The following is a 57,476-nucleotide window of genomic DNA, read 5'->3' as shown; positions in this document are numbered from 1 at the left end:
CGCTGCGGCGGCGACCAAGAGGAGTTGGGCGAATGCCGAGACCAGCTTGAACAGGCCGCGGTCGAAGGCGCAGAGCAAACGCATGGTGAATTCCGTTGGCGAAAGTCGCGAAAAAAATAGGGCGGGCGCGCGGCGAAAGCCGGCCCCGCCGTCAGGCGAGCGGCCCCGCCACGGGGGCCGCGCCGGCTTACTTGGTGTCGCGGATCGAGTCGATCAGCTTCTTGTCGAACTTCTTGTAGTACTCGGGGTAGGCGGGTTCCACGGCGGCGGCGAAGGCGGCGCGGTCCACTTCGGTGACTTGCATGCCTTCCTTCTTCAGCTGCTCGACGCCCGTCTTCTCGATGTTGTCGACGTAGGCGCGCATGGCCTGGGCCGATTCCTTGCCGGCCTTGTCGAAGTTGGCCTTGTCGGCGGCCGACAGGCCTTCATAGACGTTGGCCGACATCAGCACCAGGGCCGGGCCGTACACGTGGCCGGTCAGCGACAGGTACTTCTGCATCTGCGACAGCTTGGCCGACGTGATCACGGACAGCGGGTTTTCCTGGCCGTCGATGGTGCCCTGCTGAAGGGCGGTGGCCACTTCGGGCCAGGCCATCGGCGTGGGCAGGATGCCGATCTGGCGGAAGGCGGTGATGTGGATGGGGTTTTCCGTGGTGCGGATCTTCAGGCCCTTGGCATCCGCCGGGGTCTTGACCGGACGCACGTTGTTGGTCAGGTGGCGAAAGCCCTGTTCGCCCCAGGCCAGCGCCACGATGCCGCGGCTGGGGAACTTGGCCAACATGTCCTGGCCGATCTTGCTGTCGAGCACGGCACGGGCGTGCGGCAGGTCGCGCAAGAGGAAGGGAATATCGAAAACGCCGGTTTCGGGAACAAAATTGAGGGTTGCACCGGTCGAAACGATCGCGAGATCGATGGTGCCGATCTGCAGGCCCTCGATGACCTCGCGTTCGCCGCCCAGCGCACTGTTGGCGAATTGCTGGACCTTGAACTTGCCGTTGGAAGAGGCCTCGATGGACTTGGCCATCGCGTCGGCGCCGGCGCCGTAGTGCGACGAGGTCGACAGGGCGTAGGCCATCTTCAGGGTGGTCTGTGCCGCCGAGGGCAGGGATGTGGCGGCCGCGCAGGCGGCCAGAATCGTGGCCGCAAGCCAGGATTTACGCATTGTCTTCTCCGGAATTGGTTATCTTTAGGGGCGGCTTTGCCTCCCGCCCCGGGATGATATCGGGAATCAGATCGCTTTCTTACCGTTGGCTAACATAGTTGAATGATGGATTTCCCTGATATGTCACAGGCCAAGCGCCCCGGTTTCTGGTCCACCCTGCGCCTGGGCGCCCGGATGATGATGCGCGATGCGCGCGCCGGCGAACTGCGCCTCCTGGTGCTGGCCCTGGTTGTGGCGGTGGCGGCGGTTACCAGCGTGGGCTTTCTGGCGGACCGCGTCGGACGCGCGCTGGAACGCGATGCCGGCCAGATGCTGGGCGCCGATCTGGTGCTGGACGCCGACGAGCCCGTGCCGGCCGCCTTCAAGGATCAGGCGCGCGAGCGCGGCCTCACCGTGTCCAGCACATGGCAGTTTCCTTCCATGGTGGGCGCCGGCGACGGCGCACAGCTTGCCGCCCTGAAGGCCGTGGAACCCGGCTACCCGCTGCGCGGGGCGCTGCGGGTGGCGGATGCGCCGTTCGCGCCCAACGCGCCCACGCGCGACGTGCCGCCCGAAGGCGCGGTGTGGGTCGACGCGCAATTGCTGGCGCTGCTGAACCTGAAGGTGGGTGACACGCTCAATGTGGGCGACGCCCACCTGCGCATCGACCGCGTCATCACCTATGAGCCGGACAAGGGCATGCAGTTTGTCAACGTGGCCCCGCGCGTGCTGCTGCGCGCCAGCGACCTGCCGGCCACCGGCCTGATCGCGCCGGGCAGCCGCATCGGGTATGCCATGCTGATCGCCGGTCAGCCGGACGCCGTGGCCGGGTATTCCGCCTGGCTGAACCAGAACCTCAAGCGCGGCCAGAAGATCGCCACGCTGGAGTCGGGCCGCCCCGAAGTGCGCCGCACGCTGGACCGCGCGCAGCGTTTCCTGTCGCTGGTGGCGCTGCTGGCGGTGCTGATCTCGGCCGTGGCCGTGGCGCTGGCGGCGGGGCGCTACATGACGCGGCACCGCGACGGCATCGCGGTCATGCGCTGCCTGGGCGCCGTGCAGTCGCAGGTCGCGCGGATGCTGACGCTGGAATTCACGTTGGTTGGCCTGTTCTCGTCCGCGGCCGGCTGCCTGCTGGGCTTTGGCGTGCACCAGGTGCTGGTGATGCTGCTGGGGTCGCTGATCGACACCACGCTGCCGGCGCCATCGGCCATTCCGGCGCTGCAGGGCCTGTTGACCGGGCTGCTGCTGCTCCTGGGCTTTGCGCTGCCCGCGCTGGCGCAGCTTCGGCACGTGCCGCCCGCCCGCGTCCTGCGGCGCGATGCGGACACGATCAGCGCGCGTAGCGCCTTCGGATACGTGCTGGGCGCGGCGGGGTTCGCGCTGCTCATCTGGTGGTTCGCGGGCGACGCCAAGCTGGGCGGCGTGGTGGCGGGCGGCTTCCTGGGGGCCTTCGGCGTGTTCGCTCTGGTGGCCTGGCTGTGCATTCTGGGACTGGCGCGGGTGCGCCGCCTGGCGGCCGGGTTTCCGGCGCTGCGTTTTGCGCTGGCGGGCGTGGTGCGCCGCCGGGCGGCCACGATCACGCAGGTCTGCGCGCTGGCTGTCGGGTTGATGGCGCTGCTGCTGCTGACCATGACCCGCACCGATCTGATCCAGGGGTGGCAGCGCACCATGCCGCCGGACGCGCCCAACCGGTTCCTGATCAACGTGCAGCCAGACCAGCGCCAGGCCGTGACCGATGCGCTGACGCGCGAAGGGCTGGGCCGCATCACGTTATCGCCGATGGTGCGTGGCCGGCTGATCGCGGTCAACGGCAAGCCGGTGGGACCGGACGACTACGAAGAACCGCGCGCCAAGCGCCTGGTGGACCGCGAATTCAACCTGTCCTATGGCGATGCGCTGCCGTCTTCCAACCTCATCGAGCAGGGCCGCTGGCTGGCGCCGGGCTCGGCCGAGGTCTCGCTGGAGGCGGGGCTGGCGCAGTCCCTGCGCATCGGGCTAGGCGACAAGATGACGTTCGATGTGGCCGGCCAGCAGGTCGAAGTGGCCGTGTCGAGCATCCGCCGGGTGGATTGGGATACGATGCGCGTCAATTTTTTCGCCATCCTGACCCCCGCCGCACTGGCCGACATGCCTCAAAGCTGGATCACGTCCTTTTACCTGCCGCCTGACAAGGCGGCGGTGTTGCCCGCGCTGGTGCGGGAGTTTCCGAACCTGACGGTGTTCGACGTGGGCGCCATCCTGCAGCAGTTGCAATCCGTGTTGAATGAAGTGGGCCGCGCGGTGCAGCTCCTGTTCCTGTTCACCCTGGCCGCCGGCGTGCTGGTGCTGTCCGCGGCGCTGACCGCGACGCGCGATGAGCGGATGCGTGAGGCGGCGGTGCTGCGCGCGCTCGGCGCCACGCGCCGTCAGCTTGCCCGTTCCCAGCGCATCGAGCTGTGGGCGGTGGGCGGGCTGGCCGGCCTTTTGGCGGCGGCTGGCGCCACGGCGATCGCTTGGGTTTTGTCAACGCAGGTGTTCGACTTCACCATTACCCTCAGCCTCTGGCCATGGCTGGCCGGCATCGGCGCAGGCATGCTGGGCGCCTGGGCGGGCGGCGCGCTTGCCCTGCGCGGCGTGCTGCGCACACCGCCGCTTGTCACACTTCGAGAAACCTGATGACGTCCCGCGTCCACACCATTACAGAACCCGTGGAAAACTCCCGCACCATGTTTGACCTTCTTGGCGGCGAAGCTGGCGTGCGCGCCCTCGTCGACCGTTTCTATGACCTGATGGACGTGGAGCCCGACCTCAAGGAACTGCGCGCCGCCCACGGCCCCAGCCTGGACGAGGCGCGCGACAAGCTCTTCTGGTTCCTGTGCGGGTACTTCGGCGGGCCGGACCACTATATCGAGCGCTTCGGGCATCCCCGCCTGCGGGCCCGCCATCTGCCGTTTTCCATCGGCGAGGTCGAGCGCGACCAGTGGGTGGCCTGCATCGGACGCGCGATGGAAGACGAGGGCATCGAGCCCGTCCTGATCGAGCGCCTGCTCGAATCGTTCTACGGCGTTGCCGACTGGATGCGCAATCGTGAAGGGTGACGATCAATCCGGCGCGCGGCGCACCGCCTGGGAGGGTCCGCTGGCCGGGGCCATGCTCAGCGACACGCGGCGCGTGGCCGACGCGGGGCCGGAAGTCTTCAATCCCGCGCACTACGGCGACCGGGCGCGGCCCGTGGACGTCGGCGGTCGCCAGGCCGCGTGGTTCGTGGAGGGGCAGGGCTGGCAGGGCGTGCTGCGGCGCTACCGCCGCGGCGGCATGATCGCCCGCATCAGCCGCGACGCGTATCTGTGGAACGGCGAGTCGCGCACCCGAAGCTTCCGCGAATACCGCCTGCTGGCCGCGCTGCGCGCGCAAGGGCTGCCGGTGCCCGCCCCGCTGGCGGCGGCCTACTGGCGTCAGGGCCCGATCTACCGCGCCGCCATCGTGGTCGAGCGCATCCCCGGCGTGCGGCCCTTGGCGCAGGCGCTGACCGAACCGCTATGGCAGCCGGTGGCCGACGCCATCGTCCGCATGCACCGGGCGGGCGTCTGGCACGCCGACCTGAACGCCTTCAACATCCTCATCGGCAACGACGGCCGGGTCTGGCTCATCGACTTCGACCGCGGCACGCAGGGCGCGTTGTCCGAGCGTCAGCGCCAGGCCAATCTGGACCGGCTGCGCCGGTCGCTGCGCAAGGTGGCTGGCGAGGCCGGCGACCGATTCTGGATGCGCCTGCGCGACAGTTACTGGACGGCCTGGGGCATCGGCATCCAGCCCTGACCGCCGGCCCGCCGGGCGCGGCCGCCACGGGGGCAATTGCGCCAATTACCCCGCAAAGTTGGGCAGGTCAGCGCTAAAAGGCTTTATCATTTCGCCTTTTGGTACTCCTGTCATAAACGGCATAGAGCAAGGGGGCTGGACATAATGGAACTGAAGGCGGGAATGCGCTGGGCGCTCGGCGCGGTGCTGGCTGCGGCAGCGACATCGGCGGCGGTGGCGCAGAACAAGGTCGTCAATGTCTACAACTGGGCCGAATACACGGCCCCGGACACGATCCCGGGTTTCGAGAAGGAAACCGGCATCAAGGTCCGCTATGACGTCTATGACAGCAACGACGCCTTGCAGGCCAAATTGCTGGCCGGCAAGTCGGGTTACGACGTCGTTGTCCCGTCCACCCATTACGCCTCGCGCCAGATCGAAGCCGGCCTGTTCCAGAAGCTGGACAAGTCCAAGATCCCCAACTGGAAGTACCTGGATCCGGAAATCATGGCGCTGGTCGCCACGGTCGATCCCGGCAACGAACACGCCATTCCGTGGGGCTACGGCACCAACGGCCTGGGCTACAACGTCACCAAGGTCAAGCAGATCATGGGTGACGACGTGGACCTGGCCAGCTGGGACATGATCTTCAAGCCCGAGAACGCCGCCAAGCTCAAGGAGTGCGGCATCTCGATGCTGGACGAAGCCGCGCAGGTCTTCCCGGCCGTGCTCAAGTACCTGGGCAAGGACCCCAACAGCACCAACGCCGCCGACTACCAGGCCGCGATGGAAGTGTTGAAGAAGATCCGCCCGTATATCCGCCAGTTCAGTTCGTCGGGCTACATCGACGAGCTGGCCGTGGGCGACCTGTGCATGGTCTACGGCTTTTCCGGCGACGTCATGATCGCCCGCAAGCGCGCGCAGGACGCCAAGAAGCCCTATGAAGTGAACTACTTCATTCCCAAGGGCGGCGCGCCGGCGTGGTTCGACCTGATGGTCATCCCCAAGGATGCGCCGCATCCCGAAGAGGCGCTGGCCTTCATCAACTACATCGAAACGCCGAAGGTCCATGCGGCCATCACCAACACCATGTTCTATCCCAACGCCAACAAAGAGGCGCGGCAGTACGTGAACAAGGATGTGGCTGAGAATCCCATGATCTACCCGCCCGCCGACGTCTCCAAGACCCTGTACGTGATCAAGGCGCTGCCCTTGAACATTTCACGTCTGCAGAACAAGTTGTGGTCCGAGCTGAAGTTGGGAAATTAGTCATCATGAACGATAGCCGTTACTCGGCGCAGCACGCGGCGGACCCGGACGAGTTCGTCCGGGTTTCCGACGTGGTAAAGATCTTTGGCGACGTGGTGGCCGTGCGCTCGGTCAACCTGTCCGTCAAACGCAATGAAATCTTCGCGCTGCTGGGCAGCTCGGGCAGCGGCAAGTCCACCTTGCTGCGCATGCTGGCGGGCTTCGAGGAAGCCACCTCGGGCCAGATCCTGCTGGACGGCGAGGACATCACCAGCGTGCCGCCGTACCGCCGGCCCGTGAACATGATGTTCCAGTCGTACGCGCTCTTCCCGCACATGACGGTCGAGGCCAACGTGGCCTTTGGCCTGAAGCAGGAAGGCGTGGACCGCGCGGAAATCCATGACCGCGTGTTCGAGGCCCTGGACCTGGTGCAGATGGCGGGCTATTCGCGCCGCAAGCCCAACCAGCTCTCGGGCGGGCAGCAGCAGCGCGTGGCGCTGGCGCGCAGCCTGGTCAAGCGTCCCAAGCTGCTGCTGCTGGACGAGCCCATGTCGGCGCTGGACAAGCAGATCCGCCAGAAGACGCAGATCGAACTCGTGAAGATCCTCGAGCAGGTCGGCGTGACCTGCATCATGGTCACCCACGACCAGGAAGAAGCCATGACCATGGCGCACCGCCTGGCCGTCATGACCGAAGGCCAGATTGTCCAGTGCGGCACGCCCCAGGACGTCTACGCGTTCCCGAACTCGCGCTTTGTCGCCAGCTTCATCGGGTCGACCAACATGTTCACCGGCACCATCGTGGTCGACGAGCCCGACCACGTGGCCATCGAATGCGCCGAGCTGACCCGTCCGCTTTACGTGAACCACGGCGTGAGCGAGCCGCTGGGCATGGAGGTGCACGTGTCCATCCGCCCCGAGCGCCTCTTGGTGTCGCGCGAGCAGCCCGATGGCGACTACAACTGGGCGCACGGCATGGTCAGCCACATGGCCTGGATGGGCAGCTACGCCCTCTACCAGATCCGCCTGGATTCCGGCAAGACGGTCGAGGCCAGCGTGCCCAGCCGGCTCCTTGCCCAGATGGATGCGCCGGGCATCGACGAAGAAATCTTCGTCAGCTGGGACGCCGACAGCGCGACGGTGCTTGCGTCATGATCCGTTTTTCGCCCCGCGACTGGCTCCCGTCGGGCCGGGCACTGGCGGTGGTGCCGCCGTTCGCCTGGCTGGTGCTGTTTCTGCTGGTGCCGTTCCTGCTGGTGCTGAAGATCAGCTTTGCCGAAATGAAGTTCGGCATTCCGCCGTATACGTCGCTGGCGCAGTTCCAGGACGAGGCGATCCAGTTCAGCCTGCACCTGCGCGGCTACATCCTGCTGTTCACGGAAAACCAGTATTTCCGCACGTACCTCAGCTCGGTCAAGATCGCCGGCATCACCACGCTGGTCTGCGTGTTGATCGGCTATCCCATCGCGTACTACATTGCCCGTTCGTCCGCGCGCGTGCGCAACCTGCTGCTGCTGGCGGTGATCCTGCCGTTCTGGACCTCGCTGCTGCTGCGCGTGTATGCCTGGGTGGGCATCCTGCGCAACGACGGCCTGCTCAACAACCTGCTGCAGAGCCTGGGCCTGATCTCCAGTCCGCTCGAGATCTACCGCACCGACCTGGCCGTGTACATCGGCATGGTCTACGCCTATCTGCCGTTCTTCATCCTGCCGCTGTACGCGACGCTGGTGAAGATGGACCTGCGCCTCCTGGAGGCCGCCTATGACCTGGGCGCCAAACCCTGGCAGGCGTTCTGGCAGATCACGGTCCCGATGTCCCGCCAGGGCGTGATCGCGGGCGCCATGCTCGTGTTCATCCCGGCCGTCGGCGAATACGTGATCCCGGAAATGCTGGGCGGGGCCAATACGCTGATGATCGGCCGCGTGATGTGGAATGAATTCTTCAACAACGCCGACTGGCCGATGGCGTCGGCCGTGACGTGCGTGATGGTGTTGCTGCTGCTCGTGCCGCTGGTGTACTTCCAGTACAGCCAGGTCAAGCAGCAGGGGGGAGGCCGCAAATGAACGGTCCGAACAAGACGCTGCGCGCCGTGGTGCTGGGGCTGGGCTACTTCTTTCTGTACGTGCCCATCATCAGCCTGATGGTGTTTTCGTTCAACGAGTCGCCGTCCGTCACGTCGTGGACGGGGTTCTCGCTGCGCTGGTATCACTCGCTGGCCAACGACGACGCGCTGTTGCGCGCCGCCTGGCTGTCGTTCCGCATTGCCGTGCTGACGGCCACCGCGGCGGTCGTCATCGGCACCTGGGCCGGCTACGTGCTGGGCCGCATGGGGCGCTTTCGCGGCTTTGCGCTCTACGTCGGCATGCTGAGCGCGCCGCTGGTGATCCCCGAGGTCGTGCTGGGCATCTCGCTGCTCCTGATGTTCGTCGAAGTGCGCGGCGCGCTGGGCTGGCCCGAGCAGAACGGCATGTTCACGATCTGGGTGGGGCACGTGACGCTGTGCATGGCGTTCGTGGCCGTCGTCATCCAGACCCGCATCCGCGACCTGGACCGCTCGCTGGAAGAGGCCGCGCTGGATCTGGGCGCCACCCCGATCACGGTGTTCTTCAAGATCACGCTGCCGCTCATCGCGCCCGCGCTGGCGTCGGCCTGGCTGCTCGCCTTCACGCTGTCGCTGGACGACGTCGTCATCGCGTCGTTCCTGTCCGGCCCCGGTTCCAGCACGCTGCCCATGGAGGTCTTCTCCCGGGTGCGGCTGGGCCTGAAGCCCGAGATCAACGCGCTGGCCACCCTGTTCATCCTGGCGGTGGGCACGTGCGTGATCCTCGCCAACCGCATGCAATGGCGCAAGGAGTCCGAATCCAAATGACGCAAACCACCCTGTATGGCCTGACCAAGTGCAGCACGTGCGTGAAGGCGCGCGACTGGCTCACCGAGCACGGCGTCGACCACGCTTTCGTGGACTATCGCGACAATCCGGTGGCGGCCGCGACGCTCAAATCCTGGGCCGAGCAGGTCGGCGGCTGGGAAAAGCTGGTCAACCGCGCCTCGATGACGTGGCGCAATCTGCCCGAAGACCGCAAGACCGCGCACACCGACGCCCAGTGGACCAAGCTGATCGCCGAATACCCGGCGCTGGTGCGCCGTCCGGTGACGGTCACGCCGGATGGCGAGGTGAGTGTTGGTTTCAGTGAAAAGCGCTACGGCGAACGTTTCGCCTGAGGCCGGGGGCGGGCCCGGCCGGGCCCTGCCGGACGCCTTCTTCGACCGCGATGCAGCCCAGCTTGCGCGCGAGTTGCCCGGCAAGGTGATCCGCCACCGGGTCGGCGGCCTGTGGCTGTCGGCCCGCATCATCGAGACCGAGGCCTACTATCTGGAAGAGCGGGGCAGCCATGCCTCGCTGGGCTACACCCACAAGCGCCGCGCCCTGTTCATGGACGGCGGCACCATCTACATGTATTACGCCCGCGGGGGCGATTCGCTGAACTTCAGCGCGGGCGGCCCCGGCAACGCGGTGCTGATCAAGTCCGCCTATCCGTGGACGGACGCGCTGTCCGGCCCCGAAGCCCTGGACCGGATGCGCGAGCTCAATCCCGATGCGCAAGGACGGCCCCGGGCTTTGGGCGCGCTCTGCGCGGGGCAGACCCTGCTGTGCCGGTCGCTGGGCCTGAAAGTGCCCGAGTGGGATGCGCGCCGCTTCGATCCCGAGGCCCTGTACGTCGAAGACGTGGGCGAGTCCCCGCCGTATCTGATCTGCACCACGCGCCTGGGCATCCCCACGGGGCGCGACGAGCACCTGAGCTACCGGTTCGTGGATCCGGCCTACGCCGCCTTCTGCACGCGCAATCCGCTGCGGCGCGGCCAGCGCGCGGGACAGGACTATGTGTGGGTGGACCGGCAGGGCATCGTGCTGCCCGAGGCGCCGGCCGGCGGTTAGAGGCCGGCTTCGCGGACGCGCCGGGCAAGCGATTCGCGCAGTTCGGCGTACTTGCGCTGCAGGCGCCGGCGGTTCAAGCGCTTGCTCCATGCATACAGCGGGATCAGCGGCAGCACGCCGAAGCCGTCGATCAGGTACAGCCCCTTCTTGCCGTCGGCGTTCTGGCCCACCGCGATGTTGCTGCTGGACATGTCATGCACCACCACGTGCGCGTCGGCCAGGTCGTCGAAGAATTCGTCCAGCTGCGCCCGCAGGGCCTCGTCAAACTGACCCTTCATGGCAAGTTCGGTCAAGGTCGGCGCCATATTGCCCGCCTCGTCCGTGATCTTTTCGACAACCAGTCCCAGCCCAAGCGAGGTCTGCGCCACACCGAAAATGCGCGCCATGGGCACCTGCCACACGCCGGAGGGGCGGGTTGTGGTGGTGACGTATTCCGAGATCTCGTTCAGGTAGACGCGGTAGGCGCTTTCGCGCTGATATTGCTTGTACCAGCGTTTGAACGGCCGCGCTTCCAGGTAGATCGCCCGTGCGCGCATATCCATGACCTTGACGAGCAGGGACGGGGAATGCGGGTGCTGGAAAATGTGCCGGTCCCCGCCGGTCGCGAGCGGCGTGGCCGAATCCAGGTTCAGCGGTCCGAACACGGATTGATATGACACGGGAGGCGTGCTGGCGGGGCGGTCGGCAGAGTTCAAAGAAGCGGGGCGGTTCATTCGGATGGCCGCCAGTTTAATCCGGTTGCTCCCGCCGCGTCTTCGCGCCCGCCGCGCCGGCTGGAAACGGGGGCAGAATGCGACCTACAATTCGCGCTTTGGAGAGCCCTTTCTTGAACGACATTCTGCTTTGGGTCGCCGCGGGTGGCGCGGTGCTTGCCTTCGTGGCCGCGGTGCTGGCCTGGCTGCGTCCGTCCGCGTCGGACGCCCGCCTTGAGGCCTTGCTGGAAGGCCTGGAAAGAACCGAGCGCGCGCTGCGCGCCGACATCGCCGAAGGCCAGCGCGGCCTGCGCAGCGAGTTTTCAGAATCCACGCGCGGGCTGCGTCAGGAGCTGGCGCAGTCGCATGGCGACCTGCGCGCGGGGCTGTCGCGCGATGCGCAGGCCGCCCGCGCCGAGTCCGCCGAATCGCTGGCGCGCTTTGCCGCGGGGTTCTCGGAGCAACTGCAGGGCCTCATCCAGATCAACGAGCGGCGCCTGATGGAAGTGCGCGCCACGGTCGATCAACGGCTGCAGTCGCTGCAATCGGACAACAGCGCCAAGCTCGATGAAATGCGCCGTACTGTCGACGAAAAGCTGCACGCCACCCTGGAGCAGCGCCTGGGCGAGTCCTTCAAGCTGGTGTCGGACCGTCTTGAAGCCGTGCACAAGGGGTTGGGCGAAATGCAGGCGCTGGCGGCCGGGGTCGGCGACCTCAAGCGTGTGCTGACCAACGTGAAGTCGCGCGGCACGTGGGGCGAAGTGCAACTGGCGCGCCTGATCGAAGACAACATGACGCCGGATCAGTACGCCAGCAACGTCAAGCCTGTGCCGGGCAGCGATGCCGCCGTCGAATTCGCCATCCGGCTGCCGGGGCGCGGCGATGGCGGGGATCCCGTCTGGCTGCCGATCGACGCCAAATTTCCCAAGGAAGAGTACGAGCGCCTGATGGATGCGCAGGAAGCGGCCGACGCCGAAGGCGTGAAGGCGGCCGGGGCCGCGTTGGGCCGCGCGGTCGAAGTGCAGGCGCGGCTGATTGCCGGCAAGTACATCGCGCCGCCGCACACGACCGATTTCGCCATCATGTTCCTGCCAACGGAAGGCCTGTATGCCGAGGTGCTGCGCCGCCCCGGCCTCCTGGACAAGCTGCACGACCTGCGGGTCAACGTGGCGGGGCCAAGCAATCTGGCCGCGCTGCTGAACAGCCTGCAGATGGGATTTCGCACGCTGGCGATCGAACAGCGTTCCTCCGAGGTCTGGCAGGTGCTGCGGGCCGTCAAGACAGAGTTCGGCAAGTTCGGCGAATCGCTGGCCAGCGTCAAGAAGACCCTGGACACCGCCAGCAACAAGATCGGCCAGACCGAGGTCCGCACGCGCGCCATGCTGCGCAACCTGAAGGGCGTGGAGGCCCTGCCCGAAGCCGATGCCCTGCGTCTGCTGGGCGCCAGCGCGGCGGACGCCGCCGACCCCGACGACGACACCGACGAGACCCGCGCACCGTCCACCGGCGGCGTCTGAGGCGGGAACACCGAAGTCCGGGGCCCCGTCCGCCCCGGCGCGTGCTTGTTGCCCGCCCTCGCAGCCGATATCCTCATGCATGCGGCACTTCGCCGTCGATACCTGGAGCATCGTCAGCATGAGCATCGCCGAACGCCATGATTCCTCTTCTCTCGACGCGACGGCGCTGGGCGCCGATATCGCCCTGGGCGCCACCACGGCGCTGGTTGCCATGCAGCAGGCGGTGGATCGCGTCGCGGCCCGCAATCCGTCCATTAACGCCGCCTGCGGCGTGCAGGCCGAGGCCGGCTTGCGGCTGGCCGAGGCGATGGACGCCGAACTTGCGTCGCTGACGTCCGAACAACGCCAGGCGCTGCTGCGCGACCGGCCATTTCTGGGCGTGCCGACCCTGCTCAAGGACCTGGCCACGGCCGCCATCGGCCTGCCCAGCATGATGGGGTCCGTTCTGTACGGCAAGGTCCAATGGAACCTCGACGCCGACATCGTCAAGCGCTATCGCCGCGCCGGGCTGATTCCGTTTGGCCGCACGACCAGCGCCGAGCTTGGCCTGAGCCCCACGACGGAATCGCCGGTCTATGGCCCGGCCACGCAGAATCCCTGGAAAAAGGGTCATAGCGCGGGCGGTTCCAGCGGCGGCGCCGGGGCGGCGCTGGCCAGCGGGATGGTGCGCATCGCCCATGGCAGCGATGGCGGCGGGTCGATCCGCATTCCCGCCTCGTGCTGCGGCGTGCTGGGGCTCAAGCCCTCGCGCGGCCTCATGCCGCTGGGTCCGCTGAAAGGAGAAGGGTGGGGCGGCCTGGCCACCGAACACATGATGACGCTGTCGGTGCGCGATTGCGCGGCGGCGCTGGACATCAGTGCGGGCGCGGACGTGGGTGCGCCTTATGCGGCGCCCGTCCAGCCCGCGCAATCCTATCGTGGCGTGGTGGCCCGCGTTGCCGCCGATCCGCGCGCGGCGCCCCGCCGGCGCATCGCGTTCATCAACACCACCTACGAAGGCGGCGCGATCCATCCCGATGTCGCCGCCACGCTGGACGAGGCCGCCGCGTTCTTCGCCGCGCTGGGTCATGAACTGGTGCCCGCCGCGCCGCCCGTCGGCTCCGAGGAAGTCCTGTCGCCGATGCTGCCCCTGATCGCCAGCGCGGCCGCCAACGCCATCGACAGCTTTGTCGCCGCGCGCGGCCGCCGCCTGGCCGCCGACGAATTGCAGCCCACCACGCTCGGCGCGCGCGAGTACGCCCGCGCCATCTCGGGCGCGCAGTACGTGGCCTGCGTGGACACCTGCCACGAAATCACCCGCCGCATCGGGCGCTTCCTGCATCGCGACGGCGCCCAGGGCTACGACCTGTTCCTCAGTCCGGTCCTGGCGCTGCCGCCCGCGCCTATCGGGCGCTACGCCATGGACAACGCCGACTATCTGGCCTACCGTCTGGGCAAGAAGGGCGTCATCGGCTATTCGCCATTCGCCCCGTTGGCCAACCTGACCGGCATGCCCGCCATTTCGATCCCCTTCGGCATGTCTGCGGACGGGCTGCCCATCGGTATCCAGGTAATGGGTCCGCTCGGCGCCGAGGCGCAATTGCTGGAGCTGGCTGCCCAGGTCGAAACGCTGCGGCCCTGGCCCTTGACGGCGCCCATGGCCCGATAGCTGCCACCGGGCGCCGCCGCCCCGCGCCGGCCGGCCAAACCAGGGAGATCGCATGTCATCGTTTGCGACGCATACCGTGTTCAACCAGGTGCCGCCCCTGGAAGACTATTCCCTGTACGACACCGATCCGGCGCTGCGCGAGGCCGTGCGGCGCGAGGGCGCCGAGGCCTGGGCGGGCGATCTTGCCGCGCACGGCGCCTGGTTGGGCCGGGCGCAGACGCTGGCCGCCGGCGCCGAGGCCAACCGCTGTCCGCCCCGCCTGGTCAGCTTCGACCGGGCCGGCCATCGCGTGGACCGCGTCGAATTCCACCCCGCCTGGAACGTGCTGATGAGCGGCATCATGGCGCGCGGCCTGCATAGCCGCGCGTGGATGCAGCCCGCGCCGGGCGCGCAGGTGGCGCGCGCGGCTGCCTATCTGATGCAGGGGCAGGTCGAGGCCGGCACGCTATGTCCCACCACCATGACTTTTGCCGCCGTGCCGCTGCTGCAACGCGAGCCCGCCGGCGTGGTGGACTTTGCCGGCCAGTGGCTGCCGGCCCTGTACGCGCGGGAGTTCGATGGCAGCGACGCGCCGCTTGCCGCCAAGCGCAGCGCGCTGATCGGCATGGGCATGACCGAAAAGCAGGGCGGTTCGGACCTGCGCGCGGTCACCACGCGCGCCATGCCGCTGGGTGCGCCCGGCCGCGGATGCGCGTATCAGCTCGTGGGGCACAAATGGTTCTTTTCGGTGCCGCAGGCCGATGCCCACCTGGTCCTGGCGCAGACCGACGAGGGGCTGAGCTGCTTTTTCGTTCCGCGCTGGATACCGGATGGCCCCCGCAACGCGGTGCGCGTGCGGCGGTTGAAGGACAAGCTGGGCAACTGGAGCAACGCCAGCTCGGAAGTCGAATTCGAGGATGCCTGGGGCGTGATGGTCGGCGAGCCCGGCCGCGGCCTGTCGGTGCTGCTGGAGATGGCGGGCACCACGCGGCTGGACTGCGTGCTGGGCAGCGCGGCGCTCCTGCGCCAGGCGCTGGCGCAGTCGGCGCACCACGCGCTGCACCGGCAGGCCTTCGGCAAGCCGCTGGTCGAGCACCCGCTGATGCGCAATGTGCTGACCGACCTGGCGCTGGAAAGCGAAGCGGCCATGGTCCTGGCGCTGCGTCTGGCGCGTGCCGTGGACGAGCGCGCCGACGCGGGCGCGCGCGCGCTTGTGCGCGTGGGCACGCCGGCCGCCAAGCTGTGGGTCTGCAAGCGCGCGGTTGCCGCCGTGGCCGAGTGCATGGAGGTCTGGGGCGGCAACGGTTACGTCGAGGAAGGCCCGATGCCGCGCCTTTACCGCGAAACGCCCGTCAATTCGATCTGGGAAGGCTCGGGCAACGTCATGGCGCTGGACGTGTTGCGGGCGCTGCAACGCGAACCCGATGCGCTGCCGGCGCTGGAGGCCGAATTGGCCCGCGCCGCAGGGCAGTACCAGGATTTCGACGCGGCGCTGGCGCGTTGGCGCGCCATGTTGGCGGATGGCGAGCACGCGCAATTCCACGCGCGCCGCATCGCCGCCGGGCTGGCGCGCCTGTGGCAGGCGGCGCTGCTCATCGAGCACGCGCCCGCCGCCGTGTCGCAGGCCTTCGTCGCCAGCCGCCTGCGGGAGACGGGCGGCATGTTCGGCGAACTGGGCGCGGGGGACGATACAGCTGGCGTCGCCACGCCGGGCGTCGACACGCCGGCGATCCTGGCGCGCGCCTGGCCCGCCATCGCCGCATGCTAAATTTCCCGGCTCAAGCAACTTTTCCGCACTTCTACCGCCATGCTCTCCCAGCAAGAACTCAAGCAGCAAGCCGCCGACGCGGCCCTGGAATTCGTCGAACAGGTCGCCGGCCCGGACGTCATCATCGGCGTGGGCACCGGTTCCACCGCCGACCTGTTCATCGACGGCCTGGCGCGATTCAAGGGCCGCATCGGCGGGACGGTCGCCAGCTCCGAGCGCAGCGCGGCTCATCTTGCCGGCCATGGCCTCAAAGTGCTGGACCTGAACGACGTCTCGACCATGCCCATCTACGTGGACGGCGCCGACGAGATCAACGCCGACCTGCACATGATCAAGGGCGGCGGCGGGGCTTTGACGCGCGAGAAAATCGTGGCCTCGGTGGCCGAGCGCTTCATCTGCATCGCCGATGAATCCAAGCTGGTGCAGACGCTGGGCAAGTTTCCGCTGCCGCTCGAGGTCATCCCGATGGCGCGCGAGTCCGTGGCCCGCGCGCTGACCGCGCTGGGCGGCCAGCCCCGCCTGCGCGACGGCTTTGTCACCGACAACGGCAACATCATCCTGGACGTGTCGGGCCTCACCCTCTCGGACGCGCCCGCGTTCGAAGCCATCGTCAACAACCTGCCGGGCGTCGTGACCTGCGGCCTGTTTGCGTTGTCCGGCGCCGACGTGGCCCTGCTGGCCACCCAGAACGGCATCCGCCGCCTGGACCGCCGCGCCTGATTCCGGCGGCCAGGGCTGGTCCCGCCGAACCGCCTTGCGGGGGGCGGGGCCGCGATTCATAATCCTGTCACACTTGGGTCATAACCTTGCCGGTTGTGCAGGCCCATCTCGTAACTTCTCTCAACTTCGGGGCAATGCAATGAGATCAACCACGCAGGGAGCCCGGATGACGGAGCATACAAACAAGCAGTTCGACGCCGATCTGGAAAGCGTCCGTTCGCAATTCTTGCAAATGGGCGGCGTGGTGGAAGCCATGATCCAGGAGGCGATCGATGCGCTGGCCAGCGGCGACATGACGCTGGTTGAAAAGGTGCGCGAGCGGGAAAAGGAAGTCAACCGCCACGAAGTCGAGATCGACGAGAGCATCAGCCGCATCCTGGCCCGGCATCAGCCCACCGCCATCGACCTGCGCATGCTGATGGCCGTGTCCAAGATGCTGACCGACATGGAACGCTCCGGCGACGAGGCCGAGAAGGTCGCGACCGTCGCCCGCCGCGTCCACGAAGGCGAACTGCGCCACATTCCCGTGATCGAACTGCGCCACATGGCTGCCAACGTGCGCAACATGCTGCACCAGGCGCTGGACGCGTTCGCCCGCCTCGACCCCATCCAGGCCGCCGCCGTCGTGCGCAGCGACAAGGAAGTCGACAAGGAATGGAAGGGCGCGCTGCGCCACCTGATCACGTACATGATCGAAGATCCGCGCACGATCTCGCGCGCCATCGACATGATCTTCATCGCGCGCGCGCTCGAACGCATTGGCGACCACGCCAAGAACATGTCCGAACGCGTGATCTACATGGTCAAGGGCGCCGACGTGCGCCACACCGGCGTGAAGAACACCGAGCGCCTGGCGCGCGGCGAAGAAGAATCCGAGGATACCTCGGACCAGTAAACGGCAAGACCGGCTGCCGCTTCACAGCGGCAGCGCCGCTCCCTGGCACAGCCGGGGATCCGGCACACCCGGCTTGCCGCCGTCGATGCGGCCCGCCAGCCGGCGTCCAAAGACCGGCATGGCCGGCGCACTGACCTCCAGGTCGTACCAGCCCTCGCAACCCGCATACTTGAGTTCGACCGCGCCGCCCGCGGGTACGTGCGCCATCGCGCGCCAGCCATCGTTCATCTGCGATTCCACCCGCACCGGTTGGGGCGCGTCGCCCTGGTTCACGAGCCGCAGGCGCAGGCCCGAGGTGACGGGCACCAGTTGCGCTTCCAGCGTGCCCGCATCGCGCGCATCGCCGCGGAACTGCCGGTGAAAGCCGTCCGGCCCCAATAGCCAGAGGTCGTATCTGCGGTCCGCGCCCAGCTTCCAGCCGTCGTCCAGGCGCGCGCCCGCACCGACCGTGTAGCGCCGGGGCGCGCGCGCCAGCGCGAGCCGATCGTACACGTGCAACACGGCGCCCGCGCTGCCCGGATTGCGCAGCGTCAGGCGGTAGTGTTCGCCGTCGGCCGCCATCTGGCCCACGGCCTCCAGCGTGTAGGGCAGGGGACAGGTGTGGCGGTTGCTGTCCGGGTGATGCGAATTCCGGTCGCCAGCGAAATCGAATGCCGTCGTCAGGTCGCCGGCCACCGCGCGGCGCCAGGCGCTGATGTTGGGTTCGGCCACGCCGAACCGCATTTCCAGAAATCGGATGACCGAGGTGTGGTCGAACACCTGCGAATTGACCCATCCGCCGCGGCTCCAGGGCGATACCACCAGCATCGGCACGCGCGGCCCCAGGCCGAAGGCGCGCCCGTGCATGCCCGCCGGATCGTCGGCCGTGGACGCGCTGGGACCCTGCCGCGCGTCGTGGTATTCGCCGTCCAGCTCCACGGTCGACAGGCCGCCCGACTCGCCGTCCGGATGTCGCGCTGGCGGCGCGGGCGGGGGCATGTGGTCGAAGAAGCAATCGTTTTCGTCGTAGGTGACGAACAGCACGCACCGGCTCCAGGTGTCGGAACTGGACGTCAGGATGTCCAGCACCCGCTCGGTATAGGCGCCGCCTCGCCGGGGCGAGGAAACTTCGGGATGCTCCGAGTCGGCCGTGGGCGCGATGATCCACGAGACGGCGGGCAGCGTGCCCTGCGCTACATCGCGCGCCAGGTCGTCCAGCGTGCGGGTGGCCAGCGCGCGGTCGCGCAGCGGCGCGTCCCCGGCGCTGCCCTCGTGTTGCCGCCGGTACTGCCGGAATCCCGCGAGCGGATTGTCGTTGTAGTTGTCCGCCATGTCCTGGTAGATGCGCCAGTCCATGCCCGCGTCCTGCAGACGCTCGGGGTACGTGGTCCAGGCGTAGCCTTCGCCCGCGGGGCCCAGCCGGTCAAAGGTGTTGACCAGCGCGGGTCCGCCGGCCGCGCCCAGCGGATCGTTCGTCCCGGTCCACAGGAACAGCCGGTTCGGATTGGTGCCTGCCTGGATCGAGCAGTGATAGGCATCGCACAGCGTGAAGGCGTTGGCCAGGGCGGTCTGAAACGGCACGTCGGCGCTGCGGTAGACGCCCAGCCCCAGCCGGCTCTTGGCGGACAGCCATTGGTCCATGCGGCCGTCGTTCCAGGCGCGCTGCGAGTCGTCCCAGGTATGCGGCGTGATGTAGCCGACGGGCTTGTCGCTGGGAACCTCAGCCTGCAGATCGTAGGGGCGGCATCGCGCCTGGCCATCGGTCTGCGTCATCACCGTGCCCGCGCGGGTGGGCGCGGGATGCGGATCCGCGAACCCGCGCACGCCGGGCAGCGTGCCGAAGTAATGGTCGAAGGACCGGTTTTCCTGCATCAGGATCACGACGTGGCGTACATCTTTCAGTGTGCCGGTCTTGCGGTCGGGTTCGATCTGCAAGGCACGCGCGATGACAGGGGACGGGTCGGGACTGATGGGCGGGCGCGATTCTTCTTTCATGACAGCTTTAATACGGTCGGCATTCTTTGAATCTTAAGGCCTTGGCCGGTGTGCGATTGACGCTCGGAAGACACTCGGGCAGGACGGATGCCGGCGTGCCGCAAAAACAAAGCCCCTCGCATGCGAGGGGCTTTGCCAAGCCGCGCGCCTGTGGGCGCGGCGGGGGCGGGCCGGATCAGGCCGAGGGCGGAACGTAGCCGTCGGCTTCGACGCTGCCGTCTTCGAAAAGATAGCGTTCCATTTGCTGCTGCAGGTACTTGCGTGCGCGGGCGTCGGCCAGGTTCAGGCGGTTTTCGTTCACCAGGCGGGTCTGCACGCCTTTCCAGTCTTCCCAGGCTTCCTTGGAAATGCTTTGCCAGATGCGGGTGCCGAGTTCACCGGGATAGGGCGGGTAGTCCAGTCCTTCGGCTTCACGCTTCAGTTTCACACAGTTGACGATACGGGCCATGGTTCGCTGCCGGAAAAATGAATAACGCGTCATTTTAGCGGGCTTGGCGTGCGTCGGGCGCCAAGCCCCTTCCGCTGGCGGTGCAATGGCCCCGCAGGCCGGTCTTAGAGCTTCTTGATGAAGACCAGGCTGTTGCGGGAACGGTTGTAGTTGGTCTGCTTTTCGCGGGGCAGGTCGGTGATGCCGCCCTGCACGAAACCGCGCTTGATGAACCAGTGCGAGGTGCGGGTGGTCAGCACGAACAGCCGCTTGGCGCCCAGCGCGCGGGCGCGCGACTCCATGTGGCGCAGCAGGATTTCGCCTTCGCCCGACCCTTGCCATTCCGGGTGCACGATCAGGCAGGCCATTTCGGCCATCTGCTCCTCGTGAAAGTCATGCAGCGCCGCGCAGCCGTAGATGACGCCGTCGTGCTCCAGCACGGTGAAGTTTTCGACGTCGCGCTCGACCACGCTGCGCGGGCGCGGCACCAGCGTGCCGTCGGCTTCCAGCGGCTCGATGAGGCTGAGGATGGCGCCCACGTCGTCGATGGTGGCCGGGCGCAGGTCGTCCAGCGTGTCCTCGACGACCATGGTGCCCACGCCGTCGTGGGTGAAGATCTCGAGCAGCACGCTGCCGTCCAGTTGGAACGGCAGCAGGTGGGCGCGCGCCACGCCGCGCTTGACCGCGAGCGAGGCGTATTGCAGGAAGGAATGGGTCTCTTCGTCCAGCTCGCCGGCCGCCAGCAGGGCGTCGGCATCCACACGCGCCAGTTCGGTGTCCAGCGTGCCGTCGTCGTTCAGCACGCCTTGCGAGCTGGACAGGAAGATCAGTTTTTCGGCGCGCAGTCCCACGGCCACGCTGGTGGCCAGGTCTTCCATCGCCAGATTGAAGGCATCGCCCGTGGGCGAGAAACCCAGCGGCGACAGCAGCACGACCGACGAGCCTTTCTCGATGGCGAACTTCAGCGCTTCCACGTCGATCTTGCGCACCTGGCCGGTGTGCTTGTAGTCCACGCCATCCAGCACGCCCGCCGGACGCGCGGTCACGAAATTGCCGGAGATGACGCGGATGTGCGCGTGCGACATGGGCGTGTTGGGCAGCCCCTGGCTGAACGCGGCCTCGATGTCCAGGCGGATCTCGCCGGCGGCCTCCTTGGCGCATTCCAGTGCGGCGGCGTCGGTGGGGGACAGGCCCCGGTCGAACTGCTGCGTGTAGCCTTTCAGGCGCAGCTGCTCGTTGACCTGGGGCCGCGAGCCATGCACCAGCACCAGCCGGATGCCCAGCGACGAGAGCAGGGACAGATCCTGGACCAGGGCGTTCAGCGCGCCGGCCTGCACCAGTTCGCCGCCAAACGCCACCACGAAGGTCTTGCCTCGGAACGCATGCACGTAGGGGGCCACGTCTCGGAACCATCGCACAAATTGCGCGGCGGCGAATTCAGGGGCTTCAAGGGCGGAGACGGTGTCTGGTTCCAGGTCGGGCATGATGTGTGTTGCTTAAGATCCTATGGGTCGCGGGACGGCGCGGGCCGAGGGGCCATGCGCAGAGCACCGCCCCGGGGGCGGCGCTAGGCGGAATTATAGGGCTCGCGCCTGCCGCGCCCACGGCGGGCGCGGCAGGCGTTGTTGCGGGCGCCCCACAGGCGGTCGCGCTTTGCGGTCCCGGCAGGCGAGCGGACCGCAAGGCGCGCGTCAATGCCGCGATAGCTGGCGGTGTTCCAGCCGGCTGAGCAGCCGCACCACCGGCCACAGCAGCGCCAGGTAGAAAAGCGCCGCCAGCACGATGGGCGACGGGTTGTAGACCAGCGACTGGGCGTCGCGGGCCACCCGAAGCAGCTCGGGCAGCGCCACGGCGCTGGCCAGCGTGGTCAGCTTGACCACTTCGAGCGTGTTGCTGATGAGGTCCGGCATGACATTGCGCGTGGCCTGCGGGATCTGGACGTGCCACATCGTTTGCCAGGCCGACAGGCCGGTGGACCGCGCCGCCTCGATCTGGCCGCGCGGCACGCTTTCCAGGCCGGCGCGAAAGACCTCGCCGTAGTAGGACGAGTTGTTCAGCATGAAGCCCACGGCCACCGCCAGCAATTTGGGCAGGTCCAGCCCCAGGAACGGCGCACCGAAATAGATGAAGATCAGCAGCACCAGCGGCGGCAGCGCGCGAAAGAAGTCGATGTAGATGGCCAGCAGCACGCGCGACCAGCGCGCCTTCAGCGTGACCGACAGCACCCCGATAAGCAGCCCCGAGGCCAGCCCCACGGGGATCACCATGGCCGACAGCATCAGCGTGCGGCCCAGGCCCTGCAAGAGGTAAGGCGCGACGTTGACATAGATGTTCAGGTTGAAGAAATTCTGCAGGATTTCGTCCATGCGGTTCCCCTGGGGCCCGTTTGGGGCCCGTTCCGGGCTCCCTTGTTGTGCCGGGCGGGTGTGATCAGCCTCGCTTCCCGCCCGGTATGTATTCGTAAAGATGCGTTCGCGCAGTGCTTCCCGTCAGTGCTTCCCGTCAGTGCTTCCACTTGAAGCGCGTTTCGGTCCAGCGCCCCAGCACGACCACGGGCAGGAAGATCAGCAGGCACGCCACCGCGGCCAAGGTCAGCGGCGTGGCGTTGCCCGCATTGCTGCTGGCCGATTGCGCGTTGTTGAGCACTTCGCTCAAGCCCACGACAGAGCCCAGCGCGGTGCTTTTGGTGATGGCGATGACGCGGTTGGTCAGCGGCGCGACCGTCAGCCGCATGGCCTGCGGCATCACCACATACACCATGCTTTGCAGCCAGTTCAGCCCCGTCGAGCGCGCCGCCTCGGCCTGGCCGCGCGGCACGGACAGGATGCCCGCCCAGAAGATTTCCTCGGCAAAAGCGGCCAGCACCAGCGACAGCGACAGCCAGCACGCCATGAACGCCGACATCGAGAGGTTGATGTACGGGAACGCGAAGAACAGCACCATGATCACCACCAGCGGCGGCAGCGCGCGCAGGATGTCGGCAAAGCAGATGATCAGGAAATTCACCGGCCGGATGCGCAGCGCGCGCACCACGGCCAGGACGAGGCCGAGCGCCACGCCTGTCGCGGCCACGGCCAGGCCCAGTTGCAGCGTGACCCACATGCCGGCCAGGATGTCGGGCAGGTAGCGCCAGGCGACTTCCGCATTGAAGAACGAGAACAGCAGGGCATTCAGATCCATGGCGCACTCTTCAAACCGCGTTACGCGGCATGTTCCGCCATGCTGGCCAGGAAGGCCTGCGTGCGGGGTTGTCGGGGGGCGCCGAAGACGTCCTGCGGCGGGCCTTGTTCGACGATCACCCCGCCGTCCATGAACACGACCCGGTCGGCTGCCGCGCGGGCAAAGCCCATTTCGTGGCTGACCACCATCATCGTCATGCCGTCGCGCTTGAGTTCACGCATCACGTTCAGCACGCTCCCCACCAGCTCCGGGTCCAGCGCGCTGGTCGGCTCGTCGAACAGCACCACCTTGGGCCGCAGCGCCAGCGAACGCGCGATGCCCACGCGCTGCTGCTGGCCGCCGGACAACTGGTCGGGATAGGCTTTTGCCTTGTCGGCCAGCCCCACGCGGTCCAGCGCCTCCATGCCGCGGCGGTCGGCCTCGGCACGCGCCAGCTTCTGCACCTTGCGCAGCGCCAGCGTGATGTTCGACAGCACGGACATGTGGCGGTACAGGTTGAAGTGCTGGAACACCATGCCGATGTTCTGGCGGATGCGGTTCAGCTCGGCGGCGGGGGCGGTGATTTCCTCTCCGTCGACGTGGATGCTGCCGGCTGTCGGCTCCTCCAGCCGGTTGCAGCAGCGCAACAGGCTGCTCTTGCCCGAGCCGGACGGGCCGATCATGAAGACCAGCTCGCCCTTGCCCACGTCCAGGTCGATCCCTTTCAGGACCGCGTTGTCGCCATAGGACTTGTGCAGCCCGGCGATTTTCAGGATCGGCGTTTCCATTGAAAGCTCCTCAAAGCGCGGGCGGGAGGCCGCGTGGCGGCTTCCCCCCTGTCGTTGGCGGTGCGCCGGAAAATCAGCTGCAGCGCAGCTCGACCGGCTTGGCGTCGTAGCCCGGCAGGTCCGGCACGCCCTGGCCCGGCGTCACCGTGACCGCCGCGGAGCCCGGGGCAGGCGTGAAGCCGAACCACTTCTGCGCCAGCTTGGACACCGTGCCGTCCTGCTTGAGGCACTTGAGCGCCATCGACACGCGGTCGCGGCCCGCCTGGTCGTCCAGCCGGAACGCCAGCGCCCACACCAGGCCCGTCTTGATCGTGTAGCTGGTGCGCACCGCCGGGTTCTGCTTGGCCGCCCACGCCGCCACGGTGTTGCCCGCCAGGTTGGCGTCCGCGCGGCCGGCCTGCACGGCCTGCACAGCGTCGGCGTTGGAGGCGTACACGTCATACGTGAAACCGTACTTGGCGGCGTTGTCGCGCGCCCAGTTCTCGTAGGCCGACCCCTTGTTGACCGCCAGTTTGCGGCCCTTCAGGTCATCCAGCCCCTTGATTTCCTTGCCGTTCTTGCCGATCACGAAGGTATAGTCCGTGTTCAGGTAGCCTTCGGAAAACAGCAGGGCGCGGGCGCGTTCCTCGGTGGCCGTGGTGGGCGCCAGCACGAAGTCGTACTTCTTGGCGTTCAGCCCCGGAATCAGCGCCGCGTATTCGGTGCCCTCGATCTTGATCGTCGTGCCCAACTGCTTGGCGATGGCTTGGCCGAGTTCGATGTTGAAGCCGTCCAGGCCGCCGCCCAGCTTGGGCATGGCGTGCGGGGCGAACGTGGCATCCACGCCGGTGGTCAGCGGCTGGGCGGCAACCGCGGCCAGGCTGGCGCCGGCCAGGCACAACGTGAGGCCGCAGCGGCCGGCAAAAGTCAGGGTGCGGAGAAGGCGGGTCATGGCAGGTCCTTTAGGGAAGAGGCGTCTTGCCCAGGGCGGGTCCGGTTCCCACGCGCTCGAGGATCAAGCCGTAGTGTTCCGGACGCCGGTGGGCGGCGAAGTTGAAGATGTGCTGCTTGAAGGTGTCTCCCAGCGCCAGATCGGCCTGGCAGAAAATCACCTCGTCCTCCTCCCCCTGCGCCTGCGCCACGATCTCGCCCGTGGGCGCGACGATGGCCGATCCGGCGATCAGGTGGCTGCCGTCCTCGTTGCCGGTCTTGCCTGCGGCAGCCACCCAGACCGCGTTCTGGTACGCGGCCGCCTGCAGACTGAGCAGGTGGTGGAACATGCGCAAGTGGACCGGTTCGTTCCAGTGGATGTTCAATGACGGCGTGTTGTATCCCAGCGCCACGATCTCGGCGCCCTGCAGCGCGAGCACGCGCCAGGTCTCCGTCCAGCGGCGGTCGTTGCACAGGCACATGCCGATGCGCGTGCCCAGCGTTTCCCAGACATTGAAGCCGTCGTTGCCGACTTCGAAGAACTTCTTTTCCAGGTGCTGGAAGGGCGCGTCAGGCTTGTGGTCGCTGTGGCCTGGCAGATGGATCTTGCGGTAGCGTCCGACGATGCGCGCGTTGGCGTCGACCAGGATGCTGGTGTTGTAGCGCCGGCCGTCCGAGGCGATTTCCGCATAGCCCAGATAAAACCCGATGCCCAGTTCCCGGGCGGTGTCGAACAGCACGCGGGTCTCGGGGCCGGGCATCTCCTTTTCGAAGTAGCGTGCCATCGCCTCTTCTTCGGTCATCCAGTAGCGCGGAAAGAAGGTGGTCAGCGCCAGTTCCGGAAACACCACCATGCGCGCGCCGCGTCCGTGCGCCTCGCGCATCATCTCAAGCAGGCGGGCCACCGCCTGCCGCCGGGTTTCTTCGGGTTGCACCGGACCCATCTGCGCGACCGCCAGGCCGAAGGGACGTTTGCTCATGCCGTGATCCTTTGCTCAGTGACTCAGGCGGCGCTATCGGCCGAAAAGTATTTGCGCACCAGCGCGTTGGGGTTGCCGGTCAGGCGCTGACGCAGCACCGGTTCCGGCGTGCCGCGCTTGATGAAGCGGCCGCTGCCGCGCGCCACGTGCAACTGTCCGTCCTCGACGGCGATGCGGCCGCGGCTGATGACCACTTCGGGCCAGCCGCGCACCGTCCTGCCTTCGTAGGGCGTGTAGCCGACGTTGTCGTGCAGCATGGACGCGGAGATCGTCACTTCGCGTTCCGGGTTCCAGATGGCGATGTCGGCGTCCGCGCCCACGGCGATCGTTCCTTTCTGCGGATACAGGCCGTAGGTGCGGGCGTGATTGGCTGCGGTCAGCGCGACGAAGCGTTCGATGGAAATGCGCCCGCCCAGCACGCCTTCGGAGAACAGCAGCGGCATGCGCACCTCCAGTCCCGGCACGCCATTGGCCACGTCCTTGAAGGTGGTGGCCTCGCCCTTGGGCAGCTTGCCGCTGGCATCGAAGCGGTAGGGCGCGTGGTCGGACGAATAGATCTGCAGCGTGCCGTCGGCCAGGCCCTGCCAGACGGCCTCTTGCGAGGCCGCATCGCGCGGGGGCGGGCTGCAGCAGAACTTGGCGCCTTCCAGTCCCGGCGCGTCGATGTCGTCGGCCGTCAGGAACAGGTATTGCGGGCAGCTTTCGGCGTGGATCGGCAGCCCCAGCGCCTGCGACGAATGCACCACGCGCACGGCTTCCAGCCCGGCCACGTGCACGATCAGGATCGGGACATCCATCATTCGGGCCAGCGTCACGGCGCGGTTCGTCGCCTCGCTTTCGGCCAGCGGCGTGTGGGCCACCGCGTGATACTTGGGCGCCGTCATGCCGCGTTCGGCCAGGCGGCGCGCCACCCAGCGGATCATGTCGTTGTTCTCGGCGTGCACCATGACCAGCGCGCCCTCGCGGTCTGCGACCTCCAGCACGTCCAGCAGCTGGTAGTCGTCCAGCTTCAGGCGGTCGTAGGTCATGAAGACCTTGAAAGACGTGATGCCGTTCTTGATGAGCGCGGGCAGGTCATGCTTGAGCGCCTGTTCCGTGGGGTCGGACAGGATCAGGTGAAAGCCATAATCGATGACGGCCTTTTCCTCGGCGCGGCGGGCGTAGTCGGCCACGACTTCAGGCAGCGCGTTGCCGCGATGCTGTGCCGCGAAGGGGATGATGGTGGTCGTGCCGCCGAACGCCGCGGACACGGTTGCGCTGTAGAAGTCGTCGGCGCACATGATGCCCATGCCCGACAGCTGCTCGACGTGGCAGTGGCTGTCGATGCCGCCGGGCAGCACCCAGCGGCCCGCGGCGTCGATGTCGCGCGCGCCCGGCGGCAGGCCCTGGCCCAGCGCGACGATCACGCCGTCGCGCACGCCGATGTCGGCATGGAAGGTGTCGGCGGCCGTGCTGATGCGGCCGTTGCGGATCGTCAGGTCGAATGCTGCGGTGTCGGTCATGGATAGGGTTTCCGCGCGAAGGGGGGGTCAGAGCGTGCCGGGATAGATGCCGCCGTCCAGCACGAGGTTCTGCCCCGTCATGAAACCGGCGCGCGCGCCGCACAGGAAGGCGCAGGCGTCGCCGAACTCGGCGGGGTCGCCATAGCGGCCCGCGGGGATGCCCGCCAGCCGCGCAGCCAGCACGTCGTCCACCGTCTTGCCGCTGTCGCGCGCGCCGCGCTCGGCCGTCTGGCGCAGGCGGTCCGTCAGGAACGGGCCGGGCAGCAGGTTGTTGATCGTGACGCCGTGACGCACGGTCTGGCGCGCCAGGCCCGCGACAAATCCGGTCAGCCCGGCGCGCGCGCCATTGGACAGGCCCAGGATGTCGATCGGCATCTTCACGGCGGCCGACGTGATGTTCACGATGCGGCCGAAGCGGCGCGCGATCATGCCGTCCACCGTGGCGCGGATCAGCGCGATCGGCGTCAGCATGTTGGCGTCCAGCGCCGCAATCCAGTCCTCGCGCGACCATTCTCGGAAGTCGCCCGGCTTGGGCCCGCCCGCGTTGGTGACCAGGATGTCGGGCTCGGGGCATGCCGCAAGCAGCGCCTGTCTTCCGGCCTCGGTGGTGACGTCGGCGGCCACCGTGACGACCGAGGCGCCCGTTTCGCGGCGGATGGCGTCAGCCGCGGCGTCCAGCGTGGCCGCGGTGCGCGCGGCCATCACCAGATTCACGCCTTCGCGCGCCAGCGATAGCGCGCAGGCGTAGCCCAGACCCTTGCTCGATGCGCACACCAGCGCGTGCTTTCCCTTGATGCCCAGATCCATGCGTGCGCTCCTTTTCAGCCTTGCACGGGTTGGCGGCCGGTGGCGGCCAGGGACAATCCGACGCGCGCGACCGTGGCTTCCAGTTCGGCCGCGGTCACCGGATCGATGCGCATCCCCGGTGCGCGCAACGCATGACTCTTGATGGCGCCGCGGCGCTGGTACACGTATTTGCGCAGCGCCAGTCCGATCTTGGGCTGGAACTCGTAGCGGATCAGCGGGCAGTAGCGGTCGAAGATCGCGGCGGCGCCGGCGTGGTCGCCGCTGGCGTAGCGTTCGTAGATGGCGACGAGGATCTCCGGAAACGCAAAGCCGGTCATGGTGCCGACCGCGCCGCGCTGCAATTCCTCCAGGAAGTACACGCCGCCCAATCCGCCGAAGATCGCCATCTCCGCGTCGGGCACCAGTTCGCGGATGCGGCTGATCTTCTGGCCCACCGGCGGCTCTTCCATCTTGATCATGTGCACGCCGCCTTCGCGGCCCAGGCGCGCCACCACCTCGGGCCGGATCTCGGTGCCGAAGGAATCCGGAAAGTCGTGGATCACGACCGGGATCTTCACGGCGTCCGCCACCGCCTTGTAATAGTCGAACAGCAGCGCATCGCTGGCGTTGTCCAGGGGGGCGGCGAACACGGCCGAGGCGCCCAGTTCCTGAGCTTCGCGGGCCTGCTCGATGGCGCCGGCAATGCCGTGGGCGCGCACGCCGACCCACACCGGCACGCGGCCATTCGTGTGCTTGACGAAGGTTTCCAGGACCAGCCTGCGCTCGGCGTTCGACAGCTTGTGAAGCTCGCCGAGAAACCCGAGGATGGCCAGGCCGGTGACGCCGGTTTCCAGCAGGAAGTCGACCAGCGTCCGGATGCTGTCGGCATCGACGCGCAGGGCATCGTCAAAGGGCGTGGGGCAAATGGTGAAGACGCCTTTGGCGTCGATGGAGGCTGCCATCTTTTCTCCGTCAGGATGCGTGAAAACCGAAATCGGGAACGACGTTTCGATGTCATCCTAAAGCGGAACTTTTAGAACTCCACTTGCTTTTTTATTGCCTTGGTATAACAGCCGGTTAAGTCAAGGTTTACCCTTGGCAGGGTTTGCCTGGACCTGCGCCGACAGCTCGAAACCCTGCTCCTGCAGCGTGTGGCGCAGCACGTCCACGAAGGCTTGCGCAAGCTGCGACAGGGGCTCGAATCGTGACTGCACCAGGCTCGCCGTGAGGATCTTGGCCTGGTCGATCGGACGCACCACGAAGTCGCCTTGCGTGCGGCTCTTGACCGAAAATTCATCGACGATCGCGATGCCCGCGCCAGCCTGCACCAGCGAGCACGCGTTCTGCGGCGAGCTCACTTCGACAGCAAGCCGGCGGGTCTGGCCGGCCTCGTGGTACATCTGCTCGACCAGCATCCCGAACGGCGTGTCGCCGCCGTAGGAAATCAGCGGGTAGGGCAGCAGGTCGCCGATCGACAGCAGCGAGCGATGGGCAAGCGGATGGTTGTAGGGGCAGATGCAGACGAGCCTGGCCTGCCCGATCGGCTGGGTCAGCAGGTTGGGGTGCTGGACCGGCAGGATCACGACGCCCAGTTCGGCGCGGTTGTCCAGCAGCATCTGCGTGAGGGGCTGCTGCGTAAGCGGCTGGAAGGTGATCTTGACGTCCGGATGCGTTTCGCGAAAGCGCGAGATCGTCAGCGGCACGAGCATGTGGCCGATGCTGGGGCTGGACACCAGGTGCAGGATGCCGCTGCGCCGCTCCGACAGTTCCGAGGCCAGCTCGCCCACGCGGCGCACGCCCGCATAGACGGTTTCCACTTCGCGAAAGAGTTGCCGGGATTCGGGCGTGGGATAGAGCCTGCCCTTGATGCGTTCGAACAGCGCGAAGCCCAGGCGCTGTTCCGTGTGCGACAGCAGCCGGCTGACCGCAGGCTGCGAGACGAACAGCAGCTTGGCCGCCCCGCTGATCGAGCCCGTGGTCATCACCGCCCGGAAGACTTCGATTTGCCGCAGATTCAGTTGCATGGCGCGCCCGCTCCGAATTGACGCGACGAGCATAACAAAGGGTTAAGGGCAGCGCACAAATTGACAATACATGCTCAGGCCGTGCGCGGCTAGACTGGCGCCGTACCTTGCCCCGGACCGCGCCCGCGCGTCGCCAACACCAGGACGGACGAATGGAACAGACCCTGTTTGTGATCAATCCCAACTCCACGCAGGCCGTGACGGACGCGTTCGACGCGGCGCTGGAACCGCTGCGCATGGCCGGTGGTCCGCGCATCCGGTGCCTGACGCTGGCCGAGGGCCCCGCAGGCGTGCAGACCCAGCTGGACGTCGAAAGCGTGACCCTGCCGCTGGCCGCCCTGGTGCGCAAGCTGGACGCCGACCACGGCGCCGCCGCCGCCGGCTACGTCATAGCCTGCTTCAGCGATCCGGGCTTGCATGCCGTGCGAGAAGCCACCCGCAAGCCGGTGTTGGGCATCAGCGAATGCGGCATGCTGACCGCCCTGACGCTGGGCCAGCGCGTTGGCGTGATCGCGATCCTGCGCCAGTCGCTGCCGCGTCACGGGCGGATGTTCGGCGCAATCGGCCTGGCCGGCCGCGTGGCGGCCGAGCTGCCGCTGGATCTGGGCGTGGTGGAACTGTCCGACGAAGCCCGCACGCGCGAGCGCCTGCTGCATGTCGGCGCGCGGCTGCGCGACGAACATCAGGCCGACGTGCTGGTGCTGGGCTGCGCGGGCATGGCCGCCTATCGGGGCTGGTTGCAGGCCGAGCTGGGCCTGCCCGTGGTCGAGCCGACCCAGGCTGCCGCGGCGATGGCGATCGGCCGCATCCGCCTGAACTGGCACGGCGCCTGAGGCCACCATGCGCAACCATGAACTGATCGAGCGGCTGTCGCATCTGGTGGGCGATGGCGGACTGGTGCTGGATGCCGACGGCCAGGCGCCCTACGTGCGCGACTGGCTGGGCAAGTGGCAGGGCAGCACGCCCGTGGTGGTGCGGCCGCGCAACGCCACGGAGGTGTCCGCGGTCATGCGGCTGTGTCACCAGACCCGCACGCCGGTGGTGCCGCAGGGCGGCAATACCGGGATGAGCGGCGGCGCCACGCCGGATGGCAGCGGCGCGCAAGTGATCCTGAGCCTGAACCGGATGAAGCGCATCCGCGAGGTGGACCCGGTCAACAACACCTTGTGCGCCGACGCCGGCGTGCTGCTGGCCGACGTGCAGGCGGCCGCTCGCGAGGCGGGCCGCTTCTTTCCGCTTAGCCTGGGCGCGGAGGGCAGCTGCACCATCGGCGGCAATCTGGCCACCAATGCCGGCGGCACCGCGGTGCTGCGCTATGGCAACACGCGCGACCTGGCGCTGGGACTGGAGGTGGTGCTGCCGGACGGCCGGGTCTGGAACGGCCTGCGCGGGCTGCGCAAGGACAACACCGGCTACGACCTGAAAAGCCTGTTCATCGGCTCGGAGGGCACGCTGGGCATCATCACCGGCGCGGTGCTCAAGCTGTATCCCGCGCCGGCGGGCCGCGTGGCGGCCTGGGTGGGGGCCGAGACGCCCGCCCAGGTCGTGGGGTTGCTGAGCCGCCTGCAGAGCGTCTGCGGCGAACGGCTGACCGCGTTCGAGATGATGTCGGCGCGCTGCCTGGATCTGGTGGTGGCGCACGTCAGCGGCGCGGCCAGCCCGCTCGCCGGCCGTCACGCGTATTACGCCTTGGTGGAACTGTCCGACACGGAACCGGCCGGCCTGCCGGCTTTGCTGGAAGCCGCGTTGGGGGCGGCGCTGGAGGCCGGCGTCATCCAGGATTGCGTCGTCGCCATGAACGACACGCAGGTGCAGACCCTGTGGCGCCTGCGCGAGGGCATCTCGCAGGCGCAGGTGCGTGCGGGCAAGGCGGTCAAGCACGACATCGCGCTGCCGATCTCGCGCCTGGCGGCGTTTGTGGAGGAAGCGGATCTGGCGCTGGTCTCGGATTTTCCGGGGCTGCCCATCATCAACTTCGGCCACATCGGCGATGGCAACCTGCATTACAACGTGCTGCTGCCGCTGGACGTGGCGCCGGCCGAGTATGCCCGGCTGACCGCCGCGCTGAACCGGCGCGTGCATGACCTGGTGGCGCAGCGCGGGGGCAGCATCAGCGCCGAGCATGGCGTGGGCCAGTTGCGGCGCGACGAGCTGCGCCGCTACAAATCCCCGGTCGAAATGGACCTGATGCTGATGATCAAGCGGGCGCTCGATCCCAACCAGCTCATGAACCCGGGCAAGCTGCTGTAGGACAGCCGAGGCGGGCCGGGCAGGGGGCGCGCGCGCGAAGTCCGCCAGAAATTTATAATGGCGGGCTAATCGGATAAATCCTACATGCCTGAATCCTCCAGCCCGCGGGCGGCGAAGCAACCGGCGCCGCGCGCCAGCGACGCGGAAAAGCCCGGGGAACAATCCCGGAAAGACACCCGGGAACCCGCCCGGGCCCGGCCCGAAGGCCGCTTGGCCGCACCTCGTCCCGAACGGCCCATTCCGGCCGTCACCTATCCCGAAGACCTGCCCGTCAGCGCGCGGCGGCAGGAGATCGCGCGCGCCATCGCCGGTCATCAGGTCGTCATCGTCAGCGGCGAGACCGGCTCGGGCAAGACCACCCAGCTGCCCAAGATCTGCCTGGAACTGGGCCGCGGCCGCCAGAAGATGATCGGCCACACGCAGCCGCGCCGCCTGGCGGCGACGTCGGTGGCCAAGCGCATCGCCGAAGAACTGAACACGCCCATGGGCGAAGTTGTCGGCTACCAGGTTCGGTTCAACGACCGCACCGGTCCCAACGCGTCCATCAAGCTGATGACGGACGGCATCCTGCTGGCCGAATCGCAGCGCGATCCGCTCCTGCGCCGCTACGACACGATCATCATCGACGAGGCGCACGAGCGCAGCCTGAACATCGATTTTCTGCTGGGCTACCTGAAGCAGCTTTTGCCGCGGCGCCCGGACCTCAAGCTCATCATCACCTCGGCCACCATCGATGCCGAGCGCTTTGCCAAGCACTTTGCCGCCTCGGAAGACAAGCCCGCGCCGGTCATCGAAGTCTCCGGCCGCCTGTATCCCGTCGAAGTGCGCTACCGGCCCGTGCGCGAAGAGCCCGCCGCCGCCGCCGACGACGCGCCCGCGCCCAACAAGGCCGGCCGCGATCGCGAGCGCATGTCGGGCGACGAAGAGCGCGACCTGATCGACGCCATCGTCGATGCCGTCGACGAATGCGCGCGGCATGGCCCTGGCGACGTGCTGGTGTTCCTGCCCGGCGAACGCGAAATCCGCGAATCGGCCGAAGCGCTGCGCAAGCGCCATCCTGCTGGCACGGAAGTCCTGCCGCTCTTTGCGCGGCTGTCGCAGGCCGAGCAGGAACAGATCTTCCGCCCGCGCGGCAACGCGCGGCGCATCGTGCTGGCCACCAACGTGGCCGAAACCTCGCTGACCGTGCCCGGCATCCGTTTCGTGGTCGACAGCGGGCTTGCCCGCATCAAGCGCTATTCGTGGCGCAACAAGGTCGAGCAGCTGCGCATCGAGCCCATCAGCCGCGCCTCCGCCAACCAGCGCGCCGGCCGATGCGGCCGGGTGGGGCCGGGCGTCTGCATCCGGCTCTACGACGAGCTGGACTTCAACAACCGGGCCGCCTTCACCGATCCCGAAGTGCTGCGTTCGTCGCTGGCCTCGGTGATCCTGCGGATGAAGTCGCTCAAGCTTGACGACATCGAGCAGTTTCCGTTCGTCGAGGCGCCGCCGGGACGGGCGGTGGCCGACGGCTACCACCTGTTGCAGGAACTGGGCGCCATCGAGCTGGCGTTGGCGTCCGACCCCGACACGGATGCGGGCCGCACGGGCGCCTCGTTCGTCCTGACCCGCACCGGCGTCGAGCTGGCCAAGCTGCCGGTCGACCCGCGCATCGGCCGGATGATCCTGGCCGCGCGCGAACACCAGTGCCTGGCCGAAATGCTGATCATCGCCTCGGCGCTGTCCGTGCAGGATCCGCGCGACCGCCCCATGCAGGAGCGCGAGGCCGCCGAGGCCGCGCACGCCAAGTTCGGCGACGACAAGTCCGAGTTCGTCTCGTTCCTGAAGCTGTGGCGCTGGTATGGCGAGCAGGTGCAGCACAAGGCCTCGCAGCGCAAGCTGGTGAGCCTCTTGCGTCAGAACTTCCTGTCGCCGATCCGCCTGCGCGAATGGCACGACGTGCACACGCAGCTTGCGGCGCTGGTGGGCGAGCAGGGCTGGCGCGTCAACCAGTCCGAAGCCACGTATGAACAGCTGCACATGGCGCTCCTGTCCGGCCTGCTGGGCAACATCGGGTTCAAGAGCGATGAGGGCGGCAGCTACCTGGGCGCGCGCGATATCCGCTTCCACATCCATCCGGGTTCGCGCCTGGCCAAGAAGGCCGGCCGCTGGATCATGGCGGCCGAACTGGTCGAGACCACCCGCCTGTATGCGCGCTGCGTGGCGCGCATCGACCCGGTATGGCTGGAGAAGGTCGGCGCGCACCTGATCCGCAAGAACTGGTCCGACCCGCGCTGGGAAAAGAAGGCCGGGCAGGTGGTGGCCAACGAGCGCGCCACGCTGTATGGCCTGGCCATTTACACCGGCCGGCGCATTCACTACGGCCGCGTGAACCCCACGCATGCGCGCGAACTCTTCATCCGCCAGGCGCTGGTGCCGGGCGAAATCGACACGCGCCTGCCGTTCGTCGCGCACAACCGCAAGCTCATCGCGGGCATCGAAAAGCTGGAACACCAGACTCGCCGGCCGGACATCCTGGTCGACGACGAACTCATCTACGCGTTTTACGACCGGCAACTGCCCGCCGACATTTCGCAGACCGCGTCGCTGGAAAAGTGGGTAAGCGGCCTGGACAAGGCGGCCGCCGCCAAGCTGATGCTGACGCGCGACGAGCTGATGCGCCACGAGGCCGCCGGCGTCACGACCGATGTCTTCCCCAAGAAGGTGGAGTGGCAGGGCGTGTCGATGGCGCTGGACTACCACTTCGAACCCGGCTCGCCGCGAGACGGCGTCACGCTGTCGGTGCCGCTTTTCGCGCTGAACCAGATCGATCCCGCGCGCTGCGAGTGGCTGGTGCCCGGGATGCTGAAGGAAAAGGTGCACCTGCTGCTCAAGTCGTTGCCGCAGAAGCTGCGCCGCCATTGCGTGCCGCTGCCCGACTACGCCGCCGGCTTCTACGACCGCTGGTTCGACCGCCAGGCCGATCCGCAGCAGGGGCTGGTGGACGCGATCATCGCCGACATGTGGGATCAGGTGCAGGTGCGTCCGGCCGTGGGCGACTTCAAGCTCGAGACCTTGCCCGCGCATCTGTTCATGAACTTCCGCGTCGTGGACGAGCACGGCCGCATGCTGGCCGCCGGACGCAACCTGGCGCAACTGCGGGCCGAGTTCGGCAAGCAGGCCCAGGCCACCTTCCAGCAGCTGGCGGCCAGCGACACTCAGGTCGCGCAGGCGCTGGCGCACGAAAACCTGACTTCCTGGTCGTTCGGCCCCTTGCCCGAGATCATGGAGATCAAGCGCCGGGGCCAGTCCGTCATCGGCTATCCGGCGCTGGTGGACCGCGGCGCGCATTGCGACCTGGATGTCTTCGACGATCCGGACGAGGCGCGCAAGCACCATCGCGCGGGTCTGCTCAAGCTCTTCCGGCTGGGCCTGCGCGAACAGGTCAAGTTCCTGGAAAAGAACCTGACCGATCTCACCAAGATCAGCATGCTGTACATGACGCTGGGCACGCAGGAAGAACTGCGCGACCAGATCATCGACTGCGCGCTGGGGCAGGCCTGCCTGGCCGAACCGTGGCCGGTGAACGAACAGCAATTTGAAGCGCGCCGCGCCGAGGGCAAGGGCCGGCTGGGCCTCTTGGCCCAGGAAGTCGCGCGGCTGGCGGGTGCGGTCCTGACGGAATACGCGGCGCTGCAGCGCAAGCTGCCGCAAGCCAAGCCGCATGCGGCGGCCTACGCAGACCTGCAGCAGCAGCTTGGCGCGCTGATGCCCAAATGGTTCATCCGCGACACCCCGTACGCGCAGTTGTCGCACTTTCCGCGATACCTGAAGGCGGCGGTGGCGCGCATCGACAAGCTGCGCGCCGATCCGGCGCGGGATGCAAAGCTGGTGGCGGAAATGGCGCCGCTGGTCACGCAGTACCAGCGGGCGCGGGCGGCGCTCAAGGGCGCGCCCGATCCCCGGCTGGACGAGTTCCGCTGGCTGCTCGAGGAATTGCGCGTGGCGCTTTTTGCGCAAGAGCTGCGCACGCCGATGCCCGTGTCGGTGAAACGCCTGATGAAAAGCTGGGAGTCCCTGCAGCGCTAGGCTGGGTGTCTGACACCCTGGAGCCGGCGCCCCGCCTGCCAGGGGCCCGTCCGGGTGTCAGACACCGGTGCACGTGCGTTGTTACAGCGCCAGAAACCCGACGACCACCAAAGCGATCAGCCCGTACTTCGTGGCTTTGTACGCCGTGCGGTTCCACTTCTTGAACGCCTTGCGCTTCTGGTCGATCACCCAGTGCGCGTGGGTCAGCTTGTTGATGGCGCCGGTCTGGTCGCCGCCGTCGTTGGGCGAGCTGGCCGCGGACATGACCTTGCGGCCGAACCAGCGGTTGAAGGCCTCGGCCCAGCGCCACTTCAGCGGGCGTTCGACGTCGCAGAACAGGATGATCCGGTTCTGGTCCGTCTTGTTGTAGGCCTCGTGCACGTAGGTTTCGTCGAACACCACGCTTTCGCCATCGCGCCAGCTGTAGTGTTCGCCGTCCACGATGATGTGGCAGCCATCGTCGTTGGGCGTGGCCAGGCCCAGGTGATAGCGCAGCGACCCGGCGAACGGGTCGCGGTGCGGATTCAGTTGGCCGCCCGGGGGCAGTTCGGCAAACATGGCGGCCTTGACCTTGGGCAGGCCTTTCAGGATGGCGACAGTTTTGGGGCAAAGTTCTTCGGCCGACGGGTGGCGGGCGTCGTACCACTTCAGGTAGAAGCGCTTCCAGCCGTACTTGAAGAATGAGTTAAAGCCGATGTCGTTATGGGTGTCGGCCGCCTTGATCCGGCGAAGCTCGGCCATCTGCATGGCTTCCTCGCGGATCGTTTCCCAGTTGTCGTCCAGCACCTTCAGTTCGGCGATTTCGCTGGTGGTCAGGTAGGGGGTGGTGGGCACCCGCGACGTCAGGACCATGAACGCGTTGATCGGCGCCAGCAGCACCGAGTGGTCCAGCAACTGCCGGCCCAGCGGCAGCTTGACGCGGCCGCGGAAGTGCGCGAACAGGATGGCGGCAAGCCAGATCCCGGGTATTAACCATTTCATAGGTAGATCTCGTCGTGCAACGGGGTGGTGCGGTATGGGCGGTATTGTCCCACAAGCGGGCGACGCCAATCAGCCAGCAGGGCGCGCGGCCTGCCGGATTCTGATTCAAAGGATTGCCCTCTGGAGGTCGGCCGCTGGGTACAATTCCGCCATGTCCGAAGCCGTAACGACCCCGACCCCATTTGTTCACCTGCGCGTCCACTCCGAGTTTTCGGTCGTCGACGGCACGGTGCGTATTCCCGACCTCATCAAGCGTGTGGCCAAGCTGGGCCAGCCCGCCGTCGCCCTGACCGATCTGTCGAACCTGTTCGGACTGATCAAGTTCTACAAGGGCGCGCGCGGCGCGGGGGTCAAGCCCATTGCCGGCTGCGATGTCTGGATCTCCAACGACGAAGATCCCGCCAAGCCATTTCGCCTGCTGTTGCTGGTGCGCAACCACCAGGGCTACCTGAATCTCTGCGAACTGCTGTCCAAGGCCTTCCTGACGAACCAGGGCAAGGGCCGCGCGGAAATCCGCCGCGAATGGCTGCAAGGGCAGGCCGGTCTCATCGCCTTGTCCGGCGGACGGGCCGGCGACGTCGGGCAGGCGCTGGAGGCCGGCAATGCCGTCTCGGCGCTGGCCTTGGCCCGCCAGTGGGCGCTGATGTTCCCCGGCAGCTACTACATCGAATTGCAGCGCGCCGGCATGGACGGCGACGAAGGCTACTGCCAGGCCGCCATGCGGCTGGCCGCCGAAGCCGGCCTGCCGGTGGTCGCCACCCATCCCGTGCAGTTCCTGGATGAATTCGAATTCCAGGCCCATGAGGCCCGTGTCTGCATCGCCGAAGGCGAGATCCTGGCCAACCCGCGCCGCGTGCGCCGGTTCTCCAAAGAGCAGTACCTGCTCAGCTCCGAGGAAATGGCGCGCCGGTTCGCCGACGTGCCGTCGGCGCTGGCCAATACGGTCGAAATCGCCAAGCGCTGCAACCTGAGCCTGGTGCTGGGCAAGCCGCGCCTGCCCAATTTCCCCACGCCGGACGGCGTGACGCTCGACGATTACCTGGTCCAGCTCTCCGAGCAGGGCCTGGAAAAGCGCATGGAGTTCCTGTTCCCGGACGAAGCCGAGCGCGAGTCCAAGCGCGAGCAGTATTACGAGCGGCTGCGCTGGGAGTGCAAGACCATCATCCAGATGGGCTTTCCCGGCTACTTCCTGATCGTGCAGGACTTCATCAACTGGGGTAAGAACAACGGCGTGCCGGTTGGACCGGGCCGGGGCTCGGGCGCCGGTTCGCTGGTGGCCTACGCGCTGGGCATCACCGACCTCGATCCCATCCGCTATGACCTGCTGTTCGAGCGCTTCCTGAATCCCGAGCGGGTCTCCATGCCCGACTTCGATATCGACTTCTGCCAGGACAACCGCGAACGGGTTATCGACTACGTCAAGGAAAAATACGGCCGCGCCGCCGTCAGCCAGATCGCGACCTTCGGCACGCTGGGCGCAAAGGCCGTGGTGCGCGACGCGGGCCGCGTGCTGGACATGCCCTACATGTTCTGCGATGGCCTGTCCAAGCTGATCCCGTTCAACCCGATGGATCCCTGGACGCTGGAGCGCACGCTCAAGGACGAGCCCGCCTTCAAGGACCGCTACGAGCAGGAAGAAGAAGTCCGCTCGCTGGTCGACCTGGCCAAGCCGCTCGAAGGCCTGACCCGCAACATCGGCATGCACGCGGGCGGGGTGCTGATTGCGCCCGGCAAGCTCACCGACTTCTGCCCGCTGTACTGCCAGCCGGGGCAGGAGAACAGCGCGGTCTCGCAGTTCGACAAGGACGACGTGGAGGCCGCGGGCCTGGTGAAGTTCGACTTCCTGGGGCTGCGCAACCTGACGATTCTGGACTGGGCCGTGCGCTACGTGCGCCAGTTCAACGCCGAAAAGCGCGACTTCGACGTCATGGCGCTGGCCCTGGACGATCCGGCGGCCTACAAGATCCTGTGCGACGCCAACACCACCGCGGTGTTCCAGCTTGAATCGCGCGGCATGAAAGAGCTGCTCAAGAAGCTGCGGCCCAATACGTTCGAAGACATCATCGCCATGCTGGCCCTGTATCGTCCAGGGCCGCTGGAATCGGGCATGGTGGACGACTTCGTGAACCGCAAGCACGGGCGCGCGGCCGTCGATTATTTCCACCCGGACCTGGAAGCCACCCTGAAGAGCACCTACGGGGTCATCGTCTACCAGGAACAGGTGATGCTGATCTCGCAGATCATCGGGGGCTACTCGCTGGGCGGCGCCGACCTGCTGCGCCGGGCCATGGGCAAGAAAAAGCCCGAGGAAATGGCCAAGCACCGCGAGCTCTTCGAACAGGGCGCCAAGGAAAAGGGCCACGATCCCGACCTGGCGGTCAAGCTGTTCGACCTGATGGAGAAGTTCGCCGGCTACGGCTTCAACAAGTCGCACTCGGCCGCGTACGCGCTGATCTCCTACCAAACCGCCTGGCTGAAGGCCTACCACCCGACCGAGTTCCTGGCCGCCACCATGTCCTCCGACATGGACGACACCGACAAGGTCCAGATCTTCTGCCGCGACGCCCAGGACAACGGCGTCGAGGTGCTGCCGCCCGACGTCAACCACTCGGGCTACCGGTTCGAGCCCGTCGCCGACAAGCACACCGAAAAAGGCAAGCCGCCGCGCACGATGCGTTACGGCCTGGGCGCCGTCAAGGGCACGGGGCAGGGCGCGGTCGAAGACATCCTGCGCGCGCGCAAGGAAGGCGGCCCGTTCCTGAACCTGTTCGACTTCTGCCGCCGCGTCAGCAAGCAGGCCGTCAACCGCCGCACCATCGAAGCGCTGATCAAGGCGGGCGCGTTCGACACCATCGAGCCCAACCGCGCCGCCATGCTGGCTTCGGTGCCCACCGCCATGGAAGCGGCCGAGCAGGCCGCGCGCAGCGCCAACCAGGCCTCGCTTTTTGGCGACGACAGCGGCGACGTGGTCGCTGGCGAACTGGCCAAGGTCGCGCCCTGGGATCTGCACAAGAAGCTGACCGAAGAAAAGTCCGCGCTGGGCTATTACTACAGCGGCCACCTGTTCGATGCGTGGCGCGACGAAGTGCGCCGCATCGTGCCGATGCAGCTTGCGCGTGTGGAGCCCCAGCGCGACCTGCAATGGATGTGCGGCGTGCTGGCCAGCGTGCGCGTCATGATGACCCGCCGCGGCAAGATGGTGTTTGCCGTGCTGGACGACGGCACGGCGCAGGTCGAGATCTCGGTCTTCAACGAACTTTACGAGAAGCACCGCAACCGGCTGCGCGAAGACCAGCTCGTCATCGTGCAGGGCAAGGTCAGCAACGACGACTACTCCGGCGGCATGCGCATCGTCGCCGAACAGCTATATGACCTGCAGCTGGCGCGCGAGGCGCGCGCCAAGTCCCTGCGCGTCAAGCTCAACGGCACTGCCGACGCGGCCCGCCTGCGTCAGATGCTCAATCCCTTCCGCGCCGAACCCGAGAATGGCATTCCGGGGGTGCCGGTCGATATCGTCTACACAAAGAACAATTTCCTGTGCACGGTCCGGCTCGGGGAGGAATGGCGCGTGCGCATGGCCGACACGCTGCTGGCCAACCTGAACGACTGGACCAAGCCTGATGGCGTGGAGGTCACCTACTAATGATGCCCAGCCTGCGTATTGTGCATTCGGAAGCCGCCACCAGTTTCGGCGGACAGGAAGGACGTATCTTCAAGGAAATGCACGCCATGCGTGCGCGTGGGCATCACCTCGAGGCGATCTGCCAGCCGCGCGCGCAGCTGACGGAACGGCTGCGCGATGCCGGTTTCACGGTGCACGCCGTGGACATGGCCGGGCCGGTGAACTACCTGAAGGGTGTGGCCGCGGTCCGCAAGATCCTGAAGGCCGGGCGCTTTGACGTGCTCAATACCCACAGCCGGCGCGACACGGTCATCGCGGCCCTGGCCGGGCGCATGGCCGGCACGCCGCTCATCGTGCGCACCCGCCACCTGTCCAATCCGGTCGGGTCGATGTGGTCGTACACCGTCCTGCCGCATCGCGTCACGGCCGTCAGCGACCACGTGCGCAAGTACCTCATCACCCGCGGCGTCCCGCCCGAAAAGATCGCGACGGTGTATTCGCCCATCGTGCTGCCCGCGCCGGTCGAGCGCTCCACCCTGCGCGGAGAACTTGGCCTGGCCGACGACGACGTCGTGGTGGGCTGCGTGGCCGTCATGCGCGCCACCAAGGGCCACAAGGACCTGATCGACGCCATCGCGCCGCTGATGGCCACGCGCCCGAAGCTGCACCTGGTGTTCGTCGGCGCCGGATCGCCGGTCTTCGAGCAGACCCAGGCGTATGTGGCCGAGCGCGGACTGCAGGACCGCATCCATCTGATGGGCACGCGGCGCGATGTGCCCAATCTGCTGGCGGGATTCGATCTCTTTGCCTTGGCCACGCAGCAGGAAGCGTCCGGCACGGTGTTTGTCGAAGCGCAGGCCAGCGGCCTGCCCGTCATCGGCACGAACGTGGGCGGCGTGTCCGAAATGTTCCGCGACGGCGTGACGGGCTTTCTGGTCCCGCCCAAGGACCCGGCCGCATTGACCGCCGCGCTGGCGCGCCTGATCGACGAGCCGGCCCTGCGCCGTGCGATGGGCGAGGCCGGCCGCAAGATGGTCTGGGAAGAGGGCGTGTTTTCGCCCGCGCGCCTGGCGGAAACCACGGAAGCCATCTACCTGCGCTGGCTGGCGGAACGCCGCCCGGCGGAGCGCCGCCCATGAATGCGCCCAATGTGCCGGTGCTGATGTACCACCACGTCACGCCGGCCGGCGGCATGATTGCCGCGACGCCGGACGTCTTCGAGGCACAGATCTCGCGCCTGGCGCGCGCCGGCTACCAGTCGCTCACCACGGCCCAGTTTGCCGCTTATCTGGCCGGCGCCTCCGTACCCGAACGCGCCGTGCTGATCACGTTCGACGACGGCTACCTGAACAACTGGGTGCACGCGCATCCCGTCCTCGCCCGTCATGGCATGCGCGCGGTGTTGTTCACCATCACCGGCTGGATCGGCGACGGCCCCGTGCGGCCCCATGCGGGGCAGGGCGGCCCGCTGCCGCCCACGCCCGACCACCACGCCTGCAAGGAACTCGTGGCGTCGGGCCGCGCCGACGAGGCGATGCTGCGCTGGAGCGAGATCGAGGCCATGCAGGCTGCCGGCACCTTCGAATTCCATTCCCACACCCACACGCACACCCGCTGGGACAAGGTCTGCGGCGCGGATACGAACGCCAAGCGCGAGCACATCGCGCAGGATCTAGAGGATTCGCGTGAAACCCTGATCCGCAGGCTGGGCGGCGTGAGCGACCACCTCTGCTGGCCGCAGGGCTATTTCGATGCCGATTACGTGGCCGCCGCCGGGCAGGCCGGTTTCCGGCACTTGTACACTACCGACCCTTTCGGCCAGAACCTCCCCGGCACGGATCCCGCTCATATCTACCGCTTCGCGGTGCGCAATCAGGGCGGGTCCTGGCTGAACCGCCGGATCTGGCTGTCGCGCGACCCCTTCTGGGGCCCGCGCTATCACGCCTGGAAGGCCTGGAAAAAGCGTCTTAGGAATCGCGGATGAAGTTATCAGTCATCATCATCACCAAGAACGAAGCGGCCAACATTGCCGCCTGCCTGAAGTCCGTGTCGTTTGCGGACGAGTTCATCGTTGTGGATTCGGGCAGCACTGACGGCACCGTGGAATTGGCGCGGGCGTTGGGCGCGCGGGTCGAAGTCACCCCTGACTGGCCCGGCTTCGGTCCGCAAAAGAACCGCGCGCTGGATCTGGCGACGGGCGATTGGGTCCTGTCGATCGATGCGGACGAGCGCGTCACGCCCGAGCTGGCGCAGGAAATCCAGGACGTGCTGCGCGCGCCCAAGGCCGACGCCTACGAAATCGCGCGCCTGTCCAACTTCTGCGGCCGCGACATCCGCCATAGCGGCTGGTGGCCCGACTACGTGCTGCGGCTTTTCAAGCGCGGCACGGCGCGCTTCACCGATGCCGCCGTGCACGAACGCGTGGTGCCCGCCAATGGCCGTCCCCTGCAGTTGCGCGGCTATTTCAACCACTATCCGTACGACAACCTGGACGCGCTGATCAACAAGGTCAACCGGTATTCGTCCGACGCGGCCGCCATGATGTACGCCAAGGGCAAGCGCACGTCGGTCTTCGGTGCGCTGGGCCACGGCTTCTGGACCTTCGTGCGCATCTACCTGATCCGCCGCGGCTTCCTGGACGGCCGCCACGGGCTCGTGCTGGCCGTGACGGCGGCGGCGGGCAGCTTCTTCCGTTACTCGAAGCTGATGTTCCTGGCAGAAAACAAAAAGTGAAGATCCTCTACACGAACTTCCACGCGGGCAACGGCGGGGGGCACGTCACCTACATCATCAACCTGGCCAAGGCGCTCGCCCGCGACCACGAGATCACGGTGGCGGTGCCGGAGACCAGCCGGCTGTACCGCTACGCCAAGGCCATCCCCGGCGTGAACGTGGTGGACATGCGCTACACGACGCGCCCCTCGTCCTGGTTCAAGGACCGCGCCAGGCTGCATCGCCTGATTGCCGACGGCCAGTTCGACATCATCCACGCCAACGGCTCGGCCGATCACAAGCAGGTCATGCTGGCCACGCTGGGCATGCGGCGCCGGCCGCGCATCGTGTTCACCAAGCACAACGATCACCCGCTGACCAGCTTCGGGCACAAGCTGCGGGTGGCGCTGGCCACCGATCACGGCATCGCCGTCAGCGACTACATCCGCGGCATGATGGAGCAGTCCCCGTACCGCAAACGCCCCATCACGACCATCCGGCACGGCATCGATACGAATTTCTTCGCCCCGCCGCCGCCCGAAAGCCTGGACAAGCTGCGCGAACTCTTCTTTGGCCCGGACTGGCAAGGCAAGCTGCTGCTGGGCAGCGCGGGCGGCACCGATTACGACAAGGGCTGGCTGGACCTGGTGGCAGCCGCGGCCGCCCTGCCGCCGGCCGACAAGGCACGCATCTTGCTGATGGTGGCGGGCGATCCGCCCTCCGAGGCCAAGCTGGCGCGTGTGCGCGAGCTTGGCATGATCGATCAGGTGAAGTTTCCCGGGCTGCTCGATGACGTGCGCGCGGCGCTGGCGTCCTGCCACGCGGGATTCGTGCTGTCGTACCGCGAGGCGTTGTCCTTTGCCTGCCGCGAGATCATGGCACTGGGACTGCCGGCGCTTGTCAGTGACGCGGGCGGTCTGCCCGAAAACGTCACAGACGGCGTGGATGGCTGGATCGTGCCCGCGCGCGACATCCCGGCCATGACCGCCAAATTGCGATTCATGCTGGACAACCCGGAGGCGGTGCGTCTGATGGGCCACAAAGCGCGCGAGACCAGTTTGCGCGACTTCAACCTGGAGCGTTTCGCAGCTGCCACGGTGGATGTATACCAACGCACGCTCGCGGGACGCTGAGCCATATAATGTCGAGCTATGTCTATTCCAATCCTTATGTATCACCAGATCGGCGAGCCCAACCCCAAGGGCACGCCGTTTCGCGGACTGACGGTACATCCCGATAGCTTTGCCCGCCAGATGCGCTGGATGCGCCGGCTGGGCTATCGCGGATTGTCCATGCGCGACGTCATGCCTTACGTCCGCGGCGAGCGCCAGGGAAAGGTCTTCGGCATCACGTTCGACGACGGTTTCCGCAATGTGCATCACAACGCGATGCCGGTACTGAGCGAACTGGGATTCACCGCCACCAACTATTTCGTGGCCCGGCAGTTCGACGGCGGCAACGTGTGGGACCTCGAAAAGGGGATCCCGTTTGCGCCGCTGATGACCGTCCAGGAAATGCGGGAATGGGCGCAGGCCGGCAACGAGGTCGGCTCGCACACGCTGGATCACGTCCACCTGCCCGAGCTGCCTGCCGAAGAAGCGCGGCGCCAGATCGTCCAGTCCAAGGACGAGCTCGAAGAGGCGCTGGGCGCGCCCGTCACCGCGTTCTGTTATCCGTATGGCGACCATGGCCCCGAGCATCAGGCCATGGCGCGCGAGGCCGGTTACGAGAACGCCACGCTCACCAAGCGCGGCCTGGCGGCGGCGTCCGACGATCCCTTCGGATTGCCGCGCGTTACCGTGGCGCGCTCGACCAACATCGTCCGATTCCTCCAGAAGTGCCTCACCCGGTATGAAGACAGCCGCCGGCGCTCCTGAACGCCGGCTTCGCATCGCGCTGTTGGTTGATCGCTTCGGCAACCGTTTCGGGGGGGCCGAGGCCTATGGCGTCGAGTTGATGCGTGTCCTCGGCAAGCGCCACGACATCTCCGTGGTCGCCCGCGATTTCGACAGCGACCTGCCATTCGAATACCTGCCCGTGCGTTTTCCCGGCTGGCTGCCCAGCTGGACGCGGGTGCTGTATTTCGCCTGGCGCGCCGACCGCCTCACCCGCGGCCGCTTCGACATCGTCCATTCGCACATGAACGGCTGGGCGGGCGAAATCCAGGTCATGCACGTGACGCCGGTCCGCTATAACCGCATCACCCGGGTCACGCCGCTGCAGCGCCTGACGGCCTGGCTCAGCCCGCGGCTGGCTACCTACCTGATGCTGGAAAAGCTGCGTGTGCGCAAGACGCCCCAGCGCCGCGTGGTGGCGGTATCGGGCCTCATCATGGACCAGCTGCACCGCAGCTACGGCGAAGAACTCGCGGTCGACATCATCGCCCCGGGCGTCAAGCTGCCCGCGCCCGACCGTAACGGGGGCCGCCAGGCCACGCGCGCGCGGCTCGGCTGGGACGCGGACACGATCGGCTGTCTGCTGGTGGCGCGCAATCCGCTGCGCAAGGGCCTGCCCGCCTTGCTGGATGCGCTGGCGCTCTTGCCTCCGCGTTACCGGCTGCTGGTGGTCGGCGCCGACGAGCCCACGCGCGAGCGCGTACGCGCCGCCGGAGACGTCGCCCGCCGCGTCACGCTAGTCGAGCCCACCCCGGACGTCGCCCAGTATTTCAATGCGGCCGACATCTACACGCACCCGACCCTGAACGACAGCTACGGCATGGCGCCGCTGGAAGCCATGTCGCACGGCCTGCCGGTCATCGTCAGTTCGCCGGTCTATTGCGGCTTTGCGCAATACCTCACGGCGGGAACGGATGCGCTCATCCTGCAGGACCCGCGCGATGGCGCCCAATTGGCGCAGGCGCTGGAAAGCCTCGGTTCGGATCCGCAGCTGCGCGCGGCGCTGACGTCACGCGGCCTGGAAATCGCCCGCGACCAAAGCTGGGAAACCGTGGCCTCGCGCTACGAGGCCCTCTACGAACAGGTGCTGCTGGAGCGCCATTGAAAAACGGGGCGTCGAGCCCCGTTTTCAATGGCAGGGCGCGGTTGCCCTTTCCAGGTCGGTCAGCCAGCGGATGGCGTGTTCGCGGTCGGAACCGCACATCTCGTGCTGGGGCTGCAGCCCACCGCAGAAGTCCGGGCGGGAAGGATCACCAAAGATCGCGCACCGCATGTCCGGCAGCAACTGAACACAGGGCACGCCCGCGGGCTTGCCCTGCGGCATCCCCGGAATGGGCCGCGTGATCGACGGCGCGATGCAGCAGGCGCCGCATCCCGAACGGCACGCTGGCGCCGCGCCGGTCAGGCTCATACCCATCCGCGCAACCAGTACACAAAGAGACCCGCGTATTCCTTCACGATCGAACGGCTGGCGTCGAACGTGCGTTCATCGGGCAGCCACAACGACAGCGACCCGTCGGCCGGCTCCACGATCTGCGGCGGCGCGGGGGCGGCAATCACTTCCACGCCCTGCTTGGAAAAGGCCGCCATGGCGCGGGGCATGTGCAAGGCGGACGTGACCAGCAGCACCTTGCCGATGCCGCGCGCCTTGAGCTGGTCTTCGGTGAGTGTGGCGTTTTCATAGGTGGTGCGGCTGGCGTTTTCCAGGATCAGGGCCGACTCCGGAACGCCCTGCTGGCGGATCGCATGCGCCATGCCGCGCGCTTCGCTGACATCGCCTTCCAGCGCGCCGCCCGACAGCAGCACCTTGGGCGCGCGGCCGGCCAGATACAGCTGGGCGGCGGCGTCCACGCGCACGATCGCCGTGTCCTTGTCATAGGGCAGGAACCAATTGGCCCGGCCGTTGGCGGTATTGCCGCCCAGCACCACGATCGCGTCGGCCGTCGGCATCTCGGCGGCGGGCTTGTGCGGATAGCGGTTTTCCAGCGCGCCGCCCGCCCACAGCGACGTCGCCGGCAACGACCAGGCCAGCGCCCAGAGCAAGCCTGCCGCGACGAGCGTGAGGCCCGTCTTGCGAAGCCGGAACAGTCCCAGCACCAGGCCAAGGACCACCAGGGTGATGCACAAATTCAAGGGAATGATCAGATTCGTGAGATAGCTGGAAAAGGTCATTTCGAGACTGTCCTGATTACTGCGTACCATCCAGCAGGCGCTCGGCCTGCTGTGTTGCTTCTTCCTGCGAGGGCCAGGCCTGGTCGCTGCCCAGGCACACCGCGCGCGGCGACCACGGGCCGGTGCGTTGCGGCTGTGTCACGCCAAACAGCGTCAGCTGCCGCGCCGACGCCGCCGCCGCCACGTGCGACACGCCGGAGTCGTTACAAATCACCAGCGCGGCCCGGGCGGTCAGCGCCGCAAAGGCGCCCAATCCCAGCGGGGGCAGCAACTGAGCGGTCGGCGCATTGCGCCGGGCTTCGTCGGTTTCGGCCGGAGGGGGGCACATTACCACGGTATGGCCGCGGGCCTGCAAGGCGCGCGTCAGTGTATCGAATCCCGGCCACACCTTGATCCTGCCCTTGTGCAGGCCCGTGGCGGTGGGCGCAATCAGCACGAAGGGCCGGTCTTGCAGGCCGGCCTGAGCTAGAGCCTCGCCCGCCGCGCGTTCATGCGCCGCCGTCAGCGGCAGGTCCAGCGTCGGACCGGGCTGGGCGGGACCGCAGGGCAGATTCCAGCGGATCAGGGCCTCGCGGGTCAGGTGATGCCAGGATTCGACGGCGTGCATCGGCTGGTCGGGTTTGGCGAACGGCCAGCGCAGCAGAAAGCTGCGGCCGTCGTCGCGGTACCCCGCCGACGGCACGCCGGCCAGCCGGAACACCAGCGCGCTGGACAGGGAATCCGGCAGCAGCAGGCCCCGGGCGCGGCGGCCTTGCGCGCCCAGCCCCCGCCGGTGCGCGCTGACCGCCGCCCGGTCCGGTCCCACCTTGCCGCGCATGGGGACGAAATCCAGTTTGTCCACGCCATCGAGCAGGTCGCGGGCCCAGGGGCGGGCGCAGATGACGAGGGGCAGGCCGCTTGCCGCCAGGGCGCGCAGGCTGGGCAGGCTCATGCAGACATCGCCCACCCAGTTGGGCAGGCGGACATACAGGCAACTGATATCGGACATGGAAGGGCGCACGGGCGCGGATAGGGCTAAGGGGCGGGGACGGCGCGCAGACGCGCAGCCGGTACAATCCTGGGCACAATTGTATGAAAAGCGAGTGATCCCTTTGAATTCTGCCGCACGGAATGCGCCAGCGGGCTCCCAGCCCGTCAAATCCGAACTCTGGACCCGGATCTACAGCCGGGTCGGTTCCTACTGGAAGGGCTTGCTGGCGGCCGTCCTCCTGATGGCAGGCGCCGCAGCCACGCAGCCCGTGCTGGCGGTCATCATGAAGCCCCTCCTGGACGGCGGCTTCTCCGGCGCCAAGCCGTATTACGTGTGGGCACTGCCGCTGGCGGTCGTGGGCCTGATCCTGGTGCGCGGCATCTGCAACTTCTTCAGCGACTACCTGCTGGCCTGGGTGGCCAACAACGTGCTGCTGGGCATGCGGCGCGACATGTTCGAGCGCCTCCTTGGCCTGCCGGACGCCGACTTCAAGCGCGGCGACACCGGGCGCCTCCTGAACCGCTTCACCATCGACGCCGGCAACGTCACCGGCTACGCCACCGACGTCATCACCGTGCTGGTGCGCGAAACCCTGGTGGTCATCGCGCTGATCTGCGTGCTGCTCTACATGTCGTGGGTGCTGACGCTGATCATCCTGGTCATGCTGCCGGTCTCGGTCCTGATCTCGCGCTTTTTCATCAAGCGCCTGCGCCGCATCAACCGCGAAACCGTCAACATGAACGCCGAGCTGACCCGCGTGGTCGGCGAAGGCATCGACGGCCAGCGCGTCATCAAGCTGTTCGACGGCTACGAGGTCGAACGCGGCCGCTTCGATTTCGTCAGCCGGCGCCTGCGCCGCTTTGCCATGCGCACGGCCACGGCCGATGCGGCGCTGACGCCCTTGACCCAGGTCTGCATCTCGATTTCCGTGGGCGCGGTCATCGCCGTGGCGCTCAGCCAGGCCAACAGCGGCTCGCTCACCGTGGGCAGCTTCGCGTCGTTCATGGCCGCGCTGGCCCAGATCTTCGACCCCATCAAGCGCCTGACCAACGTGGCCGCCCGCCTGCAAAAGATGCTGGTCTCGGCCGAAAGCGTGTTCACCCTGATCGACCAGATCCCGGAAAACGACACCGGCACCAAGGAACTGCCCGAGCCCGTGCGCGGCAAGGTCGAGTTCCGCAGCGTGTCGCATCGCTTCCCCGACGCCGACCGCGACACGGTCAATGACATTTCCTTCGTGGTCGAACCCGGTCAGACCGTCGCCCTCGTGGGCCGCTCGGGCAGCGGCAAGACCACGCTGGTCAACATGCTGCCCCGCTTCGTGCTGGCCGACAGCGGCCAGATCCTCGTGGACGACGTGCCCATCGATGAACTCACGCTGCGCAGCCTGCGCTCGCACCTGTCGCTGGTCAGCCAGGACGTCGTGCTGTTCGACGACACGATCGCCGCCAACGTCGGCTACGGCGCATTGGGCAAGTCCAGCGAGCAAAAGGTGCGCGATGCGCTGGCCGCCGCCAACCTGCTCGACTTCGTCGAAGGCCTGCCGCAAGGCATCAACACGCCCGTGGGCGAGAACGCCGCCCGCCTGTCCGGCGGCCAGCGCCAGCGTCTGGCCATCGCGCGCGCGCTCATCAAGAACGCGCCCATCCTGATCCTGGACGAAGCGACGTCGGCGCTCGATAACGAATCCGAACGCCAGGTGCAGGCCTCGCTGGAACGCCTGATGAAGGGGCGCACCACGCTGGTCATCGCGCACCGCCTGTCCACCGTCCAGAACGCCGACCGCATCATCGTCCTGGACGCCGGCAAGATCGTCGAACAGGGTCCGCACGCGGAACTGCTGGCGGCCGACGGCCTGTACGCATCCCTCTACAAGATGCAGTTCCGGGAAGACTGAGCCAAACCGTACACGTCTTTCCCCAGCAGCCGCCCCTCGGGGCGGCTTTTCATTGCCGAAGTTCCTGTTTGCCAATCCCGCGGTTTGCCGGAAAATGGCCCCAGCCTGCGCATAGCGGGCTGGGCGGCGTCCCAGGCGCTTCGGCCCGCCATGCCAACCAGGAGCGCTCCATGGCCCTGCCTTCCGAAGGCAATCAAGTCCTCAACGTCGTCGTTCTGCTTGGCGCAGCGGTGATTGCCGTCCCCTTGTTCAAGCGTCTCGGACTGGGTTCGGTCCTGGGCTATCTGGCGGCCGGCCTGGCAATAGGCCCGTTCGGCATCGGGTTTTTCACCGATCCCAAATCCATCCTGCACGTCGCGGAACTGGGCGTGGTGATGTTTCTTTTCATCATCGGGCTGGAGATGCAGCCGTCGCGCCTCTGGAAGCTGCGCGGCGAAATCTTCGGGCTGGGCGTCGCGCAGGTGCTGGTTTGCGGTGCGCTGCTTACCGGCGTCGGGTTGCTGGCCGGCCTGTCAGGCGCCGCGGCCTTCATGGCGGCGATGGGTTTCGTGCTTTCATCCACGGCCATCGTGATGCAGATCCTGGCCGAGCGCGACGAGACCACCACCGCGCAGGGCCAACGCATCGTCTCCATCCTTCTTCTCGAAGACCTGGCGATCGTCCCGCTGCTGGCGCTGGCCGCCTTGCTGGCTCCCGCAAGCAGCGGCAGCGAAGCCAATCCGTGGTGGCAGGCCGCCATTGCGCTCGGCTGCATTCTGGCGCTGCTGGCCGCGGGCCGGTGGCTGCTCAATCCACTGTTCCGTCTTCTGGCCGCGGCGCATGCCCGCGAAGTGATGACCGCGGCTGCATTGCTCGTCGTGCTGGGCGCCGCGTTGCTGATGGAACTGGGCGGCCTGTCCATGGCCATGGGCGCGTTCCTGGCTGGTGTCCTGCTGTCCGAATCCACATTCCGCCATCAGCTCGAAGCCGATATCGAGCCCTTTCGCGGCATCCTGCTCGGCCTGTTCTTCCTGGGCGTGGGCATGTCGCTGGACCTCCTGGCCGTGGCGCGGGAATGGCCGCTCATCCTGGCGGGCGTCGTCGCTTTCATGGCAGTCAAATCCGTGGGCGTCTACATCGTGGCGCGCCTGCTGCGCGCCACCCATGCCGAAGCCATCACCCGTTGCGCGTTGCTGGCGCAAGGCGGCGAGTTTGCCTTCGTGCTGTACAGCGCAGCCGCCGACAAAGGCATCTTCGACGCGCATACGGGCGCGGTGCTGACCGCGGTCGTCATCATTTCCATGGCGCTCACCCCGCTATGCGTCCTGGCCTTGCGCTGGCTCCTGCCCAAACCCAAGCCGTCCATGGATGGCGTGGACGTGGCTCGCGACCTGGACGGCTGCGCGCTGATCGTGGGTTTTGGCCGTTTCGGCCAGATCGTGACGCAGGCAATGCTGGCACGCGGGGTAAAGGTCTCGATCCTGGACACCGACACCGACGCGATCCGCGCCGCGGCAAAGTGGGGCGTGAAGGTGTATTACGGGGACGGTACGCGCGCCGACATGCTGCGTTCGGCCGGCGCCGAAAACGCCTGCGCCATCCTGGTGTGCATCGACGACCCGCGCGCCGCCACCCACATGGTGCATCTCATCAAGTCCGAATTCCCGCTGGTGCGCGTCGTGGTGCGGGCCTATGACCGCATCCATTCGCTGGCGCTGGCCCGCGAAGGGGTGGATTTCCAGGTCCGCGAAACCCTGGAATCGGCGCTGGTCTTCGGCGAAGCGGCGTTGCGCGCCATCGGCGTGCCGCCCGACGAGGCCGAGGAGGTCATTCAGGACGTACGGCAACGCGACACCGAACGCTTCGAACTCGAGGTGGCAGGCGGGCTGTTCGCCGGCCGGTCGCTGCTTTACGGAAATATGACGGGCCAACCGGATGGCATCAATGACCGGCCGGACCGCGAAACCGGCGACGCGGCGCCCAGTCCATCCGCCTGACGGCTATTTTTCGGCGTGCATTTCCGGATCTTTGCATTACTTTACGCATCATTTCACGCGCAAAATCAAACAGCTAGGGTAGATTAATCCGCAATGACGCTTCACTCAGGAAGCGCTTTTGCCAGGGGGCTGCCATGCTGCAAACGGACCGTAATTCGACTACGTCGCACGCCATCGGAATCGAGCTTGCCCGGCGTCAGGCCATGACGCTTCGTTGCGGATTCTCTGGCGTGCTTACCCGCCAATTGATGGCGCAGGCCGGCGGGGCAGGGCCCGCCTGGGCCATCAACGCCCACCGCGAGACCGACAAGGCACGCGGGGCCAAGGCCTTCCCGTTCCGCATCGCAGCCGCCGCGCTGTCCTGAAAGCCCCGCCTCGGGCGCGCCGCGCCCGGCTGCTGTCTTTCCGCGCGTGCCCGGGCATCTTCCCGGGCAAAAATTCCCGTCACTTGCGCTGATCGCCGCCCCTGACTTTGCTGTCCAGGGCGGCGATGCCTTGCGCGCATTTGTCGGCGTGCTGTCGCCCGAGGGCGTCAATCGTCTCTATGCGTTCGACGCCATCGAGCGCACGCCGCTGGTGATCGACGTGGCGTTGGCCGTCGACGATCTGCTCGAACCCTGGGTGCGCCGCGCCGCCCTGATCGTGCCCGTGACCTTGGCGCTCTTTGCATCGGTGATGGCGCAGATCCTCCTCTTTCGTCGCGAGATGCGCTGGCGGCAGGCGTTCGAGGCGCAATTGGCGCGTCAGGCCCAGACGGACGGACTCACCGGTATCGCCAACCGGCGCACCTTTGACGAGGTACTCGATCGGGAATGGGCGGCCGCGCGTCGCGATCGCGCGCCGCTGTCGCTGCTGTTCCTGGATGCCGACCGCTTCAAGCTTTACAACGACCGCTATGGCCACCAGGAAGGCGACGCGCTGCTCAAGATGCTGGCGCTTGCGCTTCAGAACAAGGCTCGCCGGCCTCGCGATCTGGCAGCCCGATACGGCGGCGAAGAGTTCGTGGTGCTGCTGCCCGACACGCGCCGCGAACAGGCGCTGGTCATCGCCGAAAGTATCCGGCGTGCGGTCGAGGACCTGGCCATTCCGCATGAAGACAACGAAGGCGGTATCGTCACCGTCAGCGTCGGCGTGGCCACGGTCGTGCCGCTAGGCGACGACGTTTCGGCCGCCCTTGTGGAAGCCGCCGATGCGGCCGTTTACCAGGCCAAGGCCGCGGGCCGCAATCGCGTCGCGTCGGCGCCAGCCTGATTATCGACATGGCAAGAAAAACCCCGCCGCACCTTTCGGTGACGGCGGGGTGATGCGTGGCGCAGTGTGCTTGAGCGGTGCTTAACGGCCCATGATCACGGCCTGCAGGCGCGTCTGTGCCTGCTGCACATTCTTGGCCTGTGCGTTCATCTCTTGCAGCAGCTTGTTCAGCTCGGCTTGCACGGCAGGATCGGTCACCGTCACGCTGTTGCCCGAGATCTCGATCTTCGACTTGTTCGCTTCCACGTAGTCGGCGATCTTCAGGGTGACGTCGTAGGTGGCGTTGATCTGCGGCAGCACGTCGCCAAAGGTGTCGGCCGGCAGGGTGATGGTCTTCTCGTAGGCCTTGTCGTACACGGCCTTCAGGTCCTCAGGCTGCTTGAGCTGGGCGTGAGCCGCGTCGGCCTTGGCGCGATGCTCCTTCAGCGCCGCGTTCATGTCGTTCAGACCGGCACGCACGGACTTCAGGTCCTCGCGGCGCGTGACGATATCGTTCACCGAGCGCACCTGACCTTTCTGCAGGATCCCCGACAGCGGCTTGACCGACGCATCCATGCCGGCATTGAAGTCGGTGATGATGGCGTAGTGGGCCGCGTAGTCGCCGAAGGACTTCTTTTCTTCCTCCGTCAGCTTCGGCACACGCACGCCCGGCTTGTCCACGATGCGCGTCTGCAGGAACTGCGTGAACGCCGCGCGCTGCTCGGGCTCCTTGTCGCCGCAGGCTGCCAGCATCAGCGGCAGGGCCGCGACCAGAACCAGGAACGGACGGAATAGGGACTTCATTGCAATGACCTCCGAATGACTAAGGGAAAAGCGCCGGGGCGGTAACCGACCCGGCAAAGCGCCCGCAGCTTATCGATAACCCTTACTTGTCGCCATCCGTTTCAGAAATCATTTCAAACGAATTGTTAAGTCACAAAATCCACACATATCGAGTTGAAGCCTGTTCGCGATTCGGGTATGGGTCCTTGCTCTCGCACGCGCGCTGAATGCGGACTTGGCGAAGAGCGGCCGCCAGCGCGGTTCACGGCTTAAACGCGCGCATCAATGGGCGCGCAGGCATATCGCCATTTCGGCCTCCCGATGGCCCCCATCCTGCCGCGCCCCAATGAAAAAAGCCGCGCTTGCAGGCGCGGCTCTTCCGTCGGTCCGATGACTAGGCATTCTTCTTATGCCGTCAAACGAGGATGATGTCGTACTTCTCCTGCGAATACGCCGCTTCCACTTCCAGCGACACGCGCTTGCCCACAAAGTCGCCCAGCATCGCCAAATGCTGGCTTTCCTCTTCCAGAAAAAGGTCCACCACTTCCTGCGAGGCAAGAATGCGAAATTCCTTGGGATTGAATTGCCGTGCCTCGCGCAGAATCTCGCGCAGGATTTCATAACAGACCGTGCGCGGCGTACGCACATTGCCGCGCGACTCGCACATGGGGCAGGGCTCGCAAAGCTGGTGCGCCAGCGAATCGCGCGTGCGCTTGCGCGTCATTTCCACCAGCCCCAGTTGCGTGAATCCATTGACGGTCATGCGAGTCCGATCGCGCGACAACGCCTTCTTCAGCTCCGCCAGCACGGTGTCGCGATGTTCCTGTTCCTCCATGTCAATGAAGTCCAGGATCACGATTCCCCCCAGGTTGCGCAGCCGCAGCTGCCGCGCAATTGCCTGTGCCGCCTCAAGGTTCGTCTTGAAGATCGTGTCGTCGAAATTGCGGCCTCCCACAAACCCGCCGGTATTGACGTCCACCGTGGTCAACGCCTCCGTCTGGTCAATGATCAGATAGCCGCCCGACTTCAGGTCGACCCGGCGCGACAGCGCGCGCGCAATCTCGTCATCCACGTTGGCGGTGTCGAACAGGGGGCGCTCGCCGCTGTAATGCTTGATGCGGTCAACCACCGAAGGCGTGTACACACGCGCCCATTCCAGCATCGCGGCAGTCGTCGTGCGTGAATCCACCAGGATCGACCCGGTCTCGGGGCCGACCATGTCGCGCAATACGCGCTGGGCAAGCGTCAGGTCCTGGTGCAACAACGCGGGGGCGGGCTGGGTGCGGGCCGCCGCCTGGACACTCGTCCACAGCTTGCGCAGATATTCCACGTCGGCGGTCAACTCCGCGTCGTTGGCGCCCTCGGCCTGCGTGCGCACGATGAACCCGCCTTTCTCGTCCGAGGGCATCAGCGCTTGCAGACGTTCGCGCAACTGGATGCGTTCGGACTCGGAATCGATCTTCTGCGAAATACCGATGTGCGGATCGTGTGGCAGATACACCAGCATCCGCCCGGCCATGCTGATCTGCGTCGACAGCCGCGCGCCCTTGGTGCCGAGCGGATCCTTCACGACCTGCACCATGAGGGTCTGTCCCTCAAATATCAGCTTTTCGATTGGCGTCGGCGTCAAACCCTGGCTGCGCTCGGTGCGATTCTCGCGCAGGTCCGCAATATGAATGAACGCCGCCCGCTCCAGCCCAATGTCGATGAACGCGCTCTGCATGCCGGGCAGCACCCGCACGACCCGACCCAGATAGATATTGCCGACGTGGCCCCGTTGGATGCTACGTTCGACGTGCAATTCCTGAACCGACCCCTGTTCCACCAGCGCAACGCGGGTTTCAAACGGGGTGACGTTGATCAGGATGTCTTCGCTCAGGGCGATCGCAGGGGGCATGAGGTATCTGTCTCCAATCAGATGCGGCGTACAGGCGAATAGTAAACGTACATACTAGTCCCACAAGCAGGGGCTGCCGCTATCTATATATAGGCGCGGCCACTGACGGCCCTTGCCTCCTTCGACGGAGGAGGGCGTCGGCGCCAGCCTGACTGCCTTTCCATCAACAAATTTGCGTCACTGGCATGACAGTCCAAAATTCTGTGCTATAGTCTCGCTCCTTCGCAGTTCAGACAGTTTTGAGACGCGAAGCCAAGGAAGTGCAACAGGTGACGGGACAACCCAATCTCACCTGCCGCAACGGCACTCAGTAATGAACGCCAAGCGGTTATTGCAAGGATCGACGCAAATCAGGCAGAAGCCAGTTGCAAGATCTGCAAAAATTGTGCTATAGTTTTGAGCTTGGCAGTTACTGAAAAATTAGGGTTTACCCTGACATTTCGATAGCTGCTAGGGCAGGACGAAAGTCCTGGCGAGACCTGCAGCGGTCGCCGCAAGTAAGTGACGCAACGGCGTAAAGCAAAAGCGAAGCTGACTTGACAAGCGATAAAAGCTTCTTCATAATCTCGTTTCTCTGCTGCAACGACAGCGACGACGCGAAAGCGAAGTTAGCCGAAGTTGAGGGCAGAAACCAGTAGTACAGAATTTAGCAGTACCGCTCTTTAACAATTAAACAACCGATAAGTGTGGGCGCTTGATGCGAGTGCAGCGATTAGGTTTCGGCCTTATCGCAAGCACAAGAAATCAAGTGCTCACTAGAAGTGAAGTGCCTTAGACGTCAAGTTTAAGAACATACCTCACTTCCTTTGAGTAGCGACGTATGACCTGGTTTGAATTTATTCAGACCAAGAATACGAAACAAATACAGAGATTAAACTGAAGAGTTTGATCCTGGCTCAGATTGAACGCTAGCGGGATGCCTTACACATGCAAGTCGAACGGCAGCACGGACTTCGGTCTGGTGGCGAGTGGCGAACGGGTGAGTAATGTATCGGAACGTGCCTAGTAGCGGGGGATAACTACGCGAAAGCGTAGCTAATACCGCATACGCCCTACGGGGGAAAGCAGGGGATCGCAAGACCTTGCACTATTAGAGCGGCCGATATCGGATTAGCTAGTTGGTGGGGTAACGGCTCACCAAGGCGACGATCCG

Annotated in this window: 49 protein-coding genes and 1 rRNA gene (1 of these 50 running past the window's edge); 29 read left to right on the top strand and 21 right to left on the bottom strand. The window is 66.6% G+C overall.

Annotated features, from left to right (window positions below):
• Both KVT32_RS16665 and KVT32_RS16660 read right to left on the bottom strand, forming a co-directional pair.
• Positions 1 to 84, bottom strand: partial view of a TRAP transporter small permease gene (locus tag KVT32_RS16665; RefSeq protein ID WP_217618538.1) — the 5' portion only. Its footprint begins 417 nt before the window's first position; the window shows 84 of its 501 coding nt (coding positions 1–84); its start codon is at positions 82 to 84; its stop codon lies beyond the left edge, outside the window.
• Positions 85 to 187: 103 nt separating this feature from the next.
• Positions 188 to 1,162, bottom strand: a complete 975-nt coding sequence (locus KVT32_RS16660) for a TRAP transporter substrate-binding protein (RefSeq protein WP_056320112.1) — start codon at positions 1,160 to 1,162, stop codon at positions 188 to 190.
• A 102-nt stretch (positions 1,163 to 1,264) separates the two neighbouring features.
• Between KVT32_RS16660 and KVT32_RS16655 the strand changes: the two genes are divergently transcribed.
• The 9 genes from KVT32_RS16655 to KVT32_RS16615 all read left to right on the top strand — a co-directional run bounded on the left by KVT32_RS16655 (position 1,265) and on the right by KVT32_RS16615 (position 10,102).
• A complete protein-coding gene (locus tag KVT32_RS16655; RefSeq protein WP_217618537.1) occupies positions 1,265 to 3,796 on the top strand; it encodes an ABC transporter permease in 2,532 nt (843 codons plus the stop codon).
• On the top strand, positions 3,796 to 4,218 hold the full coding sequence (locus tag KVT32_RS16650) for a group II truncated hemoglobin (protein WP_217618536.1): 423 nt from the start codon (positions 3,796 to 3,798) through the stop codon (positions 4,216 to 4,218). The genes KVT32_RS16655 and KVT32_RS16650 overlap by 1 nt, the downstream gene beginning before the upstream one ends.
• On the top strand, positions 4,208 to 4,939 hold the full coding sequence (locus KVT32_RS16645) for a 3-deoxy-D-manno-octulosonic acid kinase (protein WP_217618535.1): 732 nt from the start codon (positions 4,208 to 4,210) through the stop codon (positions 4,937 to 4,939). Before KVT32_RS16650 ends, KVT32_RS16645 begins: the two co-directional genes overlap by 11 nt.
• Before the next feature lie 144 nt (positions 4,940 to 5,083).
• On the top strand, positions 5,084 to 6,187 hold the full coding sequence (locus KVT32_RS16640) for a polyamine ABC transporter substrate-binding protein (RefSeq protein WP_175156866.1): 1,104 nt from the start codon (positions 5,084 to 5,086) through the stop codon (positions 6,185 to 6,187).
• Positions 6,188 to 6,192: 5 nt separating this feature from the next.
• The gene (locus tag KVT32_RS16635) at positions 6,193 to 7,320 is read left to right on the top strand and encodes an ABC transporter ATP-binding protein (protein WP_056320123.1); all 1,128 of its coding nucleotides are present in this window, start codon (positions 6,193 to 6,195) and stop codon (positions 7,318 to 7,320) included.
• The gene (locus KVT32_RS16630; RefSeq protein WP_062838427.1) at positions 7,317 to 8,228 is read left to right on the top strand and encodes an ABC transporter permease subunit; all 912 of its coding nucleotides are present in this window, start codon (positions 7,317 to 7,319) and stop codon (positions 8,226 to 8,228) included. Before KVT32_RS16635 ends, KVT32_RS16630 begins: the two co-directional genes overlap by 4 nt.
• Entirely contained in the window at positions 8,225 to 9,034 is an 810-nt protein-coding gene (locus tag KVT32_RS16625; RefSeq protein WP_056320129.1) for an ABC transporter permease subunit, read from the top strand. Before KVT32_RS16630 ends, KVT32_RS16625 begins: the two co-directional genes overlap by 4 nt.
• The gene (locus tag KVT32_RS16620) at positions 9,031 to 9,387 is read left to right on the top strand and encodes a Spx/MgsR family RNA polymerase-binding regulatory protein (protein WP_056320131.1); all 357 of its coding nucleotides are present in this window, start codon (positions 9,031 to 9,033) and stop codon (positions 9,385 to 9,387) included. The genes KVT32_RS16625 and KVT32_RS16620 overlap by 4 nt, the downstream gene beginning before the upstream one ends.
• Positions 9,356 to 10,102, top strand: coding sequence for a DNA-3-methyladenine glycosylase (locus tag KVT32_RS16615; protein ID WP_152383870.1), 747 nt, complete (start codon positions 9,356 to 9,358; stop codon positions 10,100 to 10,102). Before KVT32_RS16620 ends, KVT32_RS16615 begins: the two co-directional genes overlap by 32 nt.
• On the opposite strand, the gene KVT32_RS16610 is transcribed toward KVT32_RS16615, so the two are convergent.
• The gene (locus tag KVT32_RS16610; RefSeq protein ID WP_174245383.1) at positions 10,099 to 10,815 is read right to left on the bottom strand and encodes a PhoP regulatory network YrbL family protein; all 717 of its coding nucleotides are present in this window, start codon (positions 10,813 to 10,815) and stop codon (positions 10,099 to 10,101) included. The two genes, KVT32_RS16615 and KVT32_RS16610, sit on opposite strands and share 4 nt — an antisense overlap.
• Positions 10,816 to 10,928: 113 nt before the next feature.
• Between KVT32_RS16610 and rmuC the strand changes: the two genes are divergently transcribed.
• From rmuC to phoU, 5 genes are all read left to right on the top strand, one after another.
• Positions 10,929 to 12,311: a DNA recombination protein RmuC gene (rmuC, locus tag KVT32_RS16605; RefSeq protein ID WP_152383871.1), complete on the top strand. Its 1,383-nt coding sequence runs from the start codon at positions 10,929 to 10,931 to the stop codon at positions 12,309 to 12,311.
• Positions 12,312 to 12,390: 79 nt separating this feature from the next.
• Positions 12,391 to 13,959, top strand: coding sequence for an amidase (locus tag KVT32_RS16600; RefSeq protein WP_227741193.1), 1,569 nt, complete (start codon positions 12,391 to 12,393; stop codon positions 13,957 to 13,959).
• 52 nt (positions 13,960 to 14,011) lie between these two features.
• A complete protein-coding gene (locus KVT32_RS16595) occupies positions 14,012 to 15,706 on the top strand; it encodes an isovaleryl-CoA dehydrogenase (protein WP_152383872.1) in 1,695 nt (564 codons plus the stop codon).
• Positions 15,707 to 15,745: 39 nt separating this feature from the next.
• On the top strand, positions 15,746 to 16,426 hold the full coding sequence (gene rpiA, locus KVT32_RS16590) for a ribose-5-phosphate isomerase RpiA (RefSeq protein WP_217618534.1): 681 nt from the start codon (positions 15,746 to 15,748) through the stop codon (positions 16,424 to 16,426).
• A gap of 166 nt (positions 16,427 to 16,592) precedes the next feature.
• Entirely contained in the window at positions 16,593 to 17,321 is a 729-nt protein-coding gene (gene phoU, locus KVT32_RS16585) for a phosphate signaling complex protein PhoU (RefSeq protein ID WP_056320149.1), read from the top strand.
• 21 nt (positions 17,322 to 17,342) lie between these two features.
• Here phoU and KVT32_RS16580 read toward each other — a convergent pair whose 3' ends face one another.
• The 12 genes from KVT32_RS16580 to KVT32_RS16525 all read right to left on the bottom strand — a co-directional run bounded on the left by KVT32_RS16580 (position 17,343) and on the right by KVT32_RS16525 (position 29,870).
• Entirely contained in the window at positions 17,343 to 19,295 is a 1,953-nt protein-coding gene (locus KVT32_RS16580; protein WP_217618533.1) for a phosphocholine-specific phospholipase C, read from the bottom strand.
• Positions 19,296 to 19,470: 175 nt separating this feature from the next.
• Positions 19,471 to 19,743 carry an oxidative damage protection protein gene (locus KVT32_RS16575; protein WP_056320154.1) on the bottom strand — a complete coding sequence of 91 codons (273 nt, stop codon included), beginning with the start codon at positions 19,741 to 19,743 and terminating at the stop codon, positions 19,471 to 19,473.
• Between the two features lie 104 nt (positions 19,744 to 19,847).
• Positions 19,848 to 21,206, bottom strand: a complete 1,359-nt coding sequence (gene argA / locus KVT32_RS16570) for an amino-acid N-acetyltransferase (RefSeq protein WP_056320155.1) — start codon at positions 21,204 to 21,206, stop codon at positions 19,848 to 19,850.
• A gap of 207 nt (positions 21,207 to 21,413) precedes the next feature.
• A complete protein-coding gene (locus tag KVT32_RS16565; RefSeq protein WP_056320158.1) occupies positions 21,414 to 22,088 on the bottom strand; it encodes an amino acid ABC transporter permease in 675 nt (224 codons plus the stop codon).
• 136 nt (positions 22,089 to 22,224) lie between these two features.
• On the bottom strand, positions 22,225 to 22,902 hold the full coding sequence (locus KVT32_RS16560; RefSeq protein WP_056320160.1) for an amino acid ABC transporter permease: 678 nt from the start codon (positions 22,900 to 22,902) through the stop codon (positions 22,225 to 22,227).
• 20 nt (positions 22,903 to 22,922) lie between these two features.
• Complete coding sequence (locus KVT32_RS16555; protein ID WP_056320163.1) at positions 22,923 to 23,669, bottom strand: amino acid ABC transporter ATP-binding protein; 747 nt, start codon at positions 23,667 to 23,669, stop codon at positions 22,923 to 22,925.
• 73 nt (positions 23,670 to 23,742) lie between these two features.
• Entirely contained in the window at positions 23,743 to 24,600 is an 858-nt protein-coding gene (locus KVT32_RS16550) for a transporter substrate-binding domain-containing protein (RefSeq protein WP_062838416.1), read from the bottom strand.
• Positions 24,601 to 24,610: 10 nt separating this feature from the next.
• Complete coding sequence (locus tag KVT32_RS16545; RefSeq protein WP_152383876.1) at positions 24,611 to 25,558, bottom strand: N-carbamoyl-D-amino-acid hydrolase; 948 nt, start codon at positions 25,556 to 25,558, stop codon at positions 24,611 to 24,613.
• A 23-nt stretch (positions 25,559 to 25,581) separates the two neighbouring features.
• A complete protein-coding gene (gene hydA / locus KVT32_RS16540) occupies positions 25,582 to 27,060 on the bottom strand; it encodes a dihydropyrimidinase (protein ID WP_152383877.1) in 1,479 nt (492 codons plus the stop codon).
• A gap of 27 nt (positions 27,061 to 27,087) precedes the next feature.
• Positions 27,088 to 27,867, bottom strand: coding sequence for an SDR family oxidoreductase (locus KVT32_RS16535; RefSeq protein ID WP_056320173.1), 780 nt, complete (start codon positions 27,865 to 27,867; stop codon positions 27,088 to 27,090).
• Positions 27,868 to 27,881: 14 nt separating this feature from the next.
• Positions 27,882 to 28,808 carry a dihydrodipicolinate synthase family protein gene (locus KVT32_RS16530; RefSeq protein WP_152383878.1) on the bottom strand — a complete coding sequence of 309 codons (927 nt, stop codon included), beginning with the start codon at positions 28,806 to 28,808 and terminating at the stop codon, positions 27,882 to 27,884.
• A gap of 120 nt (positions 28,809 to 28,928) precedes the next feature.
• Positions 28,929 to 29,870, bottom strand: coding sequence for a LysR substrate-binding domain-containing protein (locus KVT32_RS16525; RefSeq protein ID WP_056320178.1), 942 nt, complete (start codon positions 29,868 to 29,870; stop codon positions 28,929 to 28,931).
• 152 nt (positions 29,871 to 30,022) lie between these two features.
• Between KVT32_RS16525 and KVT32_RS16520 the strand changes: the two genes are divergently transcribed.
• From KVT32_RS16520 to hrpA, 3 genes are all read left to right on the top strand, one after another.
• A complete protein-coding gene (locus KVT32_RS16520; RefSeq protein ID WP_056320180.1) occupies positions 30,023 to 30,703 on the top strand; it encodes an aspartate/glutamate racemase family protein in 681 nt (226 codons plus the stop codon).
• Between the two features lie 7 nt (positions 30,704 to 30,710).
• A complete protein-coding gene (locus KVT32_RS16515) occupies positions 30,711 to 32,120 on the top strand; it encodes an FAD-binding oxidoreductase (protein ID WP_142049791.1) in 1,410 nt (469 codons plus the stop codon).
• An 84-nt stretch (positions 32,121 to 32,204) separates the two neighbouring features.
• Positions 32,205 to 36,188, top strand: coding sequence for an ATP-dependent RNA helicase HrpA (gene hrpA / locus KVT32_RS16510; protein WP_227741194.1), 3,984 nt, complete (start codon positions 32,205 to 32,207; stop codon positions 36,186 to 36,188).
• Between the two features lie 81 nt (positions 36,189 to 36,269).
• On the opposite strand, the gene lpxO is transcribed toward hrpA, so the two are convergent.
• On the bottom strand, positions 36,270 to 37,169 hold the full coding sequence (gene lpxO, locus KVT32_RS16505; RefSeq protein ID WP_056320184.1) for a lipid A hydroxylase LpxO: 900 nt from the start codon (positions 37,167 to 37,169) through the stop codon (positions 36,270 to 36,272).
• 151 nt (positions 37,170 to 37,320) lie between these two features.
• On the opposite strand from lpxO, the gene dnaE reads away from it, so the two are divergent.
• From dnaE to KVT32_RS16470, 7 genes are read left to right on the top strand one after another with little or no spacing between them, the layout of a single operon-like run.
• A complete protein-coding gene (dnaE, locus tag KVT32_RS16500) occupies positions 37,321 to 40,812 on the top strand; it encodes a DNA polymerase III subunit alpha (RefSeq protein WP_152383880.1) in 3,492 nt (1,163 codons plus the stop codon).
• A gap of 2 nt (positions 40,813 to 40,814) precedes the next feature.
• The gene (locus KVT32_RS16495; protein ID WP_152385446.1) at positions 40,815 to 41,930 is read left to right on the top strand and encodes a glycosyltransferase family 4 protein; all 1,116 of its coding nucleotides are present in this window, start codon (positions 40,815 to 40,817) and stop codon (positions 41,928 to 41,930) included.
• Positions 41,927 to 42,775, top strand: a complete 849-nt coding sequence (locus KVT32_RS16490; RefSeq protein ID WP_152383881.1) for a polysaccharide deacetylase family protein — start codon at positions 41,927 to 41,929, stop codon at positions 42,773 to 42,775. Before KVT32_RS16495 ends, KVT32_RS16490 begins: the two co-directional genes overlap by 4 nt.
• Positions 42,772 to 43,524 (top strand): glycosyltransferase family 2 protein, encoded by a 753-nt coding sequence (locus KVT32_RS16485; RefSeq protein ID WP_056320194.1) that lies wholly within the window; start codon positions 42,772 to 42,774, stop codon positions 43,522 to 43,524. The genes KVT32_RS16490 and KVT32_RS16485 overlap by 4 nt, the downstream gene beginning before the upstream one ends.
• Positions 43,521 to 44,636 carry a glycosyltransferase gene (locus tag KVT32_RS16480; RefSeq protein WP_217618532.1) on the top strand — a complete coding sequence of 372 codons (1,116 nt, stop codon included), beginning with the start codon at positions 43,521 to 43,523 and terminating at the stop codon, positions 44,634 to 44,636. Before KVT32_RS16485 ends, KVT32_RS16480 begins: the two co-directional genes overlap by 4 nt.
• A gap of 18 nt (positions 44,637 to 44,654) precedes the next feature.
• Positions 44,655 to 45,380: a polysaccharide deacetylase family protein gene (locus KVT32_RS16475; RefSeq protein WP_217618531.1), complete on the top strand. Its 726-nt coding sequence runs from the start codon at positions 44,655 to 44,657 to the stop codon at positions 45,378 to 45,380.
• Positions 45,355 to 46,503, top strand: a complete 1,149-nt coding sequence (locus KVT32_RS16470) for a glycosyltransferase family 4 protein (RefSeq protein ID WP_217618530.1) — start codon at positions 45,355 to 45,357, stop codon at positions 46,501 to 46,503. The genes KVT32_RS16475 and KVT32_RS16470 overlap by 26 nt, the downstream gene beginning before the upstream one ends.
• A gap of 24 nt (positions 46,504 to 46,527) precedes the next feature.
• On the opposite strand, the gene KVT32_RS16465 is transcribed toward KVT32_RS16470, so the two are convergent.
• The 3 genes from KVT32_RS16465 to KVT32_RS16455 are packed head-to-tail and all read right to left on the bottom strand — an operon-like array spanning position 46,528 to position 48,558.
• Entirely contained in the window at positions 46,528 to 46,809 is a 282-nt protein-coding gene (locus KVT32_RS16465; RefSeq protein WP_175156877.1) for a YkgJ family cysteine cluster protein, read from the bottom strand.
• Positions 46,806 to 47,570: a YdcF family protein gene (locus tag KVT32_RS16460; protein ID WP_062838404.1), complete on the bottom strand. Its 765-nt coding sequence runs from the start codon at positions 47,568 to 47,570 to the stop codon at positions 46,806 to 46,808. Before KVT32_RS16460 ends, KVT32_RS16465 begins: the two co-directional genes overlap by 4 nt.
• A gap of 16 nt (positions 47,571 to 47,586) precedes the next feature.
• The gene (locus KVT32_RS16455; protein ID WP_217618529.1) at positions 47,587 to 48,558 is read right to left on the bottom strand and encodes a glycosyltransferase family 9 protein; all 972 of its coding nucleotides are present in this window, start codon (positions 48,556 to 48,558) and stop codon (positions 47,587 to 47,589) included.
• Between the two features lie 103 nt (positions 48,559 to 48,661).
• Between KVT32_RS16455 and msbA the strand changes: the two genes are divergently transcribed.
• The 4 genes from msbA (at position 48,662) to KVT32_RS16435 (ending at position 53,664) form a co-directional block, all read left to right on the top strand.
• Positions 48,662 to 50,437: a lipid A export permease/ATP-binding protein MsbA gene (gene msbA, locus KVT32_RS16450; protein WP_056320209.1), complete on the top strand. Its 1,776-nt coding sequence runs from the start codon at positions 48,662 to 48,664 to the stop codon at positions 50,435 to 50,437.
• Between the two features lie 170 nt (positions 50,438 to 50,607).
• Entirely contained in the window at positions 50,608 to 52,413 is a 1,806-nt protein-coding gene (locus tag KVT32_RS16445; RefSeq protein WP_217618528.1) for a monovalent cation:proton antiporter-2 (CPA2) family protein, read from the top strand.
• A 134-nt stretch (positions 52,414 to 52,547) separates the two neighbouring features.
• Complete coding sequence (locus tag KVT32_RS16440; protein ID WP_062838401.1) at positions 52,548 to 52,778, top strand: hypothetical protein; 231 nt, start codon at positions 52,548 to 52,550, stop codon at positions 52,776 to 52,778.
• Between the two features lie 130 nt (positions 52,779 to 52,908).
• A complete protein-coding gene (locus tag KVT32_RS16435; RefSeq protein WP_254636905.1) occupies positions 52,909 to 53,664 on the top strand; it encodes a diguanylate cyclase in 756 nt (251 codons plus the stop codon).
• 81 nt (positions 53,665 to 53,745) lie between these two features.
• Here KVT32_RS16435 and KVT32_RS16430 read toward each other — a convergent pair whose 3' ends face one another.
• Together KVT32_RS16430 and rng are read right to left on the bottom strand one after the other, a co-directional pair.
• Positions 53,746 to 54,447, bottom strand: coding sequence for a DUF3053 domain-containing protein (locus KVT32_RS16430; protein WP_056320219.1), 702 nt, complete (start codon positions 54,445 to 54,447; stop codon positions 53,746 to 53,748).
• A 394-nt stretch (positions 54,448 to 54,841) separates the two neighbouring features.
• Entirely contained in the window at positions 54,842 to 56,305 is a 1,464-nt protein-coding gene (gene rng, locus KVT32_RS16425) for a ribonuclease G (protein WP_056320252.1), read from the bottom strand.
• Between the two features lie 891 nt (positions 56,306 to 57,196).
• On the opposite strand from rng, the gene KVT32_RS16420 reads away from it, so the two are divergent.
• A 16S ribosomal RNA gene (locus KVT32_RS16420) occupies positions 57,197 to 57,476 on the top strand; the annotation flags it as partial.

Source organism: Achromobacter sp. GbtcB20, from assembly GCF_019091095.1.
Taxonomy (GTDB): Bacteria; Pseudomonadota; Gammaproteobacteria; order Burkholderiales; family Burkholderiaceae_B; genus Achromobacter; species Achromobacter mucicolens.
Note: the sequence above shows the minus strand (reverse complement) of the source record. Positions and strands in the feature narration are given on the sequence as shown.

Bases quoted from the DNA above. Each gene is read 5' to 3' on its own strand.
- KVT32_RS16550 (WP_062838416.1), bottom strand. From the start codon at position 24,600: ATGACCCGCCTTCTCCGCACCCTGACTTTTGCCGGCCGCTGCGGCCTC.
- KVT32_RS16640 (WP_175156866.1), top strand. From the start codon at position 5,084: ATGGAACTGAAGGCGGGAATGCGCTGGGCGCTCGGCGCGGTGCTGGCT.
- KVT32_RS16515 (WP_142049791.1), top strand. From the start codon at position 30,711: ATGCGCAACCATGAACTGATCGAGCGGCTGTCGCATCTGGTGGGCGAT.
- KVT32_RS16460 (WP_062838404.1), bottom strand. From the start codon at position 47,570: ATGACCTTTTCCAGCTATCTCACGAATCTGATCATTCCCTTGAATTTG.
- KVT32_RS16440 (WP_062838401.1), top strand. From the start codon at position 52,548: ATGCTGCAAACGGACCGTAATTCGACTACGTCGCACGCCATCGGAATC.
- KVT32_RS16475 (WP_217618531.1), top strand. From the start codon at position 44,655: ATGTCTATTCCAATCCTTATGTATCACCAGATCGGCGAGCCCAACCCC.
- KVT32_RS16530 (WP_152383878.1), bottom strand. From the start codon at position 28,808: ATGGCAGCCTCCATCGACGCCAAAGGCGTCTTCACCATTTGCCCCACG.
- KVT32_RS16520 (WP_056320180.1), top strand. From the start codon at position 30,023: ATGGAACAGACCCTGTTTGTGATCAATCCCAACTCCACGCAGGCCGTG.
- argA (WP_056320155.1), bottom strand. From the start codon at position 21,206: ATGCCCGACCTGGAACCAGACACCGTCTCCGCCCTTGAAGCCCCTGAA.
- KVT32_RS16485 (WP_056320194.1), top strand. From the start codon at position 42,772: ATGAAGTTATCAGTCATCATCATCACCAAGAACGAAGCGGCCAACATT.
- KVT32_RS16620 (WP_056320131.1), top strand. From the start codon at position 9,031: ATGACGCAAACCACCCTGTATGGCCTGACCAAGTGCAGCACGTGCGTG.
- KVT32_RS16595 (WP_152383872.1), top strand. From the start codon at position 14,012: ATGTCATCGTTTGCGACGCATACCGTGTTCAACCAGGTGCCGCCCCTG.
- KVT32_RS16470 (WP_217618530.1), top strand. From the start codon at position 45,355: ATGAAGACAGCCGCCGGCGCTCCTGAACGCCGGCTTCGCATCGCGCTG.
- KVT32_RS16625 (WP_056320129.1), top strand. From the start codon at position 8,225: ATGAACGGTCCGAACAAGACGCTGCGCGCCGTGGTGCTGGGGCTGGGC.
- rpiA (WP_217618534.1), top strand. From the start codon at position 15,746: ATGCTCTCCCAGCAAGAACTCAAGCAGCAAGCCGCCGACGCGGCCCTG.
- KVT32_RS16525 (WP_056320178.1), bottom strand. From the start codon at position 29,870: ATGCAACTGAATCTGCGGCAAATCGAAGTCTTCCGGGCGGTGATGACC.
- KVT32_RS16575 (WP_056320154.1), bottom strand. From the start codon at position 19,743: ATGGCCCGTATCGTCAACTGTGTGAAACTGAAGCGTGAAGCCGAAGGA.
- KVT32_RS16600 (WP_227741193.1), top strand. From the start codon at position 12,391: ATGCGGCACTTCGCCGTCGATACCTGGAGCATCGTCAGCATGAGCATC.
- KVT32_RS16655 (WP_217618537.1), top strand. From the start codon at position 1,265: ATGATGGATTTCCCTGATATGTCACAGGCCAAGCGCCCCGGTTTCTGG.
- KVT32_RS16565 (WP_056320158.1), bottom strand. From the start codon at position 22,088: ATGGACGAAATCCTGCAGAATTTCTTCAACCTGAACATCTATGTCAAC.
- KVT32_RS16660 (WP_056320112.1), bottom strand. From the start codon at position 1,162: ATGCGTAAATCCTGGCTTGCGGCCACGATTCTGGCCGCCTGCGCGGCC.
- KVT32_RS16430 (WP_056320219.1), bottom strand. From the start codon at position 54,447: ATGAAGTCCCTATTCCGTCCGTTCCTGGTTCTGGTCGCGGCCCTGCCG.
- hydA (WP_152383877.1), bottom strand. From the start codon at position 27,060: ATGACCGACACCGCAGCATTCGACCTGACGATCCGCAACGGCCGCATC.
- KVT32_RS16630 (WP_062838427.1), top strand. From the start codon at position 7,317: ATGATCCGTTTTTCGCCCCGCGACTGGCTCCCGTCGGGCCGGGCACTG.
- KVT32_RS16610 (WP_174245383.1), bottom strand. From the start codon at position 10,815: ATGAACCGCCCCGCTTCTTTGAACTCTGCCGACCGCCCCGCCAGCACG.
- KVT32_RS16580 (WP_217618533.1), bottom strand. From the start codon at position 19,295: ATGAAAGAAGAATCGCGCCCGCCCATCAGTCCCGACCCGTCCCCTGTC.
- KVT32_RS16445 (WP_217618528.1), top strand. From the start codon at position 50,608: ATGGCCCTGCCTTCCGAAGGCAATCAAGTCCTCAACGTCGTCGTTCTG.
- KVT32_RS16635 (WP_056320123.1), top strand. From the start codon at position 6,193: ATGAACGATAGCCGTTACTCGGCGCAGCACGCGGCGGACCCGGACGAG.
- lpxO (WP_056320184.1), bottom strand. From the start codon at position 37,169: ATGAAATGGTTAATACCCGGGATCTGGCTTGCCGCCATCCTGTTCGCG.
- KVT32_RS16560 (WP_056320160.1), bottom strand. From the start codon at position 22,902: ATGGATCTGAATGCCCTGCTGTTCTCGTTCTTCAATGCGGAAGTCGCC.
- hrpA (WP_227741194.1), top strand. From the start codon at position 32,205: ATGCCTGAATCCTCCAGCCCGCGGGCGGCGAAGCAACCGGCGCCGCGC.
- KVT32_RS16455 (WP_217618529.1), bottom strand. From the start codon at position 48,558: ATGTCCGATATCAGTTGCCTGTATGTCCGCCTGCCCAACTGGGTGGGC.
- phoU (WP_056320149.1), top strand. From the start codon at position 16,593: ATGACGGAGCATACAAACAAGCAGTTCGACGCCGATCTGGAAAGCGTC.
- KVT32_RS16650 (WP_217618536.1), top strand. From the start codon at position 3,796: ATGACGTCCCGCGTCCACACCATTACAGAACCCGTGGAAAACTCCCGC.
- KVT32_RS16535 (WP_056320173.1), bottom strand. From the start codon at position 27,867: ATGGATCTGGGCATCAAGGGAAAGCACGCGCTGGTGTGCGCATCGAGC.
- KVT32_RS16490 (WP_152383881.1), top strand. From the start codon at position 41,927: ATGAATGCGCCCAATGTGCCGGTGCTGATGTACCACCACGTCACGCCG.
- KVT32_RS16545 (WP_152383876.1), bottom strand. From the start codon at position 25,558: ATGAGCAAACGTCCCTTCGGCCTGGCGGTCGCGCAGATGGGTCCGGTG.
- KVT32_RS16555 (WP_056320163.1), bottom strand. From the start codon at position 23,669: ATGGAAACGCCGATCCTGAAAATCGCCGGGCTGCACAAGTCCTATGGC.
- dnaE (WP_152383880.1), top strand. From the start codon at position 37,321: ATGTCCGAAGCCGTAACGACCCCGACCCCATTTGTTCACCTGCGCGTC.
- KVT32_RS16495 (WP_152385446.1), top strand. From the start codon at position 40,815: ATGCCCAGCCTGCGTATTGTGCATTCGGAAGCCGCCACCAGTTTCGGC.
- KVT32_RS16465 (WP_175156877.1), bottom strand. From the start codon at position 46,809: ATGAGCCTGACCGGCGCGGCGCCAGCGTGCCGTTCGGGATGCGGCGCC.